This is a genomic window from Roseateles chitinivorans, from assembly GCF_002761755.1.
Classification (GTDB): domain Bacteria; phylum Pseudomonadota; class Gammaproteobacteria; order Burkholderiales; family Burkholderiaceae_C; genus Roseateles; species Roseateles chitinivorans.
The window spans coordinates 1-56,067 of sequence record NZ_PEOG01000036.1 but is presented as its reverse complement, the minus strand read 5'-3'; the positions used below and the strand labels follow the sequence as shown (position 1 = coordinate 56,067).

General features: G+C 69.0%; 51 protein-coding genes. 22 read left to right on the top strand and 29 right to left on the bottom strand.

Going from position 1 to position 56,067, the window contains the following annotated elements:
- Positions 1 to 528: 528 nt before the first annotated feature.
- The 10 genes from CS062_RS14465 to polA all read right to left on the bottom strand — a co-directional run bounded on the left by CS062_RS14465 (position 529) and on the right by polA (position 12,943).
- The gene (locus CS062_RS14465; protein ID WP_099862316.1) at positions 529 to 2,037 is read right to left on the bottom strand and encodes a tripartite tricarboxylate transporter permease; all 1,509 of its coding nucleotides are present in this window, start codon (positions 2,035 to 2,037) and stop codon (positions 529 to 531) included.
- Positions 2,038 to 2,047: 10 nt separating this feature from the next.
- Positions 2,048 to 2,515, bottom strand: a complete 468-nt coding sequence (locus tag CS062_RS14460; protein ID WP_099862315.1) for a tripartite tricarboxylate transporter TctB family protein — start codon at positions 2,513 to 2,515, stop codon at positions 2,048 to 2,050.
- Between the two features lie 206 nt (positions 2,516 to 2,721).
- Positions 2,722 to 4,611: a type IV pilus assembly ATPase TfpB gene (gene tfpB / locus CS062_RS14455; protein ID WP_099862314.1), complete on the bottom strand. Its 1,890-nt coding sequence runs from the start codon at positions 4,609 to 4,611 to the stop codon at positions 2,722 to 2,724.
- Between the two features lie 2 nt (positions 4,612 to 4,613).
- On the bottom strand, positions 4,614 to 5,450 hold the full coding sequence (locus tag CS062_RS14450) for a spermine/spermidine synthase domain-containing protein (protein ID WP_233218062.1): 837 nt from the start codon (positions 5,448 to 5,450) through the stop codon (positions 4,614 to 4,616).
- A gap of 54 nt (positions 5,451 to 5,504) precedes the next feature.
- Positions 5,505 to 6,032: a DNA-deoxyinosine glycosylase gene (locus CS062_RS14445; protein WP_099862313.1), complete on the bottom strand. Its 528-nt coding sequence runs from the start codon at positions 6,030 to 6,032 to the stop codon at positions 5,505 to 5,507.
- Positions 6,025 to 6,861: a TatD family hydrolase gene (locus CS062_RS14440; RefSeq protein WP_099862312.1), complete on the bottom strand. Its 837-nt coding sequence runs from the start codon at positions 6,859 to 6,861 to the stop codon at positions 6,025 to 6,027. The genes CS062_RS14445 and CS062_RS14440 overlap by 8 nt, the downstream gene beginning before the upstream one ends.
- A 41-nt stretch (positions 6,862 to 6,902) precedes the next feature.
- Positions 6,903 to 7,793, bottom strand: a complete 891-nt coding sequence (gene purU, locus CS062_RS14435; protein ID WP_099862320.1) for a formyltetrahydrofolate deformylase — start codon at positions 7,791 to 7,793, stop codon at positions 6,903 to 6,905.
- Positions 7,794 to 7,900: 107 nt separating this feature from the next.
- Entirely contained in the window at positions 7,901 to 8,644 is a 744-nt protein-coding gene (locus CS062_RS14430; RefSeq protein ID WP_099862311.1) for an ABC transporter ATP-binding protein, read from the bottom strand.
- The gene (locus CS062_RS14425) at positions 8,637 to 9,905 is read right to left on the bottom strand and encodes a lipoprotein-releasing ABC transporter permease subunit (protein ID WP_099862310.1); all 1,269 of its coding nucleotides are present in this window, start codon (positions 9,903 to 9,905) and stop codon (positions 8,637 to 8,639) included. The genes CS062_RS14430 and CS062_RS14425 overlap by 8 nt, the downstream gene beginning before the upstream one ends.
- Before the next feature lie 260 nt (positions 9,906 to 10,165).
- A complete protein-coding gene (gene polA, locus CS062_RS14420) occupies positions 10,166 to 12,943 on the bottom strand; it encodes a DNA polymerase I (RefSeq protein ID WP_099862309.1) in 2,778 nt (925 codons plus the stop codon).
- 114 nt (positions 12,944 to 13,057) lie between these two features.
- Between polA and CS062_RS14415 the strand changes: the two genes are divergently transcribed.
- The 4 genes from CS062_RS14415 (at position 13,058) to CS062_RS14400 (ending at position 17,607) form a co-directional block, all read left to right on the top strand.
- On the top strand, positions 13,058 to 13,402 hold the full coding sequence (locus CS062_RS14415; protein WP_099862308.1) for a hypothetical protein: 345 nt from the start codon (positions 13,058 to 13,060) through the stop codon (positions 13,400 to 13,402).
- A gap of 55 nt (positions 13,403 to 13,457) precedes the next feature.
- A complete protein-coding gene (locus CS062_RS14410; protein ID WP_099862307.1) occupies positions 13,458 to 14,441 on the top strand; it encodes a homoserine kinase in 984 nt (327 codons plus the stop codon).
- Positions 14,438 to 15,274 (top strand): BPSS1780 family membrane protein, encoded by an 837-nt coding sequence (locus CS062_RS14405; RefSeq protein WP_099862306.1) that lies wholly within the window; start codon positions 14,438 to 14,440, stop codon positions 15,272 to 15,274. The genes CS062_RS14410 and CS062_RS14405 overlap by 4 nt, the downstream gene beginning before the upstream one ends.
- Before the next feature lie 125 nt (positions 15,275 to 15,399).
- Entirely contained in the window at positions 15,400 to 17,607 is a 2,208-nt protein-coding gene (locus CS062_RS14400) for a PhoX family protein (protein ID WP_099862305.1), read from the top strand.
- Position 17,608: 1 nt separating this feature from the next.
- Here the strand turns inward: CS062_RS14400 and CS062_RS14395 are convergent, their stop codons facing one another.
- From CS062_RS14395 to CS062_RS14385, 3 genes are all read right to left on the bottom strand, one after another.
- On the bottom strand, positions 17,609 to 18,832 hold the full coding sequence (locus CS062_RS14395; RefSeq protein ID WP_099862304.1) for a HipA domain-containing protein: 1,224 nt from the start codon (positions 18,830 to 18,832) through the stop codon (positions 17,609 to 17,611).
- Positions 18,829 to 19,149, bottom strand: a complete 321-nt coding sequence (locus CS062_RS14390; RefSeq protein ID WP_099862303.1) for a helix-turn-helix domain-containing protein — start codon at positions 19,147 to 19,149, stop codon at positions 18,829 to 18,831. Before CS062_RS14390 ends, CS062_RS14395 begins: the two co-directional genes overlap by 4 nt.
- 149 nt (positions 19,150 to 19,298) lie before the next feature.
- Positions 19,299 to 21,731, bottom strand: coding sequence for a UvrD-helicase domain-containing protein (locus CS062_RS14385; RefSeq protein ID WP_099862302.1), 2,433 nt, complete (start codon positions 21,729 to 21,731; stop codon positions 19,299 to 19,301).
- A gap of 80 nt (positions 21,732 to 21,811) precedes the next feature.
- Between CS062_RS14385 and CS062_RS14380 the strand changes: the two genes are divergently transcribed.
- Positions 21,812 to 22,258 (top strand): YchJ family protein, encoded by a 447-nt coding sequence (locus CS062_RS14380; RefSeq protein ID WP_438270478.1) that lies wholly within the window; start codon positions 21,812 to 21,814, stop codon positions 22,256 to 22,258.
- A 291-nt stretch (positions 22,259 to 22,549) separates the two neighbouring features.
- Positions 22,550 to 23,278, top strand: a complete 729-nt coding sequence (locus CS062_RS14375; RefSeq protein WP_099862301.1) for a pseudouridine synthase — start codon at positions 22,550 to 22,552, stop codon at positions 23,276 to 23,278.
- An 89-nt stretch (positions 23,279 to 23,367) separates the two neighbouring features.
- On the opposite strand, the gene CS062_RS14370 is transcribed toward CS062_RS14375, so the two are convergent.
- Positions 23,368 to 24,450, bottom strand: a complete 1,083-nt coding sequence (locus CS062_RS14370) for a WD40/YVTN/BNR-like repeat-containing protein (RefSeq protein ID WP_099862300.1) — start codon at positions 24,448 to 24,450, stop codon at positions 23,368 to 23,370.
- Between the two features lie 86 nt (positions 24,451 to 24,536).
- Positions 24,537 to 24,806 carry a MoaD/ThiS family protein gene (locus tag CS062_RS14365; protein WP_099862299.1) on the bottom strand — a complete coding sequence of 90 codons (270 nt, stop codon included), beginning with the start codon at positions 24,804 to 24,806 and terminating at the stop codon, positions 24,537 to 24,539.
- 133 nt (positions 24,807 to 24,939) lie between these two features.
- Between CS062_RS14365 and rarD the strand changes: the two genes are divergently transcribed.
- Positions 24,940 to 25,845, top strand: a complete 906-nt coding sequence (gene rarD / locus CS062_RS14360) for an EamA family transporter RarD (protein WP_099862298.1) — start codon at positions 24,940 to 24,942, stop codon at positions 25,843 to 25,845.
- A gap of 156 nt (positions 25,846 to 26,001) precedes the next feature.
- Here rarD and ahpF read toward each other — a convergent pair whose 3' ends face one another.
- The 3 genes from ahpF to lysA all read right to left on the bottom strand — a co-directional run bounded on the left by ahpF (position 26,002) and on the right by lysA (position 29,774).
- Positions 26,002 to 27,555 (bottom strand): alkyl hydroperoxide reductase subunit F, encoded by a 1,554-nt coding sequence (ahpF, locus tag CS062_RS14355; RefSeq protein WP_099862297.1) that lies wholly within the window; start codon positions 27,553 to 27,555, stop codon positions 26,002 to 26,004.
- 206 nt (positions 27,556 to 27,761) lie between these two features.
- Positions 27,762 to 28,325, bottom strand: a complete 564-nt coding sequence (gene ahpC, locus CS062_RS14350; protein WP_099862296.1) for an alkyl hydroperoxide reductase subunit C — start codon at positions 28,323 to 28,325, stop codon at positions 27,762 to 27,764.
- A gap of 186 nt (positions 28,326 to 28,511) precedes the next feature.
- Positions 28,512 to 29,774, bottom strand: coding sequence for a diaminopimelate decarboxylase (gene lysA, locus CS062_RS14345; RefSeq protein WP_099862295.1), 1,263 nt, complete (start codon positions 29,772 to 29,774; stop codon positions 28,512 to 28,514).
- Between the two features lie 122 nt (positions 29,775 to 29,896).
- Between lysA and CS062_RS14340 the strand changes: the two genes are divergently transcribed.
- Positions 29,897 to 30,835 carry a LysR family transcriptional regulator gene (locus tag CS062_RS14340; RefSeq protein WP_099862294.1) on the top strand — a complete coding sequence of 313 codons (939 nt, stop codon included), beginning with the start codon at positions 29,897 to 29,899 and terminating at the stop codon, positions 30,833 to 30,835.
- Positions 30,836 to 30,904: 69 nt separating this feature from the next.
- Here the strand turns inward: CS062_RS14340 and dxs are convergent, their stop codons facing one another.
- The 3 genes from dxs to CS062_RS14325 are packed head-to-tail and all read right to left on the bottom strand — an operon-like array spanning position 30,905 to position 34,035.
- Positions 30,905 to 32,863, bottom strand: a complete 1,959-nt coding sequence (dxs, locus tag CS062_RS14335) for a 1-deoxy-D-xylulose-5-phosphate synthase (protein ID WP_099862293.1) — start codon at positions 32,861 to 32,863, stop codon at positions 30,905 to 30,907.
- 23 nt (positions 32,864 to 32,886) lie between these two features.
- The gene (locus tag CS062_RS14330; protein ID WP_438270477.1) at positions 32,887 to 33,747 is read right to left on the bottom strand and encodes a polyprenyl synthetase family protein; all 861 of its coding nucleotides are present in this window, start codon (positions 33,745 to 33,747) and stop codon (positions 32,887 to 32,889) included.
- A gap of 27 nt (positions 33,748 to 33,774) precedes the next feature.
- Positions 33,775 to 34,035: an exodeoxyribonuclease VII small subunit gene (locus CS062_RS14325; RefSeq protein ID WP_099862292.1), complete on the bottom strand. Its 261-nt coding sequence runs from the start codon at positions 34,033 to 34,035 to the stop codon at positions 33,775 to 33,777.
- Between the two features lie 390 nt (positions 34,036 to 34,425).
- On the opposite strand from CS062_RS14325, the gene CS062_RS14320 reads away from it, so the two are divergent.
- From CS062_RS14320 to CS062_RS14305, 4 genes are all read left to right on the top strand, one after another.
- Positions 34,426 to 35,544 (top strand): aromatic ring-hydroxylating oxygenase subunit alpha, encoded by a 1,119-nt coding sequence (locus tag CS062_RS14320; protein WP_099862291.1) that lies wholly within the window; start codon positions 34,426 to 34,428, stop codon positions 35,542 to 35,544.
- Positions 35,545 to 35,667: 123 nt separating this feature from the next.
- Complete coding sequence (locus CS062_RS14315) at positions 35,668 to 36,564, top strand: DMT family transporter (protein ID WP_199174245.1); 897 nt, start codon at positions 35,668 to 35,670, stop codon at positions 36,562 to 36,564.
- A gap of 6 nt (positions 36,565 to 36,570) precedes the next feature.
- The gene (locus CS062_RS14310; RefSeq protein WP_099862289.1) at positions 36,571 to 37,479 is read left to right on the top strand and encodes a sulfurtransferase; all 909 of its coding nucleotides are present in this window, start codon (positions 36,571 to 36,573) and stop codon (positions 37,477 to 37,479) included.
- A gap of 129 nt (positions 37,480 to 37,608) precedes the next feature.
- Entirely contained in the window at positions 37,609 to 38,067 is a 459-nt protein-coding gene (locus CS062_RS14305; protein ID WP_099862288.1) for a universal stress protein, read from the top strand.
- Between the two features lie 49 nt (positions 38,068 to 38,116).
- On the opposite strand, the gene CS062_RS14300 is transcribed toward CS062_RS14305, so the two are convergent.
- Together CS062_RS14300 and CS062_RS14295 are read right to left on the bottom strand one after the other, a co-directional pair.
- Positions 38,117 to 38,893, bottom strand: a complete 777-nt coding sequence (locus CS062_RS14300) for a ZIP family metal transporter (protein WP_099862287.1) — start codon at positions 38,891 to 38,893, stop codon at positions 38,117 to 38,119.
- An 89-nt stretch (positions 38,894 to 38,982) separates the two neighbouring features.
- Positions 38,983 to 39,909, bottom strand: coding sequence for a dienelactone hydrolase family protein (locus tag CS062_RS14295; RefSeq protein WP_099862286.1), 927 nt, complete (start codon positions 39,907 to 39,909; stop codon positions 38,983 to 38,985).
- A gap of 167 nt (positions 39,910 to 40,076) precedes the next feature.
- Here CS062_RS14295 and CS062_RS14290 point away from each other — a divergent pair, with 167 nt between their 5' ends.
- Positions 40,077 to 41,591, top strand: a complete 1,515-nt coding sequence (locus tag CS062_RS14290) for a Ppx/GppA phosphatase family protein (RefSeq protein ID WP_099862285.1) — start codon at positions 40,077 to 40,079, stop codon at positions 41,589 to 41,591.
- Between the two features lie 237 nt (positions 41,592 to 41,828).
- On the opposite strand, the gene ppk1 is transcribed toward CS062_RS14290, so the two are convergent.
- Both ppk1 and CS062_RS14280 read right to left on the bottom strand, forming a co-directional pair.
- Positions 41,829 to 43,889: a polyphosphate kinase 1 gene (ppk1, locus tag CS062_RS14285; protein ID WP_099862284.1), complete on the bottom strand. Its 2,061-nt coding sequence runs from the start codon at positions 43,887 to 43,889 to the stop codon at positions 41,829 to 41,831.
- A gap of 153 nt (positions 43,890 to 44,042) precedes the next feature.
- Positions 44,043 to 44,894, bottom strand: a complete 852-nt coding sequence (locus tag CS062_RS14280) for a UDP-2,3-diacylglucosamine diphosphatase (protein WP_233218063.1) — start codon at positions 44,892 to 44,894, stop codon at positions 44,043 to 44,045.
- A 105-nt stretch (positions 44,895 to 44,999) separates the two neighbouring features.
- Here CS062_RS14280 and CS062_RS14275 point away from each other — a divergent pair, with 105 nt between their 5' ends.
- Together CS062_RS14275 and recJ are read left to right on the top strand one after the other, a co-directional pair.
- Entirely contained in the window at positions 45,000 to 45,932 is a 933-nt protein-coding gene (locus CS062_RS14275; protein WP_099862282.1) for a hypothetical protein, read from the top strand.
- Entirely contained in the window at positions 45,929 to 47,680 is a 1,752-nt protein-coding gene (gene recJ / locus CS062_RS14270; RefSeq protein WP_099862281.1) for a single-stranded-DNA-specific exonuclease RecJ, read from the top strand. Before CS062_RS14275 ends, recJ begins: the two co-directional genes overlap by 4 nt.
- A gap of 29 nt (positions 47,681 to 47,709) precedes the next feature.
- On the opposite strand, the gene trxC is transcribed toward recJ, so the two are convergent.
- Complete coding sequence (trxC, locus tag CS062_RS14265; RefSeq protein ID WP_099862280.1) at positions 47,710 to 48,168, bottom strand: thioredoxin TrxC; 459 nt, start codon at positions 48,166 to 48,168, stop codon at positions 47,710 to 47,712.
- A gap of 171 nt (positions 48,169 to 48,339) precedes the next feature.
- Here trxC and CS062_RS14260 point away from each other — a divergent pair, with 171 nt between their 5' ends.
- The 4 genes from CS062_RS14260 (at position 48,340) to CS062_RS14245 (ending at position 52,444) form a co-directional block, all read left to right on the top strand.
- Positions 48,340 to 48,801 (top strand): host attachment protein, encoded by a 462-nt coding sequence (locus CS062_RS14260; RefSeq protein ID WP_091725475.1) that lies wholly within the window; start codon positions 48,340 to 48,342, stop codon positions 48,799 to 48,801.
- A 121-nt stretch (positions 48,802 to 48,922) separates the two neighbouring features.
- On the top strand, positions 48,923 to 50,761 hold the full coding sequence (locus CS062_RS14255; RefSeq protein ID WP_158238790.1) for a GGDEF domain-containing protein: 1,839 nt from the start codon (positions 48,923 to 48,925) through the stop codon (positions 50,759 to 50,761).
- An 89-nt stretch (positions 50,762 to 50,850) separates the two neighbouring features.
- On the top strand, positions 50,851 to 51,717 hold the full coding sequence (locus tag CS062_RS14250) for a 3',5'-nucleoside bisphosphate phosphatase (RefSeq protein ID WP_099862317.1): 867 nt from the start codon (positions 50,851 to 50,853) through the stop codon (positions 51,715 to 51,717).
- Positions 51,718 to 51,796: 79 nt separating this feature from the next.
- On the top strand, positions 51,797 to 52,444 hold the full coding sequence (locus CS062_RS14245; RefSeq protein ID WP_099862278.1) for an L-threonylcarbamoyladenylate synthase: 648 nt from the start codon (positions 51,797 to 51,799) through the stop codon (positions 52,442 to 52,444).
- Between the two features lie 60 nt (positions 52,445 to 52,504).
- On the opposite strand, the gene CS062_RS14240 is transcribed toward CS062_RS14245, so the two are convergent.
- The 3 genes from CS062_RS14240 to CS062_RS14230 are packed head-to-tail and all read right to left on the bottom strand — an operon-like array spanning position 52,505 to position 54,078.
- On the bottom strand, positions 52,505 to 52,855 hold the full coding sequence (locus CS062_RS14240) for a RidA family protein (RefSeq protein ID WP_099862277.1): 351 nt from the start codon (positions 52,853 to 52,855) through the stop codon (positions 52,505 to 52,507).
- Entirely contained in the window at positions 52,852 to 53,568 is a 717-nt protein-coding gene (gene plsY, locus CS062_RS14235; protein WP_099862276.1) for a glycerol-3-phosphate 1-O-acyltransferase PlsY, read from the bottom strand. Before plsY ends, CS062_RS14240 begins: the two co-directional genes overlap by 4 nt.
- Before the next feature lie 6 nt (positions 53,569 to 53,574).
- Positions 53,575 to 54,078 (bottom strand): aminoacyl-tRNA deacylase, encoded by a 504-nt coding sequence (locus CS062_RS14230; RefSeq protein WP_099862275.1) that lies wholly within the window; start codon positions 54,076 to 54,078, stop codon positions 53,575 to 53,577.
- Between the two features lie 224 nt (positions 54,079 to 54,302).
- Between CS062_RS14230 and CS062_RS14225 the strand changes: the two genes are divergently transcribed.
- From CS062_RS14225 to CS062_RS14215, 3 genes are read left to right on the top strand one after another with little or no spacing between them, the layout of a single operon-like run.
- The gene (locus tag CS062_RS14225; RefSeq protein WP_099862274.1) at positions 54,303 to 54,854 is read left to right on the top strand and encodes a DUF2975 domain-containing protein; all 552 of its coding nucleotides are present in this window, start codon (positions 54,303 to 54,305) and stop codon (positions 54,852 to 54,854) included.
- Between the two features lie 7 nt (positions 54,855 to 54,861).
- Positions 54,862 to 55,101 (top strand): helix-turn-helix domain-containing protein, encoded by a 240-nt coding sequence (locus CS062_RS14220; protein WP_099862273.1) that lies wholly within the window; start codon positions 54,862 to 54,864, stop codon positions 55,099 to 55,101.
- Positions 55,088 to 55,828, top strand: coding sequence for a hypothetical protein (locus CS062_RS14215; RefSeq protein ID WP_143742349.1), 741 nt, complete (start codon positions 55,088 to 55,090; stop codon positions 55,826 to 55,828). The genes CS062_RS14220 and CS062_RS14215 overlap by 14 nt, the downstream gene beginning before the upstream one ends.
- Positions 55,829 to 56,067 lie beyond the last annotated feature (239 nt).

Sequence of the window (56,067 nt, the reverse complement as noted above, 5' to 3'; positions counted from 1 at the left end):
AACAAAGACTACTTTCATAGCTTCATTCATTTCCGTGAGCGTCTAAAGATTTAACCTTCTCAGGTCGCTCGTTCAGACGCCCACGCTTATCGGCTGTAAATTCTTAAAGAACATCGAAGCGGCTTGCGCCAACTTCGTCGCGTCGCCGACTTGTCGTCAGCAGCGCAGAAGCGAGATTATGAACGATTCTTTTTGAATTCGTCAAGCAGTCTGCGAAATTATTTTCATCGTCGACTGCGAGAATCTCGCCGCCAAATGAAAACCGGGCGGGCCCGGTCATTCACCTGACATCCCCGACAGTTCCTCCGGGGACTCACTGCAAGACAGGTGCCTGTGCAGCGAAGACAGCGACTGTAGCACAGCCGATGAACGGCTCACAAGGACCACACGGGAAAGTCGTTGACGACTGGCCGCGCCTCGCACGAATCAGCGCCAAGTCCTTGTCGCGCCATACGCGCCCCTTCCTTGCCCAATAAGAAAAGGCCCGCCGAAGCGGGCCTTTCACCGATGGAGTCCTGGGCTCGGGACTCAGTCCGCGTCCTGGAACGCTTCCTCGCGCTTGTTCTTGATGGAGGGCAGCATCACGATGACCACCATCAGCGCCGCCGCGATCAGCAGGCCGGCGGACAGCGGCCGGGACAGGAAGGTGCTCCAGTCGCCGCGGGACAGCAGTAGCGCCCGGCGCAGGTTCTCTTCCATCATCGGGCCCAGGATGAAGCCCAGCAGCAGCGGTGCGGGTTCGCAGCTGAGCTTGTAGAAGAGGTAGCCAATCACCGCGAAGGCCGCCGTCATGAACACGTCGAAGTTGTTGTTGTTCAACGTGTAGGTGCCGATGCAGCAGAACACGACGATCGCCGGGAACAGGAAGCGGTAAGGCACCGTCAGCAGCTTGATCCAGATGCCGATCAGCGGCAGGTTCAGGATCACCAGCATCAGGTTGCCGACCCACATCGAGGCGATCAGGCCCCAGAACAGTTCCGGGTTGCTGGTCATGACCTGCGGACCGGGCTGGATGCCCTTGATGGTCATCGCGCCCACCATCAGCGCCATCACCGCGTTGGGCGGGATCCCCAGCGTCAGCATCGGGATGAAGGAGGTCTGCGCGCCGGCGTTGTTGGCCGACTCGGGACCCGCCACCCCCTGGATGGCGCCCTTGCCGAACTTCTCCGGGTTCTTGGAGAGCTTCTTCTCCAGCGTGTAGGCCGCGAACGAGGACAGCAGCGCACCGCCGCCAGGCAGCACGCCCAGCACCGAGCCCAGCGTCGTGCCGCGCAGCACCGCCGGCCAGGCATCGTGGAAGTCCTGCTTGGTCGGCCACAGGCCCTTCACGCTCTTGGTGAAGACCTCGCGATGCTCGGCCGGCTGGCCGAGGTTCGCGATGATCTCGCCGAAGCCGAAGATGCCCATCGCGATCACGACGAAGTTGATGCCGTCGGTCAGCTCGGGGATGTCGAACGAGAAACGCGGGGTGCCGGAGATGACGTCCGTGTTGATCTGTCCGAGCAGCAGGCCCAGCAGGATCATCGCGATCGCCTTGACCAGCGAGCCCGAGGCCAGCACGACCGCGCCGATCAGGCCCAGCACCATCAGCGAGAAGTACTCGGCGGGGCCGAACTTGAAGGCCAGCTCGGTCAGCGGCGGCGCGAAGGCGGCGATCACGACCGTGCCCACGCAGCCCGCGAAGAACGAACCGAGGCCAGCGGCCGCCAGCGCGGCGCCCGCGCGGCCCTGGCGGGCCATCTGGTAGCCGTCGATGGCGGTCACCACGGACGAGGACTCGCCCGGCACGTTGATCAGGATCGCGGTGGTGGAGCCGCCGTACTGCGCGCCGTAGTAGATGCCGGCGAGCATGATCAGCGCCGGCGTCGCATCCAGCGAATAGATCGACGGCAGCAGCATCGCGATCGTCGCGACCGGGCCGAGGCCGGGCAGCACGCCGATCAGCGTGCCCAGCACCGCGCCGCCGAAGGCATAGAGCAGGTTCTCCAGCGTGAACGCCGTACCGAACCCCAGCATCAGGTTGTTGATCAGATCCATGTGGTTCTCCTCAGCCGCCCAGGAAGGTCGGCCAGACGGGGATCACCAGGTTCAGACCCCAAACAAAGATGACCCAGCTGCCGGCAGTCAGGGCCACGCTGCTGAGCAGCGCGTCGCGCCAGCGGAATTCATCGCTGGCGAGGGAGACGCAGGTGATGAGCAGCGGCAGCGTGACGATCATGCCCAGCCGCGGCAGCGCGAAGCCGAACAGCACGATCGAACCCACCACGATCAGCAGCGGCTTCCAGGCGAAGGCGCCGACCGGCTGGCCGCCCTCCGACTCGATCGTCAGCGCCTTGAACAGCACGATCGCGCCGAGCAGCGCGAGCAGGATGCCCAGTCCGAATGGGAAGTAGGCAGGCCCGGGGCGGGCCGAGGAGCCAAAGCTGTAGTTCACTGCCGAGCCCCACGCGAACGCGACGCCAACGACCACGAACATCAGCCCTGACCAGAAGTCGCGTTGACTCTTGATCTTCATCGAGGGAACCTCTAGCGGCATGAATGGCGGCGATTCTAGGAATCGGCCCCCCTCCAGGCTCTGTGGTTATCACGTAATGGGCGACGCCGCCCCTCGCCCGGGGCGTATGGCGAGCTTCACAAGCTCGATGGGCAGGGCGCTCGCGGCCTGTCTGCGCGGGCTTACCCGCCCCCCGGGGGCGGGGGGCTCCCGCGCAACGGTCGCCCTCAGCTTTCCCAGGTGGGCGTGCTGCGCAGGACCTCTTCCATCGTGGTGAGGCCTTCCGCGACCTTCATCGCACCGGCCAGACGCAGCGGGCGCAGTCCTTCCTGGAGCGCCTGCCGGCGCAGCGCCGCCATGTCGGTGTTCGGGTGCAGGTGCTTGCGCACGCTGTCTGACATCAGCAGCAGCTCGTACAGGCCGGCACGGCCGCGGTAGCCGGTGTTGCGACAGTCCAGGCAGCCCACCGGTCTGTACGGCTTGACGCCGCCGTTCAGGCGCCAGGGCTTGAGCATCTCGTTGAGCGACTCGCGCGTGACCTCGGGGTCGGGCTGCTTGCAATTCGGGCACAGGGTCCGCACCAGACGCTGGGCCAGCACGCCGATCACCGTCGCATCGATCAGGTAGTTCGGCACGCCCAGGTCCACCATCCGGGTGATGGCCGATGCGGAATCGTTCGTGTGCAGCGTCGAGAACACCAGGTGGCCGGTCAGGGAAGCCTGGATCGCCATCTCGGCGGTCTCCAGGTCGCGGATCTCGCCGACCATGATGATGTCCGGGTCCTGCCGCATCAGCGCGCGCAGGCCCTCGGCGAAATTGAAATCGATGGCGGGCTGCACCTGCGACTGGTTGAACGCCGGCTCGATCATCTCGATCGGGTCCTCGACGGTGCAGACGTTGACTTCCTCGGTGGCCAGGCGCTTGAGCGTCGAGTACAGCGTCGACGTCTTGCCGCTGCCAGTCGGACCGGTGACCAGGATGATTCCGTGCGGACGCGCCGTCAGGCGGGTCCAGCGCTCCGCGTCGTGGCCCGAGAACCCGAGCTGGGCCAGGTCCTTGACCGCCGTGTCCGGATCGAAGATCCGCATCACCATCTTCTCGCCGAAGGCGGTGGGCAAGGTCGACAGCCGCATTTCCACCTCTTCGCCGGCGGGATTGCGCGTCTTGATGCGGCCGTCGAGCGGGCGGCGCTTCTCCACCACGTCCATGCGGCCGAGCAGCTTGATGCGCGCCGTCATCGCGCTCATCACCGACGGCGGCAACTGGTAGACCGTGTGCAGCACGCCGTCGATGCGGAAGCGGATCACGCCCATCTCGCGGCGCGGTTCCAGGTGGATGTCGCTGGCGCGCTGGTCGAAGGCGTACTGCCACAACCAGTCCACGACCTGCACCACGCCCTGGTCGTTGGCATCGAGCTGGCGGTTGCTGCGTCCCAGCTCGACGAGTTGCTCGAAGCTGGCCGGCTGATTGACCTCCCCGCTCTTCGTCGCCGCGCGCACCGACCTTGCCAGCGTGAAGAACTCGGTCGTGAACCGGGTGATCTCCTGCGGATTGGCCAGCACCAGCTTCACCCGCTTGCGGGTGTGGGACTCGATCTGCGGCACCCAGCCGGCCTCGAGCGGCTCGGCGGTGGCGATGGTCACGTCGGTCACGCCGACCAGGATGGGCAGGCAGCGACGGGCCTCGGCATAGCTGGCGGACATCACGTCGGCGACGCGGCCCACGTCGACCTTGAGCGGATCGATGCGGACGTAGGGCAGCTTCAGGCGGCCGGCGAGCCATTCGGTCAGCGCCTCGATGTCCAGCGGCCGGCCGTTGGCCGCGCGGGTCAGGCCGGCGTTGCCCAGCCGGATCAGCGGGTGCTGCGCGCTGTGGCTCGCCCCGAAGCGGGCTTCGGTGCGCTGGACCTGCTCGGCATCGATGACGCCGTCCTCGGCGAGCCAGTGCAGCAGCTGGCGCCACTCGAGGCGCTGGCCACCGCCCTCGGCGGGCTTGGGCTTGGCGGTCCCAGGGGCGCTCGCCGGCGGGCGCGGCGCGGTCGCCGGCGCGACGGCGGTTGCCGGACCGGCGACCAGGGCGCCCTTGTCCTTGGAGCTGGTCGACGGGGTGTGCTTCATGGTCACTCGCCGGAGGCCGCGGCCGCGGAAGCCGCGTGGAGTTGTTGGATCACGTTCATCGGCAGCGGCCGGACCAGCTTCAACCACTTGCGCGCCGGCAGGTCGTGGCGGGCCTCGATGTGGTCGGCGCGCTGCTCGAGCACCTCGCGCGTGGGCACCTCGACGCCGCGCGCGGCCACGACGATGGTATTGCCCTCACGGGTCGGCGTCAGGTGCCAGACCTGGTCGGTGCCGAACACCTTCGCGATCCGCGCCGCGCTGCGCGCGAAGCTGGCGCTGCGGCCGAACAGGTTCACCGTCATGAGCCCGCCATCGGCGAGCACATGGCGGCAGTCGGCGTAGAAGGCCTCGTCGTCGAGCACCGGGGCCGCCGCCTCGTGGTCGTAGAGGTCGACGTTCAGCACCTGCGCCGTGCCCCAGTTCGCCGCGTCGGCCACCCACTGCCCGGCGTCCTCGTTGAGCACCCGCAGCCGGTCGTCGTCGTCGGGCAGGTGGAACCAGTGCCGGTTGGCGCTGATCACGGTGGGATTGATCTCGACCGCGGTGGTCTTCATCTTCAGCTGCTTGCGGCAGAAGCGCGTCAACGCGCCAGCGCCCAGTCCCAGTTGCACCGCCTGGCCCTGCGTCATCTCGCGGGTGTCGCGCCAGAGCATCCAGGCCATCATGCGCTGGACGTATTCCAGCTCCAGCTTCTCCGGCTTCTTGACCCGCATCGCGCCCTGCACCCAGATCGAGTCCAGATGCAGGAAGCGCACGCCGTCGAATTCGCTCAGCGTCGCCTCGACCCAATCGGTCTTCCTGCCGCCCTTGTTGTTCTTCGGGTCCCGGTGCTTGCTCACGGCTGTCGTTCCCATGCCGGGTCCTCGGAGGCCCGCGCTGTGATCAGGTGTCGTTCAAGGCCCGGCGAGTTCCCGCCAGGCGCGAAGCTTGTCATCGTAGGGCATCGTGTAGGCGGGGCTGGAGCTGGGCAGCCCCAGGACGCGGTAACGGGCTGCAAGCGGGCCGAGCTGCTTCAGCCCGAGACGAAGCGCGGTACCGCCGTTGAAGCCGATCGTGCAAAGCGCCGGCAGCTGCTGGATCAATCGCCCCAGGTCGCTGGCGAAGGGATTGCGGATCGCGCTGTCGAGGCTGCCTTCGCGCTCGGTCTCGGCGATGACGTCCCACAGGGCGATGCGATGCGCGCGCAGCGCGGCCAGGCGTTCCGGATAACCCTGGCCGACGAGGTCGACGCCGAAGACCTCGCCGACCAGGCGCCAGAACTGGTTGCGCGGATGGCCGTAGTACTGCTGCGCGCGCAGCGAGGCCACGCCGGGAAAGCTGCCGAGCAGCAGCCATTCGGCATCGGGCGCGTGAACCGGCGCGAGGCCCTGCCAGCGAGTCGTGTCGCTGGTGGCGTCGAAGGCGGCGTCGCCGTCAGCCATGCGAGCCGGAGCCGGGCGCCAGCGCGGCCAGCCGAGGCAGCGCGGCGCGCGCGTTGCGCGTGGTGATCGCGGCCGCCTGCTCCGGCGTCCAGCCGCGCAACCCGGCAAGGCATGCGCCGATGCGCGGCAGCTCGCCAGGCTCGTTGCGCGAGGTCGCGCCGGCGGCGCGTTCCTCGGCGGTGCGATAGAGCCACTGCGGCGGGATATCGGGAGCGTCGGTCTCGACGACGAGCGCCTCTTCCGGCAGCTCGGCGGCCAGGCGCCGGATCTGCAGCGAGCGATCGAAGGTCACCGTGCCGCCGAAGCCCAGCTTGAAGCCCAGCGCCAGGAAGGCATCGGCCTGTTGCCGGCTGCCGTTGAAGGCATGGCCGATGCCGCCGGTGGTGAGACCGACGCGGCGCAGGCCGCCGAGCAGTTGGTCGGCGCTGCGGCGCACATGCAGGATCACCGGCAGGTCGTGGCGCCTGGCCAGCTTGAGCTGCGCCAGATAGAAGTGCTGCTGCGTCGCGGCGTCCAGGCCCGGTACGAAGAAGTCCAGGCCGATCTCGCCGATGCCGACCAGGCGCGGGTCGTCGCGGCAGGCCGTCAGCATCGCGTCGAGCCGGCCGAGGTCTTCCTCGCGCGCCTGCATCACATAGAGCGGATGGATCCCGAGCGCATAGCTGTAGCCGTGCGCATGCGCCAGCGCCCTCACCCGCTCGAAGTTGCCGGCGACCACCGCCGGGATCACGATCTGCGACACCCCGGCCGCTCGGGCGCGCGCCACCACGGCGTCACGATCGGCGTCGAACTCCGACGCGTCGAGGTGGCAGTGGGTGTCGGTCCACATGGGTCCGCGAGGGTCCACCGGCGGCGCGGTCCTCGGACCGCTCAGCGGAAGACCACCGTGCGGTGGCCGTTGAGCAGCACGCGGTGCTCGGCATGCCACTGGATCGCGCGGGCCAGCGTCACGCACTCGACGTCACGGCCGATCGCCACGAGCTGGTCGGGGGTCATCGCGTGGTCGATGCGAGCGACGTCCTGCTCGATGATCGGGCCCTCGTCGAGGTCGGAGGTCACGTAGTGCGCGGTCGCGCCGATCAGCTTGACGCCGCGTTCATGGGCCTGGTGGTACGGACGCGCGCCCTTGAAGCTGGGCAGGAAGCTGTGATGGATGTTGATCGCCCGGCCTTCCAGGAAGCGGCACATTTCCGGCGACAGGATCTGCATGTAGCGCGCCAGCACGACCAGGTCGATCCGCTGTTCCTCGATCAGCTCGCGGATCTTGCGCTCCTGGGCCTGCTTCTGCTCCTCGGTCGCGTGCAGCAGCGGCAGGTGGTGGAACGGGATGTCGTGGGAGGCGGCCAGTTGATAGAAGTCGCGATGGTTGGAGACGATCGCGGGGATCTCGATCGCCAGGTGGCCGGTCTGCACGCGGAACAGCAGGTCGTTCAGGCAGTGTCCGAGCTTGGACACCAGCAGCAGCACGCGCGTCTTGCGCTGCGCGTCGACCAGTTCCCAGTCCATCGCCAGCCGGGCGGCCAGCGGGGCGAAGGCCTCGCGCAGGGCGGTCGCGGGGCGGGGCGTGGCGCACTCGAATTCGATCCGCATGAAGAAGCGGCGGTGGTCGGCGTCACCGTGCTGGGCCGAGGTCAGGATGTTGGCGCCCTGCTCCAGCAGGACGCCGGTGACGGCGTGGACGATGCCGGCCTGGTCGGGGCAGCTGAGCTTCAGGATGAAGCGGGTGGACGGAGCGTCAGGGGAATGCGTCGAGGCGGTCATGATGCCGCGCATCGTAATCCAGCGGCCGCCACGGCCCCGGGGCGGGCGCGGGCCGCATGCCTCGCGATCGGGCAACCCAGCCTCGGGACCGCCGCGCCTCGCCCCGTTCAGGCCTTCAGCGGCTGCAGCGCGCCGCCGACCAGACGGCGCTGGTGCTCGCAGCGCATCGCCAGATCCTGGTCGTGCGTGACCATCACGAAGGCGGTGCCGAGTTCGCGAGCCATCTCCAGCATCAGGTCGAAGACCGTCGCGGCGGTACTGCGGTCCAGGTTGCCGGTGGGCTCGTCGGCCAGCACGCAGGCCGGGCCGGTGACCAGCGCCCGGGCGATCGCCACGCGCTGGCGCTCGCCGCCGGACAGCTCGCCGGGCCGGTGCTGCACCCGCTCGCCCAGGCCCACCCGCGCCAGCACGCGAGCGGCCTGCTCCCGCGCCTGCTCTTGCGGCACGCGGCGGATGCGCAGCGGCATCGCGACGTTGTCCAGCGCGCTGAATTCCGGCAGCAGGTGGTGGAACTGGTAGATGAATCCCAGGTGCTGGTTGCGCCATTCGCCGCGCGCCTGCTCACCGAGCGTGCCGAGGTCGCGGCCCATCAGCTCGACCCGACCGGCCGAGGGCTTGTCCAGCCCGCCGAGCAGGTGCAGCAGCGTGCTCTTGCCCGACCCCGAGGCGCCCAGCACCGCCAGCGTCTCGCCGGCCTTCACCGTGAGGTCCAGGCCCTGGAAGACCTGCACATCGAGCGGTCCCTCGACGAAGCGCTTGCCCAGGCCCAGCCCCTGCAGCACCACCTGCCCCGCGGGGAGGCGCGCGGTCGCGGCCGCCTTCGCCGGCGTCATGTCCTTCACTTCATTCATAGCGCAGCGCCTCCGCCGGTTGGACGCGGCTGGCGCGCCAGCTCGGATACAGCGTCGCGACGAACGCCAGGATCAGCGAGGTCACGGTGATCGGCACGATGTCCGACCATTGCGGATCGCTCGGCATGTGGCTGATCACGTAGATGCTGGCCGGCAGGAAGGTCGTGTGCAGCAGCCGCTCGATGAAGGGCACGATCACGTCCAGGTTGTGCGCGACCACCAGGCCCAGGCCCAGGCCGCCCAGCGTGCCGATCACGCCGGCCAGCGCGCCCTGGATCATGAACACGCTCATGATCGAGCGCGGGCTCGCCCCGAGCGTGCGCAGGATCGCGATGTCGGCCTGCTTGTCGGTCACCGTCATCACCAGCGTCGACACCAGGTTGAAGGCCGCCACTGCGACGATCAGGGTCAGGATGATGCCCATCATCCGCTTCTCGACCTGGACCGCGTCGTACCAGTTCGCGTTGGTGCGGGTCCAGTCGCGCACGTAGATGCCACGGCCCTCCCGCAGCATCTCCCGCTGCAACTGGGCGCCGACCTCGCGGGCCTGCTGGACATCGCGCAGCTTGAGCTGCACGCCGCTCGGCGTGCCAGTGCGGAAGACCTTGGCGGCATCGGCCACATGGATCAACGCCAGACCGCTGTCGTATTCGTAATGCCCCGCCTCGAAGACACCGACCAGCGTGAACTGGCGCAATGTCGGCTGCACGCCCAGCGGCGTCACCTGGCCCGATGGAATCGCCAGCGTGATCTTGTCGCCCCGCTGAACGCCCAATTGGCGTGCCAGTTCCACACCCAGGATCACGTTCCACTGGCCCGGTACAAGGCGCTCCAGCAGCCCCTGTTTCGCCAGCTCCGCCGCGATCGGCGTCACGCCCGGCTCGAACGCGGGGTCGATGCCCCGCACGATCGTGCCCCGCATGTCGGAACCCCGCGCGATCAAGGCCTGGCCAGCGACGAACGGCGCCGCCGCCACCACTTCGGGATTCTTCTTCGCCGCGTCGGCGACGGCGCGCCAGTCCGGCAAGCCCTCGCCGCTGTCGTTCAGCAACTCCACATGCGCGATCACCGACAACATCCGCGAGCGCACTTCCTTCTGGAAGCCGTTCATCACCGACAGCACGATGATCAAGGCAGCAACGCCGAGCGCGATGCCGAACATCGACACACCGGAGATGAAGGAGATGAAGCGGTTGCGGCGCCCCCCACGCCCGGCTCGCGTGTAGCGCCAGCCGATCTGCAACTCATAGGGCCAATTCATAGGGGGTGGATGCTAACCGCTCCCTTTGGGCGGAGCGCTTAGGGCACGCTGATGAGCGACGGGTTGCGGGATGGGGAGCGACGGGTTGCGGGACGGGCCCGAGGCCGTCGGCGCCGCTCGCAGGGCGCCAACTCGCTCCGCTCACCTGCGGTTCGCTGCGCTCGGACAGACGGCGCCCCAGTCAGTCCTGGAGGCTCGCAACACCGACGGCCTCGGGCCCGTCCCGCAACCCGCGATGCACCGAGCCGCCCACTGCGACGTCAGTGCGCCTCGTCCCAGTTGGCACCGACGCCCACCTCGGCCAGCAGCGGCACCTTCAGCGCGGCAACGCCAGCCATCAGCGTCGGCACCTCGGACTTCACCCAGTCCAGCTCCTCGTCCGGCACCTCGAAGACCAGTTCGTCATGCACCTGCATCACGATCCGCGTCCGCTTGCCCTGCTCGTCCAAGGCCTGCTGCACCGCGATCATCGCCAGCTTGATCAAGTCCGCCGCCGTGCCCTGCATCGGCGCGTTGATCGCCTGGCGCTCCGCGCCGCTGCGGCGCGGGCCATTGCCCGAGTTGATCTCCGGCAGCCACAGACGCCGCCCGAAGACCGTCTCGACGTAGCCCTTCTCCTTCGCGAACTGCTTCGTGTCGTCCATGTAGCGCCGCACGCCCGCGAACCGGGTGAAGTAGCGGTCGATGTAATCCTTCGCCGCCTTCTGCTCGATGCCCAGCGACTGCGCCAGCCCGAACGCGCCCATGCCGTAGATCAGACCGAAGTTGATCGTCTTGGCATAGCGGCGCTGCTCCGGCGTGACCCCGTCCAGCCCGCCGCCGAACACCTCCGCCGCCGTCGCCCGGTGGACGTCCTGCCCCTCCTGGAAGGCCTTGAGCAGGCCCGGGTCCTCGCTCATGTGCGCCATGATCCGCAGCTCGATCTGCGAGTAGTCCGCCGACACGATGTGGTGGCCCGGCGGCGCGATGAAGGCCTCGCGCACGCGGCGGCCATCGGCCGTGCGGATCGGGATGTTCTGCAGGTTGGGCTCGTTGCTGGACAGCCGCCCCGTCACCGCCACCGCCTGCGAATAGGTGGTATGCACCCGGCCCGTCCTGGCGTTCACCATCAGCGGCAGCTTGTCGGTGTAGGTGCTCTTGAGCTTGGACAGCGCGCGGTACTCCAGGATCTTGGCCGGCAGCGGGAAGTCCGCGGACAGCTTCTCCAGCACCTCCTCGTCCGTCGACGGCGCGCCGGTCGCGGTGCGCTTGACCACCGGCAGGCCCAGGCGGTTGAACAGGATCTCGCCGATCTGCTTGGGCGAGCCGATGTTGAACGGCTGGCCGGCGATCTCGTAGGCCGCCTGCTCGGCGGCGACCATGCGCTGGCCGAGGTCGGCGCTCTGCGCCTGCAGCTTCGCCGCGTCGATCAGCACGCCGGTGCGTTCGATGCGGGCCAGCAGCGCCGACACCGGCATCTCGACCTGCTCGTAGATGAACTTCAGGCCCTCGTCCGCCGCCAGCCGCGGCATCAGCGTCTGGTGCACGTGCAGGCACATCTCGGAGTCCTCGCACGAGTACTCGGAGGCCTTGGCCACCTCGACCTGCGCGAACGGGATCTGATGCGCGCCCTTGCCGCACAGGTCCTCGTAGCTCAGCCCCTTGCGGCCGAGCACGCGGTCCGCCAGCGCCTCCAGGCTGTGGCTGCGATGCGCCTCCAGCACATAGCTCTCGAGCATCGTGTCGTAGGCGGTGCCCTGCACGGCGATGCCGTGATTGGCCAGCACATGGGTGTCGTACTTGACGTTCTGGGCGACCTTCTTCTTCAGCGGATCCTCGAGCCACGGCTTCAGGCGGGCGAGCACCTCGTCCATCGGCAACTGCTCGGGCGCGTCGGGACCTTCATGGCGCAGCGGGATGTAGGCGGCTTCACCCGGCTTGACGCTGAAGCTGAGGCCGACGATGCGCGCCTGCATCGGATCGAGCGAATCGGTCTCGGTGTCGAAGGCGGCCAGTTCGGCCGCGTTCAACTGCTCGATCCAGGCGTCCAGGCGCGACAGGTCGACGATCGTCTCGTAGCGCTTGTCCAGCGGGATCGCGGGATGGGCATGTTCCGCGAACGCGTCGGCGGGGGGCGCGCCGCCGAGATCGGCCTGGGGCGCGGCGCGCTTGGGCGCCTCGCCGCCGAGGCGGGCCTCCAGGTCGCGCTTCCAGGTCTTGAAGCCGTTGCGCGCATAGAACTCCAGCAGCCCCGCTTCGTCGACCGGATTGAAGGCGAGCGCCTCCAGCGCCGGCCAGCCGGTCACATGCAGGCACAGGTCGCAGTCCAGCTTGACGGTCACCAGCTTGCGGCCCATCGGCAGCCAGTCCAGCGCCTTGCGCAGGTTGTCGCCGGCCACGCCCTTGATCTTGTCGGCATTGGCGATGACGCCATCCAGCGAGCCATGCTCTCCGATCCATTTCGCCGCGGTCTTCGGGCCGACCTTCTCGACACCGGGGACGTTGTCGACGGTGTCGCCCATGAGCGTCAGGTAGTCGACGATCCGGTCCGGCGGCACGCCGAACTTGGCCACCACCCCGGCCTCGTCCAGCTTCTCGTTGCTCATCGTGTTGATCAGCGTGACGTCAGGGGTGACCAGCTGCGCCAGGTCCTTGTCGCCGGTCGAGATCACCACTTGGTGCCCCGCCTGCGCAGCCACCCGCGACAGCGTGCCGATGCAGTCGTCCGCCTCGATGCCGGGCACGGTGAGCACCGGCCAGCCCAGCAGCTTCACCACCTCGTGGATCGGCTCGATCTGGGCCCGCAGGTCCTCGGGCATCGGGGCGCGCTGGGCCTTGTACTCCGGGTACCACTCATCGCGGAAGGTCGGGCCGGAGGCGTCGAAAACGCAGGCGGCGTGCTCGGCGCCGTAGTCGTCGCGCAGCTTCCTGAGCATCGCCACCATGCCGTGGATGGCGCCCGTGGGCTGGCCCTCGGGCCCGCGCAGGTCGGGCATGGCGTGATAGGCGCGATAGAGGTAGCTGGAACCGTCGACCAGCAGCATCAGGGGTTTGCTCATCCCGCCATTGTTGCAGGCGCGCGCCATCCGCCGTGTCAGCAGCCTGCGCCTGACGCGGCCCCTCGCCCAAGGGAACAGGGTTTTCGAGGAGGCGGGCATAGAATCGGCGCCACCATGAAAACCACCCGCCTCGCCGCCCTGTTCGCCCTCCTGGCCGCCACCGCGCTCCAGGTCCATGCGGCCGACGCGCCGCCCCCGGCCCCCGCGCCAGCCGAACCGGTGAAGTTCCGCGACGTGCCCGAGGTGAAGGTCGAGCAGCTCGTCAACGAGGACGACAAGGTCCGTATCGAGGAGACCCGGGTGCGGGGCCTGACCCAAAAGGTCGTGGTCAAGAACAAGGACAGCAAGGCGCCCGAGTACGAAATCCTGCTCGGCGACAGCGGTCGCGACATCCCCACCCGCCAGGGCGCCGACCGCGGCAACGCGGGCTCCCGGGTCTGGCGCCTCTTCAATTTCTGACCGCCCGGGCGCGACCCGCGCGGGTCGGCCTCCGGTCCGTTCCTTCTCCCCCTTCATGGCCGTATTCACCGACGTCTCGACCCAGCAGGCGCAAGCGCTGCTGGACACCCTGGCCCTGGGCGAGCTGCAGGCGCTCAAGGGCATCACCGCCGGCATCGAGAACACCAACTACTTCGTCACGACCGCCCGCGACGGCGAGCCGCACGAGTACGTGCTGACGATCTTCGAGCGCCTGAGCTTCGAGCAGCTGCCGTTCTACCTGGAGCTGATGCGGCATCTGGCGCGCAAGGGCGTGCCGGTGCCCGCGCCGCAGCCCGACGCGCAGGACCGCATCCTGCACACGATCGCCGGCAAGCCGGCCGCGGTCGTGGACAAGCTGCGCGGCGGCCACCAGCTGGCGCCGGACCAGTTCCACTGCGAGCAGGTCGGCGCCGGCCTGGCGCGCATGCACCTGGCCGGCCAGGACTTCCCCCTGCACCAGGACAACCTGCGAGGCCTGCCGTGGTGGCGCGAGACCGTCCCGGTGGTGCTCCCGCACCTCACGCCCGAGCAGGCCGCGCTGCTCCAAGCCGAACTGGCCTTCCAGGAACAGCTCGCGCCGAGCGCCGCGGCGCTGCCGCGCGGTCCCATCCATGCCGACCTGTTCCGGGACAACGTCATGTTCGACGGACTGCCCGGCCGTGAGCGCCTGAGCGGCTTCTTCGACTTCTACTTCGCCGGCGTCGACAGCTTCCTGTTCGACCTGTGCGTCTGCCTGAACGACTGGTGCATCGACCTGGACAGCGGGCGCCTGGACGAGCAGCGGGCCACCGCCTTCGTCAAGGCCTATGAATCGGTGCGTCCGCTGACCGGCGCCGAGCACCGCCTGCTGCCGGGCCTGCTGCGCGCCGCCGCCCTGCGCTTCTGGATCTCCCGGCTGTGGGACTTCCACTTGCCCCGCGAGGCCAGCCTGCTCAAGCCCCACGATCCCACCCATTTCGAGCGCGTCCTGCGCGAGCGCATCGCCAAGCCGTGGCATGCGCTGGAGTCCCTTCCATGATGCTGCACCTCCAATCGGTCCCGCCGCGCAACGGCCTGCTGTGGGTGCGCCATGGACTGAAGGTGCTGCAGCGCAAGCCGATCGCGCTGATCGGCCTGTTCGGCCTGTTCGCGCTGTTCAACATCGCCATCAACTTCGTGCCGCTGATCGGGCAACTGCTGTCGGCGGGCTCGCTGCCGCTGATGTCGCTGGGCTTCATGCTGGCCGCCCATCAGGTCCTGCAGGCGCAGACGCCCACCGCCTCGGTGTTCCTGCAGCCACTGCGGCTCACCCCCGAGCGGCGCCGCGCGCAGCTGCTGCTGGGCCTGGCCTGCGCGCTGTCCTTGATGGCCGCCGGCGCGCTGTCGCTGCTGGTGGACGGCGGCGCGCTGCTGACGCTGCTCGAGATGCGCCAGAGCGGCCAGAGCGACGCCGCGATCGAGGCCGCCATGGCCGCCAATCCGATGCTCTTCTTCGGCGGGCTGCTACGCATGGTCCTGCTGATGGCCGTGCTGGTGCCCTTCACGCTCGCGCCGGCGCTGATCCACTGGGGTGGCCAGGGCGTGATGCAGTCGCTGTTCTCGTCGGTGCTGGGCCTGTGGCGCAACAAGGGCGCCTACGCGCTGTTCGGGGTGGCCTGGATCGGCCTGAGCTTCGCCGGCCTGATCGTGCTGACCCTGTTCGCGGTGCTGCTGGGACAGCCAGGCCTGGCGCAGGTGCTGGCGGTGCCGCTGGTGATGGCGCTGGCCACCGCCCAGTTCTGTTCGATGTATTTCGTGTTCATCGACTGCTTCATGTTCGGCGCGCCGCGCGACCTGCCGGAGTCTTCCGGCACGCCGGGCACGCCCGGCTGACCCGCCCGCCGGGCGCCCTGCGCCCGCGCGTGTCCAGGGGGAACTCCTCACAACGATTTCACAGCATCGTCACTTGCTCTTCGCAGAATCCGCCCGCCTTTTCATTTGCAGCGGAGCCTTCAAGAATGAGCAAGCAGCACGACATCGTTGCCAGCCAGTCCGACGTCAACGAATACGACGAAGACGCGGTCGTCAACCCGTCCGCCAATCCCCATTTCGAGGACATCCTCGCCGCGCGCCTGTCGCGCCGCGTCGCCCTGAAGGGCGGCATCAGCACCACCGCGGCCGCGCTGCTCGGCGGCTCCCTCCTCAGCGCCTGCGGCAGCGATGACGACACGCCGGCCCCTGCGCCCGCCCCGGCCCCCGCGCCGGCGCTGAAGATCGGCTTCACCGCGGTCGCCAAGAACAAGAACGACCTGGTGACGGTGCCCGAGGGCTACAACGTCAGCATCCTGCATGCGCTGGGCGACCCGATGCACTTCGGCGACGAGTCCTGGAAGGACGACGGCTCCGAGGCCGCCGACTCCTACAACCGCCGCATCGGCGACGGTCACGACGGCATGTACTGGTTCGGCATGAGCGACGCCGGCGCCTTCGATGCCAAGCGCTCGGACCGCGGCCTGCTGGCGGTGAACCATGAATACGTCGTCGCGCCCTACGGCCTGCATCCGGCCGGCCGCGCCGCCGGTGCCACGCGCAACGCCGCCGAGGTCGAGAAGGAGATCTACGCGCATGGCGTCAGCGTCGTCGAGGTCAAGCGCGACGGCGCCAACACGACGATGGTCCGCGGCTCGCGCTACAACCGCCGCGTGACCTCGGCCACGACGATGGACATCACCGGCCCGGCCAAGGGCAACGCGCTGCTGCAGACGCTGTTCAGCCCGACCGCGGTGCAGACCCGCGGCACCAACAACAACTGCGCCAACGGCTACACCCCGTGGGGCACCTACCTGACCTGCGAGGAGAACTACCTCAACGTGATCAGCCGTGCCGCTGGCGACGATGCGCTGCGCAGCGCCAAGGAAGTGGTCAGCATGAACCGCTACGGCCTGCCGCAGAACCGCAAGAGCCCCTACCTGTGGGAGACCGCGGGCACGGCCGACCTGTATGCGCGCTGGAATTCGTCGGTGACCGGCGCCGCCGCCACGGCCGACTACCGCAACACGATCAACACCTTCGGCTGGGTGGTGGAGATCGACCCGTTCGCGCCGGACTCGACGCCGGCCAAGCGCACCGCCCTGGGCCGCTTCAACCATGAAGGCGCCTGGCCGGCGGAGGCCGTCGCCGGCAAGCCGATCGTGATCTACATGGGCGACGACTCGCGCAACGAGTACATCTACAAGTTCGTCTCCAAGGCCAACTGGGATGCGGCCGACGTGGGCAAGGGCATGACCGCCGGCGCCAAGTACCTGGACGAGGGCACGCTGTACGTGGCGAAGTTCAATGCCGACGGCACCGGCAACTGGCTGGAGCTCAGCTTCGGCAAGAACGGCCTCGATGCCGCCAACACGACCTATGCCTTCGCCAATCAGGGCGACGTGGTCATCAACGCCCGCATCGCGGCGGACATCCTCGGCGCCACCAAGATGGACCGTCCCGAGTGGGGCGCGGTGCATCCGACCAACGGCGAGGTCTACATGACCCTGACCAACAACAGCAACCGCGTGGCCACCACCGCGACGCCGACCGGCAGCCAGCTCAAGCCGGACGCCGCGAACCCGCGCTACTACGAGGACATGAAGGGCACCGCCACGCAGAAGGGCAACCCGAACGGCCACATCATCCGCTGGAAGGAAGACGCGGCCGACGTCACCAAGATGACCTGGGACGTCTACCTGTTCGGCGCGCAATCCGATGCGGCGGCGGACGTCAACCTGTCCTCGCTCACCGACGTCAACGACTTCTCCAGCCCCGACGGCCTGTACTTCGACAAGCGCGGCATGCTGTGGATCCAGACCGACGACGGCGCCTACACCGACGTCACCAACTGCATGATGCTGGCGGCGCTGCCGGGCAAGGTCGGCGACGGCGGCGTGGCGACGGCCGCGGGCGGCACCCAGACGCGCGCTGGCGCCAAGGCCTCGGCCGACACGCTGCGTCGCTTCCTGGTCGGCCCGAAGGAGTGCGAGATCACCGGCATCGCGATGACGCCGGATCACAAGACGCTGTTCTTCAATGTGCAGCATCCGGGCGAGGACACCGCGCCGGACTGGGCGGCCAAGACCTTCGGCAGCTACTGGCCGGCCAACCAGACCGACACGACGGCGAAGAAGCGTCCCCGCTCGGCCACCGTGGTCGTCACCCGCAAGGACGGCGGCGAGATCGGCATCTGAGCTAGCGCGTGATGTCCGGCGCGAGGGCGGCCTGACGGTCGCCCTCCGCGGCCACCACCGCCAGCACGCGGTCGATCGCCGATCGTGGCAGGTCGCCCCCCAGCTCCTGCGCCATCTCTTCCGCGAGGCCCTGTGCATGCATGCGCAGGGCCTCGCTCATTCGCTTGAGCTCCAGCGCAAGCGCGCGTGGCGCGATGTCTGCGTCGCGGGCGAGCGCGACCCAGTCCTCGGCGGTGAACGCCTGGGCGTCCGGCGAACCGCCGGCGAGCCCGTGCGCCGGCGCCAGGCGCAGCCCGCCGTGGTCGACGAGGAAGGACACGTTGTCCAGCGAGGACGGACCGCTGCCGATGAGCTGGCGGAACACGACCCAGCGCAGCAGCGAGCGGCTGTCGACCAGCGGCGTCGGGCTGTGCCGGAGCAGCGAGAACAGCGCCGGCAACGACACCGCCGGCTGGTCCAGCGCCTGGCTGGCGTCGATCGCATGCAGCCGCCGCACCCGCCCATCGTCCAGCCGCTGGCGGTCGAAGCGCTCGACCAGCAGGACCGGCTCCGGCACCCGATGCAGTTGCACCGGGGCGACGTCCAGGCCCGCCCGTGCGGCCAGGCGCATGCAGAAGTACTCGTTGAACGGCCGGCCAGGCTCGCCGTGGGGCGCCGGCTTGAGCACATGGGTCGACGCCATCTGCGGGCCATCGACAAGGTACCAGCCGCCGTCCGGTTCGACGTAGACACCGAGCTTGTCGCGACGCCCGGGCAGCGCGCCGCGGACCTGCCCGTCCCAGGCGGCCAGCGGCGACGCCTCCGGTTGGCGCAGGCGTTCGGACAGTTCCTCACGCGCGATGAGCCGTTGCGACAGGCCGACGGTGCGCTCCTGTTGCGGGTCGACCAGCCGGACGGCGCCAGCCAGGTCGTGACCGAGCCGTCGCAGCGCGCCGACCAGGTCGTCCGCCGACAGGCCGAGCGCCGAGCAGGTGGCGCGGCGGAGGTCGCCTCCCGGCAGCAACCGGTCGAAGCAGCGCAGGACGGCTTCGTCCCGCGACTCGCTGCCCGGTCCGCCGCGCGCCGGCAAGGGCAGCGACGGCGCCAGCGGATATGCCAGGACCTCGGCGGTCCAGCGTGCCAGGTAAGCGAAGGACAGACCCGGTGACATGCCCGGCTCGCCCGTTCCGATCGGGCGCAGCCACCCGACCTCATGCTCGTCGAGCCAGACCTCCAGACCGCTCATGCATCCTCGTCGAGGTCGGAGAACTTCGAGTCGCGCGCGGTGCGGATCGCGCGGCGCACGACCTCGCGCTGCTGCGAGGGCACGGCGAACAGGCTGACGCCCAGGGCTCTTGCCGCCTTGAGCACGGTCGACAGGCTCACGCCACCCTGCCCGGTCTCGATGTTGATCAGCGTCTGGCGCGACATGCCCAGCGCCTCGGCGGCCTCGACCAGCGGCAGGCGCGCCGTGGTTCGCGCGGCGCGCACGGCATTGCCGAGCGCGACCGCGTCTTCAATCATCGGATCGTCCGGGGGATCGATCGGTACGACAGTACGCATGGAGATTCCAGAATCAAAAACACAGTCATCGGATCTCCCTCCCGGCAATCGTGATTCCTGTTTGCTGGAATCTTTGATGCCTCGCGCATTCTGCGCTCATCCGGCCGGCGCGGCGTACCGCCGTGCATGCGCCGCCGAATGCCCTCGGATCAGTCGATCGGCGTCAGCTTGGCCACGCTGAGCGCCAGCCACTTGGTGCCGTGGCGACCGAAATTGACCTGCGCCCGCGCGTCGGGCCCGCTGCCCTCGAGCGTCAGCAGCACGCCCTCGCCGAACTTGTTGTGGAACACGCCCTTGCCGACGCGCAAGCCGCCGTGCTCGTCACCGGTCTTCTCGGCGGCGGATTGCTTCATCGCGCTGGGCACCGGCGCCTGCGGGAAGCCGGCCGGATCGACGCGGCCAGCGCCGACCATGGACTTCAGCCCCGAGCCGCGCTGCCAGGCCTGCTGGTAGTCCCGCGCGAAGCCCGAGCCGAAGCCCTGGTTGCGGGGCGTCAGCCACTTCAGCGTCTCCTCCGGGAGCTCCTCCATGAAGCGGCTCTTGATGTTGTAGCGGGTCTGGCCGTGCAGCATGCGGGTCTGGCAGAAGCTGATGTAGAGCCGCTGCCGCGCACGGGTGATGGCCACGTACATCAGCCGGCGCTCTTCCTCGAGTCCGTCCGCGTCGGACAGCGAGTTCTCATGCGGGAACAGGCCCTCCTCCAGGCCGGTGATGAACACCGCGTCGAACTCCAGGCCCTTGGCCGAGTGGACCGTCATCAGCTGGATCGCGTCCTGCCCGGCCTGGGCCTGGTTGTCGCCCGCCTCCAGCGAGGCATGCGTCAGGAAGGCCGCCAGCGGCGAAATGATCTCGCCGGTCTCGGCATCGGGGGTGGCCGGCGCCGCCGGCGCCACCGCCGCCGGCAACCCCTCGGCGATCGCGCCCGGGGAATGCTCGTCCACCGGCAGCGCCACCGCGTCCTTGCCGAAACCCTCCTGCGTCACGAAGGCTTCGGCGGCATTGACCAGTTCGCCCAGGTTCTCCAGCCGCTCCTCGCCCTCCTTCTCGGCGCGATAGAACTCGGCCAGGCCGGAATGCTCGATGACGTGCTCGATGATCTCCCGCAGCGTCAGGCCGGTGGTGGCCTCCCGTAGCGCGTCGATCAGCGCGACGAAGTTGCCCAGGCTCGCGCCGCCGCGGCCGCCGACGGCGCCGACGCTCTGCACCAGCGAGCGCCCGCTCGGTCGCGCGGCGTCCTGCAGCTGCTCGATGGTGCGCGCGCCGATGCCGCGGGCCGGGAAGTTGACGACGCGCAGGAAGCTGGTGTCGTCGTTGGGGTTCTCGAGCAGGCGCAGGTAGGCCAGCGCATGCTTGACCTCGGCGCGCTCGAAGAAGCGCAGGCCGCCGTAGACGCGATAGGGGATGCCGGCATTGAACAGCGCCGATTCGATCACCCGGGACTGCGCGTTGCTGCGGTAGAGCACCGCGATCTCGCTGCGCGGCAGGCCCTGGCGGTGCAATGCCTGCGCCTCCTCGAGCAGCCACTGGGCCTCGGCGAAGTCGCTGCTGGCCTCGTGGATGCGCACCGGCTCGCCGGGGCCGGCCTCGGTGCGCAGGTTCTTGCCCAGGCGCCGGCTGTTGTTGCTGATCAGCGCGTTGGCCGCGTCCAGGATGTTGCCGAAGCTGCGGTAGTTCTGTTCCAGCTTGACGACCTGGCGCACCCGGTACTCGCGCTCGAAATCGGCCATGTTGCCGACCCGCGCGCCACGGAAGGCGTAGATGCTCTGGTCGTCGTCACCGACGGCGAACACGCCCTGGCCGCGCCCCGGCGGCGCGAACATCTTCAGCCAGGCGTACTGCAGCTTGTTGGTGTCCTGGAACTCGTCGACCAGGACGTACTGGAAGCGGCGTTGGTAATGCTCGCGCACCGCCTGGTTGTCGCGCATCAGCTCGTAGGAGCGCAGCATCAGCTCGGCGAAGTCGACGACGCCTTCGCGGGTGCACTGGTCCTGGTAGGCCTGGTAGATGTCGACCAGCTTGCGGGTCTGCTCGTCGCGCAGGTCGATGTCCTTGGGCCGCAGGCCGTCTTCCTTGGCGCCGGCGATGAACCAGGAAACCTGCTTCGGAACGAAGCGCTCCTCGTCCAGGTTCATCGCCTTGATCACGCGCTTGATGGCGGAGACGGTGTCGCCCGCATCCAGGATCTGGAAGCCCTGCGGCAGGCCGGCGAGCTTCCAGTGCGCGCGCAGGAAGCGGTTGCACAGGCCATGGAAGGTGCCGATCCACATGCCGCGCACATTCACCGGCAGCATCGCGGACAGGCGGGTGACCATCTCCTTGGCGGCCTTGTTGGTGAAGGTCACCGCCATCACGCCGGCGGGCGTCGTGTAGCCCTGGCTCATCAGCCAGGCGATGCGCGTCGTCAGCACGCGCGTCTTGCCCGAGCCCGCGCCCGCCAGGATCAGCGCGGGCTCCTGCCCCAGCGTCACCGCGGCGTACTGTTCGGGGTTGAGGTTGTCCAGCAGGCCGCGCGGCACGCGCGGCGTGAACAGGTCGTCTTGCGGCGGGGTCGGCCGGCCGTCGCCGAAATCCTGGGAATTCATCCAGCCATTCTAAGTTCCGGACCGCGCCGGCCGGTGACAGGATGCCGGCCCGGCCCGGACGCTGGCATGATGCCGCCCCCATGAAGCCCCAAAAGACCAAGACCGCGGCCACCAGCGCGGCGCCCTCCGGCATGGCGGCGAGCGCTTGCCCTTGTGGCAGCGGCCGTGGCTACGACGCCTGCTGCGGCGCGCTGCACCGCGCCTTCGCCGAGACCGGCGCGCTCGCCGCGCCAGATGCGCAGGCGCTGATGCGCTCCCGCTACACGGCCTACACGCTGGACCTGATCGATTACCTGCTGGCCACCTGGCACCCGGACACGCGGCCCGAGTCGCTCGAGCGTGGCGAACGCGACCTGAAGTGGTTAGGCCTGGAAGTGCGTCGGCACAGCCGCCAGGACGCGGATCACGAGACGGTGGAGTTCGTCGCGCGCAGCAAGGTCGGCGGCCGCGCTCACCGGATGCATGAAATCAGCCGTTTCGTGCGGGCGAACGGCGCATGGCTCTACCTGGACGGGGAGATCGACTGACCAGCCGGACCGCCGGCGCGCGCCGCACCGCGCCGCCCAGCGCCAGCAGCAACCGGTCCAGGAGGGAGCGGTGACCGACGTGAAACTCCTGGGGCATGGTGGACTCCTGCTGGCTGCTGCTGACCGGATGGAACCGCGCTGCCGGGGCCGGCAACGCGGGATGCCTGCTGCGATGATGAGCAGGCGGCATGACAGGATTTTGGCCAACCCTCCTGTTGCCGTCCGCTCCCCCGAAACGGGGAAAAGCAGGCAAAAAGCGCTCCAGGCGTGCGCGTCTCGTCCCCTTCAGCCATGACACCCCCTGCTCCGCCCAGTTCCCCGGCGCCGGCACCGCCGCTGCGACTCCTCCATCTGGACGACCACCTCGCGGTGATCGACAAGCCCGCCGGGCTGCTGGTGCACCGCACCGCGATCGATGCGCATGAGGAGGACGCCGCGCTGCAGCGCCTGCGCGACCAGCTCGGCCGGCCGGTGTGGCCGGCGCACCGGCTCGATCGCGGCACCTCGGGCGTGCTCGTCTTCGCGCTCGGCGCCGAGGTCGCGAGCGCGCTGGGCCAGGCACTCGCGGAGCGCCTCACGAGCAAGCGTTACCTCGCGCTGGTGCGCGGCTGGCCGGCGTCGGAGGCCGGTGTCATCGACCACCCGCTCGCGCGCGATCCGGAACTGCCTTCCGCCGGCCAGCCTCACCTGGAGGCGCAGACGGCCTGGTCCTGCGCGCGCCGCATCGAATTGCCGATCGCCACCGACGCCCGCTTTCCAACGACGCGTCTGGCGCTGATGGCCTGCGAGCCGGTCCAGGGCCGGCGTCACCAGATCCGACGCCATCTGAAGCACATCGCGCATCCGATCGTCGGCGATGCCAACCACGGCAAAGGCCCGCTGAACCGCGCGCTGGCGGCCCACTTCGGCCTGCAACGGTTGTGGCTGCATGCGCAACGCCTGACGCTGACGCATCCGGTCACCGGCGAGACGCTTCAACTGGAAGCCGAGCCCGGCCCTGAATGGGCACCGTTCCTCTGAGGATCGGCGCCCGCCCGCCCTCGGGGGGGGGAGCGCTCCCGCGACCTCTCCCTCGCGCTGCGCCGGCATCCGGCGCGAACGCGGCCCGCTCAGCCGAAGCGCACTGCGTAGATCGGCGGCAGGTGCGCCGACACCAGTTGCCAGCGATCGCCCGCGTCCTCGGTGGCCCAGAGGTTGCCGGTCGTGCTTCCCATCAGCAAGCGCCGCCCGTCGTCATGGGCGGCCAACCCATGGCGGTAGATCAGGTCGTAGCAATGCGATTGCGGCAAGCCTTGCCGCAGCGTCTCGAAGGTCTTCCCGCCATCGCGCGTGCGATTGACGACGAGCGCGCCGTCCACCGGCAGCCGCTTCTCGTCCTTCACGCCGGGCACGAACCACGCGGTGTCGGCATCGCCCGCATGGGCGGCGACCGCGAAGCCGAAACCTGACAGCGGTGGCTTGATCTCGTCCCAATGCGCGCCCCCGTCGACCGAGCGCCACACCCCGTTGTGGTGCTGGCACCAGAGCACATCCGGGTCCGCCGCGCTGGCGACGATGCGATGCGGATCCTGCGTGTTCTCCTCGCCCTGCTGTTCGGGCGGCAGGAAGTCGGCACGCATGCCCTTGGCGCTGATGCGCCAGGTCGCGCCGCCGTCGTCGCTGCGCCAGGCGCCGCCGCAGGAGATGCCCAGCAGCAGCCGCCTGGGATCGCGCGGGTCGATGTTGATCGAGTGGATGCCCGGTGCGTCATAGCCGCCGCCGAACCAGCCCAGCCGCTCGGGCTTGTGCCAGAGCGGCTCCACGAGTTGCCAGGTTTCGCCTTGGTCGTCGCTGACGAACAGCGCGCCGGGAATCGTGCCGGCCCAGAGCCGGCCGTCGCCGCCGCGCTCCATCGCCCAGATCTGCTGCAGCTTCCAGGCCGGCCCCTCGGCGCCCTCGGGCTGTTCGGGAAAAGCCGGGGCGGCCAGTTCCCGCCAGGTGGCGCCGCCGTCGTCGGACGCCTGCAGCTTGCAGCCGAAATGACCGAGGTTCAGCGCCGCGAACATGCGTCCGCCTCCCGCTGGCGGCGGCAACACCATGCTGACGGGATCCCCCACGAAGCTGTGGCGACCGATCGACCAGCCGCCCAAGGCGGGGTCGTGCCGAAGTTCGAACAGGCCCTTGCGCGTGGCGGCCCAGGCGGTGGTGATCATCGGTGTCTCCTTGCGATGGCTGGCGTCATCCGTGACGACGTTCGAGCGGAGCAGTTCTCGACAGGTCCGCGCGGGCGTTGCTGGTCCTATCCCCCGGACAAGGCCTGCAGCACGTAGACCTTGGACTGCGCCGTCAGCGCGTCGGTCAGGCCGCTGCGGTCCCGGGCGCGGTGCCCGTCGATGAAAACGGCCACATGGGTGCGCAGGTGTCCCTGGTCGTCCAGGATGTAGCCGCGCAGGCGCGGATTCCGGTCGAAGGCCCGGGCGAGCGCTTCGCCCAACGTGCGGGCGTCGCAGTCGAGCTTCGGCGTATCGACGTAGCGGTGCAGTTGGGCGGTGAATTCGACGTGAGCCATGGTCAGCGATCCTGCGACGAAGCACGTCGCAAGAAAAGAGGGACGACCAGGGACGACGAACGGCGCCTCAGCCCTTCGACAACGCGGACCCGACGGCTTGAGCAGAATCGCGGGCCCTCCCGGCCAGCCCGCCATGACCAACGACACCTCCACCGCCGCGGACCGCGCCCATGCCCGCACCGGCATGCTCTACGCGGCGCTCGCCTACATCGCCTGGGGCCTGTTCCCGCTGTATTTCAAGCGCCTGAGCGAGGTGAATGCGCTCGAGGTCATCGCGCATCGAACCGTCTGGTCGCTGGCCTTCGTGGCGCTGGTGCTCGCCGTCCTGCGGCGCTGGGCCTGGCTGGGGCCGGTGCTGCGGTCGCCGCGGCTGCTGGCGACTTGCGCGCTGTCGGCGCTGCTGCTGTCGAGCAACTGGCTGGTGTATGTGTGGGCGGTGCAGCACGGCCATGTGGTGGAGGCCAGCCTGGGCTACTTCATCAACCCGCTGGTCAACGTGATGCTGGGATTCCTGGTCCTGCGCGAGCGGCTTCGGCCGGTGCAATGGCTGGCGATCGGCCTGGCGGCGGCCGGCGTGATCTGGCTGACGGTGACGGCAGGGCGGCTGCCGTGGATCGCCCTGGTGCTGGCGTTGAGCTTCGGCTTCTACGGCCTGATGCGGAAGACCGCCCATCTGGGGGCGCTCGAAGGGCTGACGCTGGAGACGCTGATCCTGTCGCCCTTCGCGGCGGGGGCGCTGATCTGGTGGACGGTCCAGGGCACCAGCGCCTTCGCCGGTGGCGACGCCGGCCCTCTCGGCTGGCTGTTGCTGGCCGGACCGCTGACCGCCATCCCGCTGCTGCTGTTCGCCGCCGGGGCCCGCCGGATCACGCTGACAACGCTCGGGCTCGTGCAATACCTGTCGCCGACGATCCAGTTCCTGCTGGGCGTGTGGCTGTACCGGGAGCCGCTCGAGGGAGCGCGGCTGGTCGGCTTCGTGATGATCTGGTCGGCGCTCGCGGTCTACAGCGCGGAAGGCATTTGGCGTAGCCGGCGGTGAGAACCCGCTGCCCTCCTCGTGCCCCTCTCCCGCTCCCTCTCCCTCGCCCGATGGCGGAGAGGGAGAGGGAGAGGGGCGAAGGTCTTCGCTGCCAGAGCGCCAACGACAACGCCCCTTTCGGGGCGTTGTCTTAAGCGAGCCGGCCTGAGCCGAGGATCAGTTCCGGATCAGATGATCGAACGCGCTGAGCGCGGCCTTCGCGCCGTCGCCGGCGGCGATGATGATCTGCTTGTACGGCACCGTCGTCGCGTCACCCGCGGCGAACACGCCCGGCACCGAGGTCTGGCCCTTGGCGTCGACGATGATCTCGCCGTGCTTGGACAGCTCCACCGTGCCGCGCAGCCATTCGGTGTTGGGCACCAGGCCGATCTGCACGAACACGCCTTCCAGCTCGATCCGCCGGGCCTCGCCGGTGGCGCGGTCGGTGTAGTTCAGGCCGTCGAGCTTGCCCGCCGTGCCGGTGAACTCGGTCGTCTGCGCCTGCGTCAGGATCACCACGTTGGGCAGGCTTTCCAGCTTCTTGACCAGCACCGCGTCGGCGCGCAGCGCATCGCCGAATTCCAGCAGCGTCACATGCGACACGATGCCGGCCAGGTCGATCGCCGCCTCGACGCCGGAGTTGCCGCCGCCGATCACCGCCACCCGCTTACCCTTGAACAGCGGACCGTCACAGTGCGGGCAGTAGGCCACGCCCTTGTTCTTGTATTCCTGCTCGCCAGGAACGTTGACATTGCGCCAGCGCGCGCCGGTGGAAATGATCACCGTCTTGCTCTTGAGCGAGCCGCCATTGGCCAGCTGCACCTCGATCAGGCCGCCCGGCGTCGTCGCCGGCACCAGCTTGTCGGCGCGCTGCAGGTTCATCACGTCGACGCCGTAATCCTTGACGTGCGACTCCAGCGCCATCGAGAACTTCGGACCGTCGGTGGACAGCACCGAGATGTAGTTCTCGATCGCCAGCGTGTCGTTGACCTGGCCGCCGAAGCGCTCGGCCGCGATGCCGGTGCGGATGCCCTTGCGCGCCGCGTACACCGCCGCCGCAGCCCCGGCGGGGCCGCCACCGACGATCAGCACGTCGTAAGCGTCCTTGGCCGACAGCTTGGCCGCGTCCTTGGCCGCCGCGCCGGTGTCCAGCTTCGCCGCGATCTCCTCGACCGTCATGCGGCCCGAGCCGAATTCCTGGCCGTTCAGATAGACCGTCGGGACGGCCATGATCTCGCGGGCATTGACCTCGTCCTGGAACAGCGCGCCGTCGACGATCACCGTCTTGATGCGCGGATTCAGCACCGACATCAGCGACAGCGCCTGCACGACGTCCGGGCAGTTGTGGCAGGTCAGGGACATGTAGACCTCGAAGGCGTAGTCGCCCTCCAGGCCCTGGATCTGGTCGATGACCGATGGCTCGACCTTGGGGGGGTGGCCGCCGGTCCACAGCAGCGCCAGCACCAGCGAGGTGAACTCGTGGCCCAGCGGGATGCCGGCGAAACGCAGGCTCTGCTCGGTGCCCGTGCGCTTGAGGCTGAACGAGGGCTTGCGCGCATCGTTGCCATCCAGGCGCAGCGTGATCTTGTCGGACATCGCGGCGATGTCCTGAAGCAGCTGCTTCAGCTCGGCGGAGCTCGCGGAGTCGCTCAAGGAGGCTTCGATCTCGAACGGCAGCGTCACCCGCTCCAGGTAGGCCTTGAGCTGCGCCTTCAGGTTGTCGTCCAACATCGTTGCTTCCTTTCAAATTTCTTCAAGCGACTTCGAGAACCGGCCCCCCTTGCAGGTTGAAGGGGCGGCCGAACGCCGTCCCGCGGCCCGAAGGGGTCCGCGAACGACGCTTGTGCAGTGAGGGGGAGAGGAACGTCCTCATCCGGATCACCGGTCGGGGGAAGGTCCTTCCTTGGAAGGACGCTTCACCCCTTCGGGCGGGATCCTCAGATCTTGCCGACCAGGTCCAGCGACGGGGCGATGGTCTTGTCGCCTTCGTTCCACTTGGCCGGGCAGACCTGACCCGGGTTCTTGGCGACGTACTGGGCGGCCTTCAGCTTGCGCAGCGTTTCCTTGACGTCACGGGCGATGGCGTTGTCATGCACTTCCAGGGTCTTGATCACGCCTTCCGGGTTGATCACGAAAGTGCCGCGCAGCGCCAGGCCTTCTTCCGGGATGTGCACGCCGAAGGCGTTCGTCAGCGCGTGGGTCGGGTCGCCGACCAGCGGGAACTTGGCCTTGCCGACGGCCGGCGAGGTCTCGTGCCACACCTTGTGCGAGAAGTGGGTGTCGGTGGTGACGATGTAGACCTCGGCGCCCAGCTTCTGGAACTCGGCGTAGTTGTCGGCGGCGTCTTCGACTTCGGTCGGGCAGTTGAAGGTGAAGGCGGCCGGCATGAAGATCAGCACGGACCACTTGCCCTTGAGCGACTCTTCCGTGACCTCGATGAACTTGCCGTTGTGGAACGCTTGGGCCTTGAAGGGTTGGACTTGGGTGTTGATCAGGGACATTGCTTGGTCTCTCGAGTCAGGGTTGATGGGATGGACGGAATGATAGGGGGCCGCTGCTATCGACGGGGTTGAATTCCCCAATGCGGCCTATTGCGAATCCCTATTGAGCCAAACTATCAAAACAACCGCGCACGATAGTGAAAGCGTCATGACGCCGTCACGAGGCCGCCTGTCCCGGTCGGGAGCTCAAAGCACCTCGAGCGCCAGCAACTCCTCGATCGTCTGGCGGCGGCGGATCAGTCGGTCCGAGCCCCCGTCCACAAGCACCTCGGCGATCAGCGGCCGGCTGTTGTAGTTGCTGGACATTGAGGCGCCATAGGCGCCGGTGTCATGGATGACCAGCAAGTCGCCGACCTCCGCTTGCGGCAATTCCCGCGCCAGCACCACACCGCCCTCGGCCTGGGTGAAGACGTCGCCCGACTCGCAGAGCGGCCCGGCGACGACGGTCGACCGCAGCGACCGCTCCCGACCATCGGCGGCGAGCAGGCTCATCGCGTGGTAGCTGCCGTACATCGCCGGGCGCATCAGTTCATTGAAGCCGGCGTCGACCAGCAGAAAGTGCTGGCGGCCCTGGGTCTTCACCGCACGCACCTCGGCGAGCAACACCCCCGATTCGGCGACCAGGTAGCGGCCCGGTTCCAATTCCAGCGCCAGGCGATGACCGATGACGCTTTCCGCCTCCTTGCGGGCGGCGTCCCACAGGGTGAAGTAGTGGGCGGTATCGATCGGCTCACCGCCCGCCTGATAGGGGATGGAGAGCCCGCCTCCGGCGGAGATCGCCTGCAGGTCCTGACCAGCGGCCCGAACGACGCGCACCAGTTCGACCATGGCGCCGCAGACGCGGCCCAGATGCGCATAGTCCACGCCGGAGCCGATGTGCATGTGCAGCCCGATCAGCGTCAGCCCGCGACGGGCAATGACCGCCAGCGCCTCGCCCAGTTGCTCATGCCAGATGCCGTGCTTGCTGTGTTCTCCGCCTGTGTTGGTCTTGTTGCTGTGGCCATGGCCGAAGCCCGGATTCAGGCGCAGCCACACCGGGTGACCGGGCGAGACCTCGCCAAGTTGCTCCAGCATGTCGATCGAACCGGCGTTCACCGGGACGCGGTGGGCCACGATGGTCGAAAGCGTCTCCCGGTCGAGCAGGTCGGCGGTGAACACGATGCCCGAGTGGACGGCGTCAGCGCCGGTACCGACGGTGTAGCCGGCGGCCAGGGCGCGCAGCACCTCGCCCCGTGACACCGAATCCACCTTCACGCCCTGCTCCCGCATCAGCCGGAGGATGTGGGTGTTGGAACAGGCCTTCTGCGCGAAGCGGACGGTGTCGAAGCCCTTCAGCGCCGCGATGCGCGCCCGGATGATGGCCGCGTCGTAGACCCAAAGCGGCGTGCCGTGGCGGGCGGCGAGCATGCGCAATTGCTGTTCGCGGGCGGGGGTAAGGGCTTGCGGCATCTCGGAACTCCTTTGGGGGACGCAGTTCAGACTGCCGCAAGCATCGCCGCCTCTCATCATTCAATCAAATGCTTTGTTTTGCGGACTGAATTCACAGTTGATATGGACTGCTATGCTGCGCCATGTCGCTACCGATCACGCATCGCCATATCGAAGTCTTTCGCGCGGTCATGACCGCCGGCAGCGTCACCGCGGCGGCGCAACTGCTCTTTACCTCCCAACCGACGGTCAGCCGCGATCTGGCGCGCATGGAGTCGCTGCTGGGCTATGTCCTCTTCGATCGTGCGCCGGGCCGCCTGCGCCCCACCGCGCGGGCGCTGGCGCTGTTCGACGAGGTCCAACGCGCCTATCAAGGCCTGGATCAGGTGGTCGCGCGTGCGCAGGCACTGCGGCGGGCTGAGGACGAGCGGTTGCAGGTGCTGACGCTTCCAGCGCTGGCCCATGCGCTGCTGCCCGCCGCGAGCGCCGACTGGGCGGGCCGGCATCCGCAGGCAGGGCTGACGCTGACGCCGCAGGAGTCCCCACTGCTCGAGGAATGGATGGCGGCGCAGCGCTTCGACGTCGGCCTGAGCGAGGTCTCCGCGACGGTGCCCGGCACGCGCAGCGAGACGCTGGCGGAACTCGACGAGGTCTGCGTGCTGCCGGCGGGCCACCGTCTGCTCGAACGCACCGTGCTGACACCGCAGGACTTCGACGGTGAACGCTTTGTGAGCCTGTCGTCGGAGGACCCTTATCGCCGTCAATTCGACGCGATCTTCGCGGCCGCCGGCGTCCAGCGCCGGCTGCAGCTGGAGACGCACAGCGCGATCGCCGTGTGCGCCCTGGTCCAGGAAAAACTGGGGATCGCGCTCGTGAATCCGCTGACGGCGCGGGCCTGCGCCGGAGCGGGGCTGCACATCCGACCACTCTCGGTGTCGGTCCCCTTCCGCATCCAGGCCCTGTGGCCGCAGCACCGCCCCACCCACGCGCTGGCGCAGGACTTCATCGATGCCGTGAAGCGCGCGCTCGCGCCGGCCGCCGCCGCGCAGGCCGCCAGCGGCACCAAACGACAACGGCGCTGACCGCGAGGCCAGCGCCGTTCAGGGCGTCAGGTCGGTCCGCTCGACGGACCGGTCCGGATCAGCGCCGGATCACTGATTGGCGACCGAGCGCAGCACCGGCGCGGCGGTCGGCACCGACTGGAAGCGCGCGCGGATCGATTGCTCGATGCCGGCTGCGTCGAGGCCGCACTGGGCCATCAGCTTGCCGGGCTCGCCGTGCTCGACATATTCGTCGGGCAGGCCCAGTTGCAGCACCGGCACTGCGAGGCCTTCCGCCTGCAGCGCTTCCAGCACCGCGCTGCCAGCGCCGCCCATGACGCAACCATCCTCGACGGTCACCAGGGCATCGTGCGTGCGGGCCAGTTCCTTGACGAGCTGCACGTCCAGCGGCTTCACGAAGCGCATGTTCGCGACGCTCGCGTCGAGCGCCTCGGCCGCCTTCAGCGCCGGATGCAACAGCGTGCCGAAAGCCAGGATCGCCACGCGCGGCGCGCCGCGCCCGCCGGTCTGCGGCAGCGACGATTGGCGCCGCATCTCGCCCTTGCCCCAGGGCAGCGCGACCATGTCCTTCTTGATCTCGGCACCAATGCCGGCACCCCGCGGATAGCGGACCGTCACCGGGCCGTCGTGGAGGTGGCCGGTGTACAGCGCCTGGCGGCACTCGTTCTCATCCGAGGGCGTGATCACGCTCATGTTCGGAATGCAACGCGTGAACGCGATGTCGTAGTTGCCGGCATGCGTCGCGCCGTCGGCGCCGACCAGGCCCGCACGGTCGAGCGCGAACAGCACCGGCAGGTTCTGCAGCGCCACGTCGTGGACCAGTTGGTCATAGCCGCGCTGCAGGAAGGTGGAGTAGATCGCCACCACCGGCCGCAGGCCCTCGCAGGCCAGGCCGCCGGCGAAGGTGATCGCATGCTGCTCGGCGATGCCGACGTCGTAGTAGCGGGTCGGGAAGCGCTTGTGGAACTCGACCATGCCCGAGCCTTCGCGCATCGCCGGCGTGATGCCCACCAGCGTCGGATCGGCCTCGGCCATGTCGCAGAGCCAGTCGCCGAAGACCTGGGTGAAGGTCTTCTTCGCCGGCGTGGCGGACGGCTTGATGCCTTCGGCCGGATTGAACGGGGTGGGACCGTGGTACTTGACCGGGTCGGCCTCGGCCAGCTTGTAGCCCTGGCCCTTGCGGGTGACCAGGTGCAGGAACTGCGGACCCTTCTTGTCACGCAGGTTCTCCAGCGTGGGAATCAGCGCGTCCAGGTCGTGGCCGTCGATCGGGCCGACGTAGTTGAAGCCGAATTCCTCGAAGATCGTGCCGGGCACGAACATGCCCTTGGTGTGCTCCTCGAAGCGACGCGCGAACTCGTACAGCGGCGTGTGCTTGAGCACCGACTTCGCGCCCTCGCGGGCGGCGGCGTAGAACTTGCCGCTCATCAGCCGGGTGAAGTACTTGTTGAGCGCACCCACCGGCGGGCTGATCGACATGTCGTTGTCGTTCAGGATCACCAGCACGTCGCCGAGCAGTCCGCCATGGGCGACGCCGGCGTTGTTGAGCGCCTCGAACGCCATGCCGGCGGTCATCGCGCCGTCACCGATGATCGCCACCACGCGGCGCGATTCGCCCTTGAGCTTGGCGGCCATCGCCATGCCGTGCGCGGCGGAGATCGAGGTGCTCGAGTGGGCCGTGCCGAAGGTGTCGTACTCGCTCTCGTCGCGGCGCGGGAAGCCCGAGATGCCCCCTTGCTGGCGCAGCGTGGCCATCGCGTCGCGGCGGCCGGTGAGGATCTTGTGCGGATAGGTCTGATGGCCCACGTCCCACACCAGCCGGTCGCGCGGCGTGTCATAGACGTAATGCAGCGCAATCGTCATCTCGACGGTGCCGAGGTTGGACGACAGGTGGCCGCCGGTCTTGGACACGCTGTTCAGGATGTGCGCGCGGACCTCGTCCGCCAGTTGCGGCAGCTGGCCGCGCGACAGGCGCCGCAGGTCCGCAGGGCTGTCGATCGCGCCGAGCAGCGTCTGCGAAGCCGTCGCGGTGGTGGTGTTCTCGCTCATGGCCTGGCCTCTCTCTCGTCGGTTCAGTTGTCGCGCTCGACCACCTTGTCAGCCAGCAGGCTGAGCCAGGCGGTGTCGGCCAGGCCGCTGGCGGCGAGGGCCTGATGGGCCTCGTCGCGCAGGCGCAGCGCATACGCACGCGCGGGCTCCAGGCCCAGCACGCTGACGTAGGTCGGCTTGTTGTTGTCCTGATCCTTGCCGGCGGTCTTGCCGAGCACGTCGCTGTCCTGGGTCACGTCCAGGATGTCGTCGACGACCTGGAAAGCCAGGCCGATCGCGGCGCCGTAGCGGCTCAGCGCCTCCCAGGCGGCGGCCGGGAGGTCGCCGCTGGCCGCACCCATCAGGACGCTGGCCTGCAGCAGCACGCCGGTCTTGCGGCGGTGCATGTCGCGCAGCGCGGCCTCGTCCAGCGGCTTGCCGATGCTGGCCAGGTCGATCGCCTGGCCGCCGGCCATGCCGTCATAGCCGCTGGCGCGCGCCAACAGGCGGCAGAGCTTGGCCTGCAGCGCGGGCGCAAGGCCTTCGTCCGGCGTCAGGACGTCGAAGGCCAGCGCCTGCATGGCGTCACCGGCCAGCATGGCCTGCGCCTCGCCGTACTGCACATGCAGCGTCGGCTTGCCGCGGCGCAGCACGTCGTTGTCCATGCAGGGCATGTCATCGTGCGCCAGCGAGTAGGCATGGATCAGTTCCACCGCGCAGGCCGCGCGCAGCGCGGCCTCGCGCTGCCCGCCGACGGCCTCCGCCGCGGCCAGCACCAGCAGCGGACGCAGGCGCTTGCCAGCGCCCAGCACCGCGTAACGCATGGCTTCGCCAAGGCCGGCCGGGGCGCCCTCGGGCACCCAGGCCTCCAGCGCCTGCTCGACTTCCTGAAGCGACTGCTTCACCCAACGTTCGAAGACACCGGCATCCACTTACTCTTCTCCCCAAGCCTGCGCGCCGCCACCTTCGATGACCTGTACTTGTTGTTCGACGGCCTGAAGCCGCGCGCGGCAGTATTTCAGCAATGCAGCCCCCCGCTGGTAGCTGGCCAGCAACTGGTCCAGCGGCAGTTGACCGGCCTCCATGGCCTGCACCAGACGTTCCAACTCCTCGACCGCCAGTTCATAACTGGCGGGCTCCTGCTCCTGGGACGTGGGCGGCGCCGACTTGGCGCTGGCGGAAGACTTGCTCATTTCAAAACGCGAAAAGGCCGATTGTAAGCACCGGCACTCCCCCACCCGGGTTCCGACTGTCGGGGGATGTGAATCGAGCGCCACAGGCGTCAGCGGGTGTTTCCGGCGCGCGAGCGCCCCCGCCCGCATCCAGTCTCCCCCTGATAGGGAGGTCCGGGTACAATCCCCGGTTCCTTTGCCTGCTCCGTTGCCCTAAAGGGGCCCGGCAGTCATCGGGGCGCTCCTCCCGGCCGGGGTCCCACCGCGTTCGCTCGCGGCACCCGCGCGGCCATCGCCCCCAGGCTCCGGCAGCGTCCGGCGTTGTTTCACTCAGTCCCACATGCCGGCCCGTCCAATCTGGGGGGCGGCCGGTCACGGTTGACATTGGTGTCTTGGAGACCCTCTTGGATCATGTCCGACCTGAGCATCCCTCTCAGCCCGCTTGAACGCAGCACGGCCCCCAGCCACCTCCAGCTGCCTGTCACCTCCTACTTCGACGAGGACCTGTTCCGCCGCGAACAGGAACTGATCTTCCAGCACGGTCCCCGCTACCTTGGCCATGCGCTGGCCGTGCCCGAGGTCGGCGACTACTACGCCCTGCCGCAGGAAGGCGAAGGTCGGGCGATCGTGCGCGGCCCGCAGGGCCTGGAGCTGATCTCCAACGTCTGCCGCCACCGCCAGGCGGTGATGCTGCGCGGCCGCGGCAACACGCGCAGCCACATCGTCTGCCCGCTGCACCGCTGGACCTACGACCTCAAGGGCGAGCTCGTCGGCGCGCCTCACTTCAAGCAGGACCCCTGCCTGCACCTGAACCGCTACAAGATCCGCGAGTGGAACGGCCTGCTGTTCGAGGACAACGGCCGGGACATCGCCGCCGACCTGGCCCGGCTCGGTCCGCGCGCCGCGCTGGACTTCAGCGGCTACCAGCTCGACAAGGTCCATGTCCACGAGTGCGACTACAACTGGAAGACTTTCATCGAGGTCTATCTGGAGGACTACCACGTCGGCCCGTTCCACCCGGGGCTGGGCCAGTTCGTCACCTGCGACGACCTGGCGTGGGAGTTCGGCCGCGACTACTCGGTGCAGACGGTCGGCGTCAACAAGGCGCTGGGAAAGCCGGGTTCCGAGGTCTATGCCAAGTGGCATGAGCAGGTGCTGGGCTTCTCGGGCGGGCAGTCGCCCGACCAGGGTGCGATCTGGCTGACCTACTACCCCAACATCATGGTGGAGTGGTACCCCAACGTGCTGGTGGTCTCGACGCTGTTCCCCAAGGGCCCGCAGAAGACCACCAACATCGTGGAGTTCTATTACCCCGAGGAAATCGTCGCCTTCGAGCGTGATTTCGTCGAGGCGCAGCAGGCCGCCTACATGGAAACCTGCGTCGAGGACGACGAGATCGCGCTGCGCATGGACGCTGGCCGCAAGGCGCTGATGGAGCGGGGCGACAACGAGGTCGGCCCGTACCAGACGCCGATGGAGGACGGCATGAAGCACTTCCACGAGTGGTACCGGGCGCTGATGAAGCGCTGAGCCTGGGCCGCCGACGCCCCCTGCACCCCCACTGGTGCGCACAACGCCCCGCTCCTGCGGGGCGTTCGCTTTTGCGGACCGCCACGACCGACGGGACCAGCCTTCGGCGCGAGAATCCGCCGCATGTCTGCACCCCTTCTGATGGTGTTGGCGACCTTGCTGTTCGCCACCATGGGCGTCTGCGTCAAGTTGGCTTCGGCCTACTACGGCGCCGGCGAGATCGTCATGTACCGCGGCCTGGTCGGCACGCTGATCCTGTTCGCGATGACGCGGGCCAAGGGCTTGTCGCTGAAGACCACCGTGCCGGCGATGCACTTCTGGCGCAGCCTGTCGGGCGTGATCGCGCTGTCGCTGTGGTTCTTCGCGATCAGCAAGCTGCCGCTGGCCACCGCGATGACGCTGAACTACATGTCCTCGGTGTGGATGGCGCTGTTCCTGATCGGCGGAGCGGTGCTGATGGGAGCGGCCAAGGTCGACCCGCGGCTGATCATCACTGTGCTGCTGGGCTTCCTCGGCGTCGGTCTGGTGCTGCAGCCGGCGATGGAGGACCAGCAGGTCTGGCACGGCCTGGCCGGCCTGGCGTCCGGCATGCTCTCGGCGATGGCCTACCTGCAGGTGACGTCGCTGGGCCGCGCCGGCGAGCCGGAGTACCGCATCGTCTTCTACTTCTCCATGGGCGGCGTGGTCGCGGGCGCGCTGACGGCGATCGCCTCGCATGGCGGCTGGCATGGCCACACCTGGACCGGCGCGGCGCTGCTGCTGGCCGTCGGCGTGCTGGCCACCGCGGCCCAGCTGCTGATGACGCGCGCCTACGGCACCGGCAAGCCGCTGGTGAACGCGTCGCTCCAATACCTGGGCATCGTGTTCTCGGCGTTGTATGGTGTGCTCCTTTTCGGCGACCGGCTGGGCCTGGCCTCCTGGATCGGCATCCTGCTGATCGTGGCCGCGGGCCTGGGGGCGACGCTGCTGCGCGCCCGGAATACCCCCAAGGACGCCCAGCACTCGGTCCAGGAATCCTGAAGCGCCATGACGACCTCCGCGACGACCCCGACGAGCTCCGCGATCTCCACCCCCGCCCCCAGCCGCCTCGACGGCCTGGTCTCCGTCGAGCAACTGCAGGCGCTGCTGGCGTCCGACGCGCCGCCGCTGGTCGTGGATGTCCGCTTCGACCTGGCCGACACCTCGGCCGGCGAGCGCGCCTACGCCGCCGGTCACATTCCCGGCGCTTTCTACCTGCACCTGGACCGCGACCTCAGCGGCCCGAAGCAGGACGCATTCGGCGGCTTCCGCGGACGGCACCCGCTGCCGGACCGGGATGCCTTCGCCGCCCGGCTGAATGACCTGGGCCTGAGGCCCGGCCGGACACTGGTCGCCTACGACGCGGCCGACGGCATGTACGGCGCGCGGGTCTGGTGGATGCTGCGCTGGCTGGGGCATGCCGACGTCGCGGTGCTGGACGGGGGCTTCGCGGCCTGGCAGCAGGCGGGCGGCGCGGTGAGCACGGACCTTCCCACCGCCGCGGCAGGGGCCTTCGAGCCGGGCGCTCCGCTCGAGGAACCGCTCAGCGCGCAGGACCTGCTCGGCCAGCTCGGCAGAGTCCGGCTGATCGACGCCCGCGCCGGTGAACGCTTTCGCGGCGAGGTCGAGCCGCTCGACGCCCAGGCCGGCCACATCCCGGGAGCGACGAACCGCTTCTTCAAGACCAACCTGGGCGCCGACGGCCGGTTCAAGCCGCCGGCACTGCTGCGCGAGGAATTCGCGGCGCTGCTCGGCCCCCAGACCGCCGAGGCGACCGTGCACCAATGCGGGTCCGGCGTGACGGCCTGCCACAACCTGCTGGCGATGCACCATGCCGGGCTGGCGGGCAGCCGCCTCTATCCGGGCTCCTGGAGCGAATGGAGCGCCAATTCGCGTTTCCCGCTGGCGAAAGGCTGACGGACGCCCCTTATTGACAACGCGCATGGCGCGAGCACCATGGGAAGCTCAGACTGCGACGGCAAGCCCTGACCCCACCTCTGGGGCCGGGTCCACCCAGCCCACCCGCTCGTTCGAAGGAGGCTCGCCATGTTCCAGCGCATCCTGATTCCCACCGACGGCTCCGACATCACCGCCAAGGCGATCGATACCGCCGTCAAGCTCGCGAAGTTCCACGGCGCCAAGCTGTTCGCCATCAGCGTCAAGGAACCCTTCCCCTACAGCGCCGTGTCCGAGATGCAACCGACGCCGCCCCAGGAGTTCTTCGACGCCCAGGAGCGCATCGCACAGGAACGCCTCGGACAGGTGCTGGCGCTGGCGCGCGGACAGGGCCTGGAAATCGAGGCCCACAGCGTCGAGGCCCTGCACCCCTGGGAAGCGATCATCGAGCACGCCAAGCGCGTCAATGCCGACTTGCTGGTGATGGCCACGCACGGCCGGCGGGGGCTGCAGGCGCTGCTGCTCGGCAGCGAGACGCAGAAGGTGCTGACCCACTGCGCCTTCCCGGTGCTGGTGGTGCACGGCGAAGGCTCGCCGCCTCCCCAGTAAGTTCGCTCGTCACAAGGCCGGAGCGCCCCCCGGGCGCTGCCGGCCTGACTCAGTGGGTGTGCTTGCCGCCCACGACGATCAGCACGAAGACGATACCCACCCCCAGCCACAGCAGTTGCAGCGCGGTGTCCTTCCAGGGCAGCCGGCGCTGGAGCTGCGGGATCAAATCGGCGACCGAGACATAGATGAAGCTGCTCGATGCCGCGACCAGCAGGTAAGGAAACAGCTGCTGCCAGGGTCCGACGATGTAGTAGCCGACCAGTCCGCCGACCACCGCCGCCATGCCGGACACGGCATTGAAGAACAGCGCCTTCTTGCGCGAGAACCCGGCGTTGAGCAGCACGATGTAGTCGCCGACCTCCTGGGGAATCTCATGCGCCACGATCGCCATGGCGGTGACCCAGCCCAGGTGGTGATCCGCGAGGAACGCGGCCGCGATGATGATCCCGTCGCAGAAGTTGTGGATCGAATCCCCCACCAGCACCGACAAACCGCCCCGCCCGGCCTGTTCGCGGTCGAAGTGGTGATGGTGATGGTGCCCGTCCCCCTCGTGGTGGTGGGTGTGGCGGTAGAGCTCGGCCTTCTCCAGCAGGAAGAAGAACATCAGCCCGCCCAGCAGCGCCAGGAACAGGTTGTGCGGGTCGGCGCCGCTCTCGAAGGCCTCCGGCAGCACATGCAGCAGCGCGGTCGACAGGAGCACGCCGGTGGACAGGCTCACCAGGTGCTTCACGATGCGGCTCAGCAGGCCGACCGTCAGCATCGCCGCGATCGTCACGGAGGCCAGACCGCCAGCGAAGGTCACCAGCAGGATATAGGTCAGGGTCATGGATAAAAAAGGCGCACCACGTAGGGTGCGCCGGATGGGGTTCCGAAAATTGTCTCAGAGTCGTCAAGCCCCCCGTCCGCCAGGGCCGTTCACACCCCGTGCTGCTTGAACCAGGCTTGGCAGCGCGCCCATCCGTCCTTGGCGGGATCGGGCCGGTAGCTCGGGCGGTAATCGGCATGGAAGGCATGGCCGGCGTCGGGATAGACCACAAATTCGCTGGCCTTGGCGGCGGGGCCGCCCTGTTTCAGCGCCTCCTGCATCGCGGCGACGGTCGCGACCGGGATGCCGTTGTCCTGCGCCCCGTAGAGTCCCAGCACCGGGGCGTGCAGTTGGGCCGCGACGTCGATCGGGTGCTTGGGCGTCATCGCATTGGTCTGACCCTGCAGGCGACCGTACCAGGCCACGCCCGCTTTCAGCTCCCGGCTGTGGGCGGCGTACAGCCAGACGATCCGCCCGCCCCAGCAGAAACCGGTGATCCCGAGCCTCGCTGTGTTGCCTCCCAGGCCCTTGGCCCAGGCCACCGCCGCGTCCAGGTCGTTGAGGACCTGCGCGTCCGGCGTGCGCTGGATGATCTCGGTCTGCAGCTTGGCGATGTCCGAATAGACCTTCGCATCGCCTTGACGCGCGAACAGGTCAGGCGCGACCGCCAGGTAGCCCAGCTTGGCGAAGCGGCGCGCGACATCGGCGATGTGCTCGTGGACACCGAAGATCTCGCTGACCACCAGCACCACCGGCGCCTGCTTCTTGCCCGCCGGCTGCGCGACGTAGGCCGGCATCTTGAAGTCGCCGACCGGAATGCTCACCGGGCCGGCATCCAGGCCCTGCACGTCGGTGGTGATCGTCTGCGCCGTCACCGGCAGCACCGCCGCGGCGAAACCACTGCCCACCGCGGTGCCGACGAAGGCGCGGCGACTGAAGCCCCGGCCCGGCGCCAGCGTGTCGATGTCGTCGCGGATCGCGTCGGCAAGCTCGGGGGACAGGCCGGCGGCATCGGCACGGGAATCGGAATTCGTCATCTGCAGCTCCTCGTTGGGAATGCGGGGTGGAATGGATCCGAAGGTTCCAGACGGAACGCCGGATGCTATCCCGGTCGCCGGCACGCAACGGACCACGGCGTCGCGACAGCACGATGAAAGCACCTCGTTCCCGGCAGGCGGGCCAAAGACCGCGACAATCGCGCCCCATGACGCAAGCGCACGTTCCTCCGATCCTGGCCGCCATCGACATGGGTTCCAACAGCTTCCGGCTCGAGCTGGCGCAGCTGCAGCACGGGCAATACCGCCGGCTGGACTACCTGAAGGAAACGGTGCGGCTGGGCGCGGGCCTGGACGCGATGAGCATGCTGACCGAAGAAGCGGCGCAGCGCGGCCTGGACTGCCTGCGGCGCTTCGCCGAGCGGCTCGCCGACCTGCCCAGCCGCCAGGTGCGCGCGGTCGCGACGCAGACGCTGCGTGAGGCGCGCAACCGCAATGCCTTCCTGGCCCGCGCGCAGGAGGTGCTGGGCCATCCGATCGAAGTCATCTCCGGCCGAGAGGAAGCGCGCCTGATCTACGCCGGCGTGGCGCGGCTGCAGACCGCTGAGGATCCGCGTCTGGTCATCGACATCGGCGGCCGATCCACCGAGATGATCCTGGGCCGCGGACCGCAACCACTGGCCGCCGAGTCCTTCCAGATCGGCAGCGTCAGCCTCTCGATGCGCTTCTTCACCGACGGCCGCTTCACTGCCGAGGCCTTCCGCGCCGCACAGGTCGCCGCCGGCGCCGAGCTCGAGGAAGCCATCACCCAGTTCTCCCGCCAGGCCGCGCAGCCACGCTGGAAACAGGCCCTGGGATCCTCCGGCACCGTCGGCGCCGTCGCCCAGATCCTGGCCGCCAACGGCGTGAGTCCGGACGGCTCCATCACGCTCGACGGCCTGCGATGGTGCATCGAGCAGTGCCTGCTCGCCGGCCGCATCGACGCGCTCAAGCTGCCCGGCCTCAAGGACGACCGGCGCGCCGTCGTCGGCGGCGGGCTCTGCATCCTCTACACGCTGCTCACCCACTTCGACATCGAACGCCTCTACCCGGCCAAGGGCGCGCTGCGTCAGGGCGTGATCTTCGACCTCGCGGAACGCCTCGACCCGCGCCTGCTCGCCGCCGGTCGCGACATGCGCGAGCAGTCCGTCTCCGAACTGCAGCGCCGCTTCGCCGTCGACCGCGATCAGGCCGGTCGCGTCCAGCGAATCGCCCAGCGCCTTCATGCGCAGCTCGCACCCAAGGCCGAGGAAGAACATCGCCGCGAACTCGGCTGGGCCGCCGCGCTGCACGAGATCGGCATGATGGTCTCCCACCACGATCACCATCGCCACAGCGCCTACCTGCTCTCCCATGTCGACGCACCAGGCTTCTCGCAGAACCAGCTGCGGCGGCTGGGAGATCTGGCACTCGGTCAGCGAGGAGGGCTGCGCAAGCTCGAGGAACAACTCCAAGAGGAACCCATGGTCTGGCAACTGCTGGCGTTGCGGCTCGCCGCCATCAAATGCCATGCGCGCGGCGAGGTGGACGCCACCGCCATCAAACTCCGGCGCGAAGGGATGAACGTCGTCATCGAGATGCGCAAAGGCTGGGCGGATGCTCACCCACGGGCGCATTACCTCCTGCGAGAAGAACTCGAAGCCTGGGGGAAGGTGGGGCGGGTGGAGTTGGCGTTGGAGGCTTGAGGACCTCTCTGGACGCTGGACTGCCACGGGAGCGCGCGACAGGCATGGCCTGGGCCGGCGACTCGTGTCGGGCGGACGCCAACTCGCTCTGCTCACCTTCGGTTCGCGTCGCTCGGACAGACGGCGTCCAAGTCAGTCAGAAGCCCGACACGAGTCGCCGGCCCAGGCCATGCCCGTCCAGGAACAGGGAGGACGGCAGAGAAGGGGAGTGAGGGGGACGGGCTGGAGCGGGGCGCGTCAGGGGTCTTCGTGGTACAGACGCATCAGGGCCTGCTGGGCGCTGACATGCTGCGGAACGTCCTCGGTGCCGATGCGCTGCGACGTGCCGTCCGGGCCGAGTTGCCAGGCATCGAGACTGTCGTGCAAGTAGGGCGTCAGGCCCTCGTCGACCACCCGCTGGCGCAGCTTCGGATCAGTGATCGGCCAGGCCACCTCGATGCGACGCAACATGTTCCGCGCCATCCAGTCGGCACTCGACAGGTACAAGGCCTCCTGCTCCTCCTTGCCCCAGCGGAAATAGAAGATCCGCGAGTGCTCGAGGAATCGCCCCACCACCGAGCGCACCAGGATGTTGTCCGTCTCGCCCGGCAGGCCCGGCGGCAACATGCAGGCGCCGCGCACGATCAGATCGACCTTCGCACCCGCGCGCCCCGCCCGGACGATCCCGTTGATCAGCTCGGCATCGGTCAGCGCATTGATCTTCAGCACGACTCGCGCCGGCTCGCCGCGCCGCGCGGCTTCCTCCACCTGCGAGAGCAGCTCGAGCATCGTCCGGTGCAGGTTGAAGGGCGCCAGCAGCAGCTTCTTCGGCGCCTTGAACTTCGACAGCGAAGCCAACTGGCGGAACACCAGGTCCATGTCCGCCGTCATCTCCGCATCGGCCGTCAGATAGCCCAGGTCGGTGTAGAACCGCGCCGTCTTCGGGTTGTAGTTGCCCGTCGACAGGTGGCCGTAGCGGCGCAGCTTGCCGCCCTCCCTGCGCGTGATCAGCATCAGCTTCGCATGCGTCTTCAGGCCGACGATGCCGTACACCACCTGCGCGCCCACGGCCTCCAGCCGCTCCGCCCAGTTGATGTTGGCCTCCTCGTCGAATCGCGCCTTCAGCTCGACGACCGCGAGGACCTCCTTGCCGCGACGCGCCGCCTCGATCAGGAGGTCCGCCAGCACCGACTGGCTGCCGGTGCGGTAGATCGTCTGCTTGATGGCCAGGACGTCCGGATCCTCGACCGCCTCGCGCAGCAGCTGCACCACCGGCTCGAAGCTCTCGAACGGGTGATGCAGCATCACGTCGCCCTTGGTCCGCAGCTTGTCTAGGATCGACTTGCCTCGCGGCAGCCGCCCCTTCGGCCAACTGGGTTCATAGGGCCGGAAACGCAGGTCCTCGGCATCCGTCTGGTCGATCAGCTCGTTCAGCCGCACCAGGTTGACCGGCCCGTTGACACGGTACAGCGCCGCCTCCGGCAGGTCGAATTGCTCGAGCAGGAAGCGCGACAGCTCCTCCGGGCAGGTGTTGACCACCTCCAGCCGCACGGCGCGCCCGAAGTGACGTGTCGTGAGGCCGGAACGCAGCGCATGCCGCAGGTTGGCGATCTCTTCCTCGTCGACCTCCAGGTCCGAATCCCGCGTGACCCGGAACTGCGAGAAAGCCTCGACATGCCGGCCGGGGAACAGCTCCTCCAGGTGGGCGCGGATGACGCTGGTGAGCAGCACGAAGCTCTGCTTGCCGCCGCTGATCGCCGCAGGCACCTTGATCACGCGTGGCAGCACGCGCGGCACCTTGACGATGGCGATGCGGTTGTCGCGCCCGAGCGCGTCCTTGCCCGACAGGCGCGCGATGAAGTGCAGCGACTTGTTGGCCACCTGCGGGAACGGATGCGCCGGGTCCAGGCCCACCGGCACCAGCAGCGGTCGCACCTCCCGCTCGAAGAACTTGCTGACCCACGCGCGGATCTCGTCGGTGCGGTCGGCGTGGTTCAGGATCTGGATGTTGTGCTCGCGCAGGGCGGGCATGACCTGGTCGTTGAAGATCGCGTACTGCTGGTCGATCAGGTCATGGGCCGCGCGCCCCACTCGCTCGACATCGCGCGGCGTCACCAGGCCGCTGCCATCGCGCTGCGCATCGAGCATGTCGGCAAAGCGCACCTCGAAGAATTCATCGAGGTTGCTGGACACGATGCAGATGTAGCGCAGCCGCTCCAGCAGCGGCACGTCGACGCGCTGGGCCTGCGCCAGGACACGCCGGTTGAACTCGAGGATCGCGTTTTCGCGGTTGAGCAGCGGGACATCAGGCAAAGTCATGAACCCATTCTATGAAGCTGGTATGACAAGCCAGTGACCCTCTTTTGAGCCGGTCCGCAGGGGAGGCACGGCTTGAATGGGCGGCCCGGATGGGCGATGGCGGGCGCCTTCGATAGGGGGACAGCTCGCCAGCCGAAAGGGGCGTCGGCCCGTTCAGGCGGGCTGTCGCATGGCGGCGGCGAGCGCCTCGGCCGCGCCCTGCTCGGCGCCGGAGCGCTGACGCTCGGCCCAGTCGAGGATCTCCAGGTGCCCGTCTGCATGCTCGACCAGCGCGGTGAGGCTCTCGACCCAGTCGCCGTCGTTGGCATAGGTGATGCCGTCGATGTCGCGCAGCTCGGCGTGGTGAATATGGCCGCAGATTACGCCGTTGACGCCGCGCTTTCGGGCCTCGCGGGCCAGCGCTTCCTCGAACTCGCTGATGAAGGAGACGGCGCGCTTGACCTTGAGCTTCAGGTACTTGCTCAGGCTCCAGTACGGCAGTCCCAGGCGCGCCCGCAGCGAGTTGAGGTGGCGGTTCAGCTTGAGCGTGAATTCATAGAGGCTGTCGCCGACGTAGGCCAGCCACTTGGCATGCTGGATGACGCCGTCGAAGAGATCGCCGTGGGTGATCCAGAACTTGCGGCCGTCGGCGGTCTCGTGGATCCATTCATGCGCGACCTCGATGCCGCCGAAGCTGTGCTGCAGGTACTTGCGCGCGAATTCGTCGTGGTTGCCCGGCACGTAGATCACCCGCGTGCCCTTGCGCGCCTTGCGCAGCAGCTTCTGCACCACGTCGTTGTGGGCCTGCGGCCAGTACCAGCTGCGGCGCAGCTGCCAGCCGTCGACGATGTCGCCGACAAGGAAGAGCTGCTCGCACTCGACCTCGCGCAGGAAGTCGAGCAGCGCCCTCGCCTGGCAACCCGGCGTGCCCAGGTGCAGGTCGGAGATCCACACCGTGCGCACCCGGATCGAGCCGCCCTCTTCCGCCTCGGCCCCAGGCGGTTCTTGCGAGACAGCGGCGGCCATGAGCGTGTCGGTCAGCATGGCCCCACAGGTTGCCGGGGCCGGATGAAAGCTTGATGACCGCCTGACGGGCGCCCCATTCCGGGGGAACGCCGATAATCCGCCGCCATGCACCTGATGATCCCTTTCGCCAGTGCGCTGGATCCTCATTTCGAGGGTGCCCTGCGCGAGCTGGAGCTGCCGAACCTGAGCCGCCTGCTCGGGTTGCTGGCACCGGCGGGCGAGGTCGGCGACGCCGACGAGACCACCCCGCTTCCCCCGCATGAACGATTCCTGGCGCAATGCCGCGGCATCACCGATGAAAACCCACCCCTGGCCGCCTGGCGTTTGCGCGCGACCGGTCACGAACCCGGCGGCGCCGCCTGGGCGCTGCTGACGCCCGCCCACTTCGCCGTCGGCACCGAGGGCGTGACCGCGCTGGGGCCCGCCACACTGGATCTTTCCGAGGACGAGTCGCGCGCCTTCCTCGAGGCGCTCGCCGTCGCGCTGTTCCCCGCCGACCAGGGCTGGCGCAGCGCCTGGCTGTCGCCGGGTGAATGGGCGATCGCGCATGACGACCTGGACGGCCTCGAGGCCGCCAGCATCGACCGCGTCCTGAATCGCGGCGTCGAAACCTGGTACCCACGGGCGCGCCGGCTGCGCACGCTGCTCAACGAGGTCCAGATGCTGCTGCATGACCATCCGCTCAACCAGACCCGCGAGGCCCGCCGGCAACGCCCGCTGAACGCGGTGTGGATCAGCGGCTGCGGTCGCGACCGCGGCTCGGCGCTGCCCTCGGACCTGATCGTCGACGACCGCCTGCGCGGCCCGATGACGAGCGGCGACCTCTACACCTGGAGCGAGGCCTGGAAGGCCCTCGACGCCGGCCCCCTTGCCCAGGCACTGGCCGCCGTGCAAGCGGGAAGCCCGGTCTCGCTGACGCTGGCCGGCGAGCGCCAGGCCCGCACCTGGACGCGACGCGACGCGAGCGGCTGGCAACGGCTCAAGGAGCGCTTCGCCCCGACCCGCGTCAGCGTCGCCACCGCGCTGGAGGACCTGTGAGCAGCAGCCCCCGCATCCTGATCCGCGACGTCCCGCCGGACTCCGCCCATGCGCTGCAGCGGGCCGGCTTCTCGCCGCTGCTGTCGCGGCTCTTCGCCGCGCGCGGCGTGCTGTCGCACGACGAGCTCGACCCGGACCTGAAACACCTGCTCCCGCCCGAGGGTCCTCAGGGTCTGCTGGGCATCGACAAGGCCGCGACGCTGCTGGCCGACGCGATCACGGCCGGCGAACGCATCTGCATCGTGGCCGATTACGACTGCGATGGCGCCACCGCCTGCGCGGTGATGCTGCGCGGGCTGGCGCTGCTGGGCGCGCGGCCGGGCACCGTCGGCTACGTGGTGCCGGACCGTGCGGTCCACGGCTACGGCCTGACGCCCACGATCGTGGAGCTCGCGCTCAAGCAGGAGCCGCGGCTGCTGGTGACCGTCGACAACGGCATCGCGAGCCATGCCGGCGTCGCCTTCGCCCGTGCCCTCGGCCTGAAGGTGCTGGTCACCGACCACCACCTGCCCGCCGTCGGCACCGACGGCGCACCGACCATCCCCGACGCGGACGCGCTGGTGAACCCCAACCAGCCGGGTTGTCCGTTCCCCAGCAAGAGCCTCGCAGGCGTGGGCGTCGCCTTCTATGTGCTGACCGTGTTGCGCGGTGAACTGCGCCGGCGCGGCGCCTTCGGCGACGGCCCGCCGCCGCGGCTGGACGGCTTGCTGGACCTCGTCGCGCTCGGCACCGTGGCCGACGTGGTGCGGCTCGACGCCAACAACCGGCGGCTGGTCGCGCAAGGCCTGCGCCGCATGCGCGCGGGCCGCATGCAGCCCGGCGTCCAGGCGCTGTTCACCGCGGCCGGCCGCGACGCCGCGCGCGCCAACAGCTTCGACCTGGGTTTCGCGCTCGGGCCCCGCATCAATGCGGCGGGGCGGCTCGAGGACATGACGCTGGGCATCACCTGCCTGACGACCGACGACACCGGCCAGGCCCTCGAGCTCGGCCGCGAGCTGGACCGCATCAACCGCGAGCGCCGCGAGATCGAGGCCGGCATGCAGGAGCAGGCGCTCGCGCTGCTCGAGCGCCTGATGACCGACCCGCGCCTGAACGGCGCGCCGCCGCCGGCGCTCGCGCTCTTCGACGCGGACTTCCACGAAGGCGTCGTCGGCATCGTCGCCTCGCGGATCAAGGACCGGCTGCACCGACCGGTGTTCGTCTTCGCCGAGGGTGCCGACGGGCAGCTCAAGGGCTCGGGACGATCGATCCCGGGCTTCCACCTGCGGGACGCGCTGGACCTGGTGTCCAAGCGCCATCCGGAGTTGCTGCGCAAGTTCGGCGGCCACGCGATGGCCGCCGGCTGCACGCTGGCACCCGGCGGCGTCGAGGCCTTCGCCGCCGCCTTCGAAGCCGTCGCGCGCGAATGGCTGGACGAGTCCGCACTGACGCGAACGCTGCGCACCGACGGGCCCTTGCCGCCGGAAGCGTTCTGCGCCGAGACCGTGCAGGAACTCGAGGCGCAGGTCTGGGGCCAGGCCTTCGAGGCGCCGCTGTTCTGCGACCGCGTGCAGGTGGTGCATCAACGCCTGGTCGGCGAGCGCCACCTGAAGCTGCGGCTGCGCCAGGGCGCGATGCTGCGCGACGCGATCTGGTTCGGCCGTACCGAGCAGCTGCCCGAGCAGGTGACCCTCGCCTATCGGCTCAGCCTCGACGAGTACCAGGGGCAGCAGCGCGTGCAGATGGTGGTGGAGGCGATGGCGGATTGAACGTCCGCGGCGCGATGCGCCCGCCCGCCTCAAGCCCCCAGCTCCCGCCGCACCCAGTCGACGATCGCCTGCGCCGGCATCGCGCCCGCCTGCCGCGCGACCTCCTGCCCATCGAGGAACAACAGCAGCGTCGGAATGCTGCGGATGCCGTACCTGGCGCTCTGCTGCGGCGCGGCCTCGGTGTCGAGCTTGACGAAGCGCAGCTCCGGCAGCATCGCCGCAGCCTGCTCGAACTGCGGCGCCATCATCTTGCAGGGACCGCACCAATCGGCCCAGCAGTCGACGACGACGGGCAGCTCGGTGCCCGCGATGAACCTGTCAAAGACCTCCGGCGTGAGATCCGCCGGCCTAGGCAGCATCAGCGGCGTGCCGCAGCGACCGCAATCGGGCGACTCGGCCAGCCGCTCGCGCGGCACGCGGTTCTTCGCCGCGCAGGCGGGGCAGACGATGTGCAGCGGGGCAGCGGCGGAAGGCGTGTCGGTGTCCATGGCGGTCTCGCGTGGAAGGCGCCGGCGGGCGCGGTGAAGCGGCCACAGGGCCTCTTGCGAAGGGCAAATCATGTGCCATTGCGCGCGGCCGCGCCTCCACCGGACGGGGCGGTTCCAAGGTACGGCGTTTGCCGCCTCCCGATCAACGAGAACTCTGCTGAAGGAATCGAGATGGCTGCATACAAGGACGACGGCAAGCTCTGGGTACTGGTGGCGGACGAAGGCGTGGCCCGCCTGCTGAAGCTCCCGGAAGAAGGCGGCGACCTGGAAGACGTCACCACGCTCACCGATGCCGCGGCGCACGCGGACAAGGCCGACTTGCGTCGCGACGCCGAGGGCCGGCGCGGCAACAACGTGACCTCCTCGGCGGGCGTCGACGAGCTGCACCAGGAAGCCATCGGCTTCGCCACCCGCGTGGCCCGGACGCTGGACGACGGCTTCAACAACGGCGAAGTGACGCAGCTGCGCATCGTGGCCGCGCCGCGCTTCCTCGGCCTGCTGCGCAAGGCGCTCAGCCCACAGGTCGCGAAGCTGGTGATCGACGAAACCAATGTCGACGTGGTCCACGAAAGCCTTGGCGAGCTGACCACCCGGCTCTTCCCGGAGCGCGACTTCAGCAAGCAACGCCCCTGAACGGGCCGATCGCGGCGGATTTCACGCACCGGTCATGCTGTAACTGTTTGTCAAAGCGATGACATAGAGGCCGCCCAGAATGGGGACACCACGCGACGCTCCAGTCGCCGTGGTCCTTCCCATGCCAACCACCCACCTGCAACCGCCCGATCCGTTGAGCATCGCCCTGTCCGCCCTGATCCGCGACGGGGCGCTGGACATCCATTTCCAACCGCTCGTGGAAGTGGAGCGGGCCCAGATCCTCGGCTACGAGGCCCTGACGCGCGGGCCGGCGGACACGCCGCTGCATTCGCCGCTGGTGCTGTTCGAGGCCGCCGCGCGGCTTGGTCGCCTGGTGGAACTGGAGCGGCTGGTGGTGCGCCGGGCACTGCGCCGCTTCAAGGAACTCAAGCTGCCCGGCCAGCTCTTCCTCAACCTGACGGCCGACACCTTGCTGGCCACCAGCGACCGCGGCGCGCTGATCGCCCGCGAGTTCGCGCAGCTCGACCTGCCGGCGTCGCGCGTGGTCATCGAACTGACCGAGACCCGTCCCATCCTCGAGCCGGAACGGCTGCAGGACAGCATGCGCAGCCTGCGCGAGCTGGGCTTCGTCGTCGCGCTGGACGACCTGGGCGAAGGCTTCGCCAGCCTGAAGCGCTGGATGGACATCCGGCCCGACTTCGTCAAGATCGACCGCCATTTCATCGACGGCATCGCGCAGGAGCCGCTCAAGCAGCAGTTCGTCCGCTCGATCCTCGAGATGGCGGCCAGCTCCGGCTGCACCGTCGTGGCGGAGGGGCTGGAGCAGCTCAGCGACCTGACCGTGCTGCGCCGCCTGGGCGTGCCGGTCTGCCAGGGCTACCTGCTCGCGCGCCCGAGCGCCGCGCCGCGTGCCGCGCTGCGGGCGGAGGTGGACGCGCTGCTGGCGCCCGAGCACCGGCGCCGCCATGCCGACTGGATGCGGCTGCCGCCCGACGCGATCACCACCGCCGCGCAGCTCGCGCGCCGCAGCCACACCGTCACGCCCAAGCTCAACTGCCAGACCGTCGCCGACATGTTCCAGCGCGACGAGCAGCTGTTCTCGATGCCGGTGCTGGACGAGGCCAACCGGCCGATCGGCATCCTGCGCTCGCTGCAGGTACTCAAGCGCAGCGCCGAGCGCTACTTCATGGACATCCACGAGAAGCGCTCCTGCACCGCGCTGATGGATCCGCAGCCGCTGATCTTCGATGCCGGCACCTCGCTGCGGGAGATGAGCGACGCAATCTCCAGCCTGGACGACCGGCTGATGGTCGACGGCTTCATCGTCACCCGCAACGGCGAATACTTCGGCACCGGCCGCAGCACCGACCTGCTCAAGGCGGTCTCCGACCTGCAGGTTCACAGCGCGCGTTATGCCAACCCGCTGACGCTGCTGCCCGGCAACGTGCCGACCGACCAGCATCTGGACGCGCTGCTGCACGAGGGCCGGGAGTTCGTCGTCGTCGCCTGGGACATCGACCACTTCAAGCCCTTCAACGATGTCTACGGCTACACGGCGGGGGACGACATCATCAAGCTCTGCGCCCAGATCCTGCAGAACGCCGGCGATCCGGTGCTGGACTTCGTCGGCCACATCGGCGGGGACGACTTCGTGATGGTGCTGGGCTCGCCGGACTGGACCGCGCGCGTCACCCGCGTCTGCCGCGAGTTCGACCGCCAGATCCGCCCGTTCTTCTCCGCCGAGCATCAGGCGCTGGGCGGCTACGTCACGCTGAACCGGCAGAACCAGGAGTCCTTCAACCCGCTGCCCACGCTCAGCGCCGGCGTGATCCAGGTGCAGCCCGGCGCCTTCGACAGCGTCCGCGCGCTGTCCGCCGCGCTGACCGAGCCCAAGCACGTCGCCAAGTGCGGCACCGGCCCGAGCCGCTACTTCGTCGACCGCCGCCGTTCCAGTGCTGCCATCCCGGACATGGCGCCCCTCCTAGAATCGGCCGGGTGAACACCCCGCCCCTCGCGCCCACCGCCCTTCCCGCCGATTCGACGCCCGCGCCGGGGTTCGCGCCCGCGCACGTGCCGGCGCGCATCGCGCTGCACCCGCAGACCAACGCGGACCTGCACTGCCACTCGACCGTCTCCGACGGCACGCTCTCGCCCGAGGCGCTGGCCGCGCGCGCCAAGGCCAATGGCGTCGAGCTCTGGGCGCTGACCGACCATGACGAAGTCGGCGGCCAGCAGCGCGCGCTGGAGGCCGCGCGCGCGCAGGGCCTCGCCTACCTGACCGGCGTGGAGATCTCGGTGACCTTCGCCGGCAAGGTGGTGCACATCGTCGGCCTGGGCTTCGACCATCACGATCCCCGCATCGTCGAGGGCCTGCGCGCCACGCGCGGCGGTCGCGGCGCGCGCGCCAGGGAAATGTCGGACGGGCTGGCCAAGGTCGGCATCCATGGCGCCTACGAAGGCGCGCTCAAGCATGCCGGCAATCCGGAGTTGATCTCTCGCACGCACTTCGCGCGCTTCCTGGTCGAGACCGGCCAGTGCGCCGACGTGCCGGAGGTCTTCCGCCGCTTCCTGACCGAGGGCAAGCCCGGCTACGTGCCGCACCGCTGGGCCGCGCTGCGCGACGCGGTGGGATGGATCGTCGACGCCGGCGGCATCGCGGTCATCGCGCATCCGGGGCGCTACGGCTTCACGCCGACCGAGGAGTACGCGCTGATCACCGAGTTCATCGCCCATGGCGGCCGCGGCATCGAGGTCGTCACCGGCAGCCACACGGCGGCGGACATGGTCCAGTACGCCGACACGGCGCTCGAATTCGACCTGCTCGCCTCGCGCGGCTCGGACTTCCACAGTCCGGAGGAGAGCCGCGTCGACCTGGGCCGGCTCGAGCAGCACCTCTCCGGCAAACTCAAGCCGGTGTGGAACGCGCTCGAATACCGCATCCACTGGCCGGCGTGACGCCGGCCCGATCGGCGCAGATACCCCGGCACGCCGGCACGCAGACCGGCCCGCACACCGATTGCCACAGGCGAGGACCATGGCCCAGATCTTTGAAGTCCACCCCGACAACCCGCAGGCCCGCTTCCTGCGCCAGGCGGCGCAGATCCTGAGCCAGGGCGGCATCGGCGCGATCCCGACGGACTCCAGCTACGCGCTGGTGTGCCAGCTCGACGACAAGGCCGCGGCCGAGGCGCTGCGCCGCATCCGCGGCGTCGACGACAAGCACCACATGACGCTGCTGTGCCGCGACCTCAGCGAGCTGGGCAGCTATGCGCGCGTCGACAACAAGCAGTACCGGATGATCAAGACGGCGACGCCGGGGCCCTTCACCTTCATCCTGGAGGCGACAAAGGAGGTGCCGCGGCGGCTGTCGCATCCGTCGCGACGCACCATCGGCCTGCGCGTGCCGGATCACCGCGTCACCCAGGAGCTGCTCGCGCTGGTGGGGGGCCCGCTGCTGGCCACCACGCTGATCCCGCCCGGGGAGCATGAGCCGCTCAATGATCCGGAGCAGATCACCGCGCGCTACGACAAGCAGATCCAGCTGATCATCGACGCCGGCGCCTGCCCGATGAAGCCGACCACCGTCGTCGACCTGACCGCGGATCCGCCGATGCTGGTGCGCCGCGGCTGCGGCGATCCGGCTTGCCTCGGGCTGGAACTGGAGGAAGCGGAAGAGGAATGAAGAACGCCGGCGATGCCGGCGTTCTTCATGGGGCGTCGATCGGAGACCGGCGTGGGTCGATCACACCGCGGCGGTGATGACGATCTCGATCTTCCACTCGGGCTTGGCCAGCTTGGCCTCGACCGTCGCCCGCGGCGGCGTGTGGCCCGCGGGCACCCAGGCGTCCCACGCGGCGTTCATGCCGGCCAGGTCCTTGAGGTCGGCGATGTACAGCTGCGCACGCAGGATCTTGGTCTTGTCGCTGCCGGCGCGGGCCAGCAACTGGTCGATCATCGCCAGGACCTGCTCGGTCTGGCCCTGGATGTCGGCGCTGGCGTCGGACGGCACCTGGCCGGCGAGGTAGACCACGCCGTTGTGGATGGCCATCTCGGAGAGACGGGGGCCGACGTCGAAACGTTCGATGCTGCTCATTTGCTGTGCTGCCTGGGTTTGTGGGAAGACTTGTGTTCGCGCTTCTCGCGCGAATGCTCGTGGCGATGGGACTTCGCGGCCGGCACGGTGGCTGCGGGCGCCGCCTTCTGGCCGAGCTTGCTCTCGGTGCCGGCCATCAGCTTCTTGATGTTGGCCGCATGGCGCCAGACCAGCAGCAGGCTCATCAGCGCGATGGCGGGCAGTTCGGGACCGACGTCCCAGATCAGCATCTGCAGCAGCGGCGCGGCCACGGCGGCACTGAGCGACGCCAGCGAGGAATAGCGGAACACCACCGCCATCGCGATCCACACGCCGAGCACCGCCAGGCCCAGCCAGGGATTGATCGCGAGCAGCACGCCCGCCGCAGTCGCGACACCCTTGCCGCCAATGAACTTGAAGAACACCGGCCACAGGTGGCCGATGAAGGCGGCCAGCCCGACGAGCGCGGCGGTCCCCTCCTCCAGGCCGTACGGCGCGCCGAACTTGAGCACCAGCAGCACCGGCACATAGCCCTTGAGCGCGTCGAAGACCAGCGTGAGGATGGCCGCCGCCTTGTTGCCCGAGCGCAGCACGTTGGTGGCGCCGGGATTGCCGCTGCCGTAGCTGCGCGGGTCGGACAGGCCCATCAGCCGGCTGACGATCACCGCGAAGGACAGCGAACCGATCAGGTACCCGGCCACGACGGCCAACAAGGGGAACAGGACACTTTGCATGGGGCGCTATTCTGCCCCGGACTTCAGCGCGCACTCGACCGGGCGGGCCGCCAGCAGCTCCGTCAAAACCCGCGGTTCGATGCTGACGAGATAGCCGCGCCGCCCGCCGTTGATCAGGATGCGCGGCAGTGCCAGCACGCTGGATTCGACGAACACCGGCATCGCCTTGCGGGTGCCGAACGGCGAGGTGCCGCCGACCAGGTAACCGCTGTGGCGCTGGGCGACATCGGGCTTGCAGGGCTCGACCTTCTTGCAGGGGATCTGCCGCGCGAGTTCCTTGAGGCTGACGGTGCAGTCGCCGTGCATCAGCACGATCAGCGGCTGGGCCTTCTCGTCCTGCATCACCAGCGTCTTGACGACCTCATGCTCCGGCACGCCGAGCTGCTTGGAGGACTCGCCGGTGCCGCCGTGGTCGACGTAGTCGTAGACATGCTCGCCGAACGCGACTTTGTGCTGGCGCAGCATCTGCGTCGCGAGCGTCTCGCTGACATGGGCGGATTTCTTGCTCATGGGCGCGGATTGTCGGCGCTGACGACGAGGGCCCGCTTGTACGAGCTTGCTGCGCCGATCGCCCACCCCGCCGTCGCGCGAGCCGCCTTCCGACTGCAACGATCCGCGCCGCCATGACGACCCGGGCCGCCCCCGCGGACGCCAAGCCGCCGTCGCGGTTGTCGTTTTGAAATTATTGTTTTACAGTAATTTCTTGCCACACCACGGTAATCCACCTCTCCGCCATGAGCCCTTCCCCGATCCCCGCCGGCCTGCAGCGCATTCGCTGGATCGCCCACTGCGTGCGCACGATGGCGCTGATCGCGATGGCGACGGTGGTCGGCTTCCATGCGGTGTTCTGGACCCACCCGGGAATGATCGAGCGCACCGCTCGCAAGGAGTGGGAGCTGTCGCACGCGCTGCAGTTCGACGCGGTCTCGCGCGGCGCGGCGCTGGCGGCCAACCTGCCGCTGGCCCTGCTGACGCTGTATGCCTTGTGGTGCCTGTGGCGCCTGTTCGGCGGCTACCTGCGTGGCGAGGTCTTCACCGATGCCGCGACGCGGCTGCTGCGGCGCATGGGTCAGTCGGTGGTCGCGATCGCGGTGGCGATGCCGCTCACCGACACGGCGACGGTACTGGCGCTGACGCTGGGCAACCCGCCGGGCCAGCGTTACCTGTCGTTCCAGCTGGGCAGTTCCCACTTCGTCGTGCTGCTGTGCGGCCTGGTCTTCGTCGCGATGGGCCAGGTGATGCGCGAGGCGCAGCGCATGGCCCAAGAGAACGCCGAGTTCATCTGAGCCGCCCATGCCCATCGTCGTCCGACTCGACGTCATGCTGGCCCAGCGCAAGATGCGCTCGAAGGAGCTGGCCGAGGCCATCGGCATCACCGAGGCCAACCTGTCGCTGCTGAAGTCCGGCAAGGTGCGCGGCGTGCGCTTCGACACCCTGTCGCGGATCTGCGCGGTGCTGCACTGCCAGCCGGGCGACCTGCTCGCCTGGGAACCCGGCGAGGAACCGGATGGAGGCGGCGATGGCAATGCATAGGCCCGAGACGACCCACGAGGCCGCCCAGGGCGCGACCGATGACGCGGCGCGCGGGGCGATGCGAGCCGCGGCGCGAAGCACCTCGCGCCGGTTCCGCGCGATCGCGCTGGGCGCCGTCCTGCTGCTTCACATCGCGCTGGTCGCCTGGCTGCAGCACGCCTGGCACCGTGGCGATGCGCATGGCGAGCAGCGACGCTCGTCGATCCGGATGGTGACGATCCAGTTGCCACCGCTGGCCCCGAGGCCGTCGCCTCAGGCGGCCAGGCCGCGCACCGACAGCACCACGGCGGTCCGCCGTTCCGCTTCAGCTCGCCCGCGGACCGACGACACGGCTCGGACGTCGCTGCCTTCTTCTGCGCCCCCACGGGCTGCGTCGCCCGCGCCGGAGATCGAGCGTGTCGATGAAGCGCCGCGGGCCACCGTGATCATTGCCGCGCCGACGCCCGTCCCGGGCGCCTCCGGCCCCAGCGGCCGCGAGCTCATGGATGGCACGGCGACGCGACGCGCGATCCGCCAGTCGGCGCAGGGCCAGCCGCTGCTGGCCGAGCGGGCCGACGACGCCAGCCGCGCGCCGGACCGGGTCGATGCCTCGACCAAGCTGGGCAACGAGATGATGAAGAGTGCCAGCGGCGATTGCCTCAAGGGCGAATACGCCGGCGGCGGCATGGGGCTGCTCAGCGCGCCGTTCTGGCTGCTCGCCGAGGCGCGCGGCAAGTGCCGGCGCTGAGCCTCGCCTCGCCGCGGCACCGCGAGCTTGCCACCCCGATGAGGGACAGCCGTCGTCAACGCAATCCGATCGCGCACCGTTCAGCGCGGATCGCTCACAGCGACCAGGGAGAGAGAACCGTGAAACCCCAGCAGTTCCAGCGCGCGCGACTCGCGGCCGCGCTTATCGTGACCGGCGTGCTCGCCGTGGGCTGCGGCCCGGCGGCGATGGCCGCGCCCACCGCGGCCACCGCATCCGCC

Coding starts and splice junctions, on each gene's coding strand:
- CS062_RS14465 (WP_099862316.1), bottom strand. CDS start 2,037: ATGGATCTGATCAACAACCTGATGCTGGGGTTCGGTACGGCGTTCACG.
- CS062_RS14460 (WP_099862315.1), bottom strand. CDS start 2,515: ATGAAGATCAAGAGTCAACGCGACTTCTGGTCAGGGCTGATGTTCGTG.
- tfpB (WP_099862314.1), bottom strand. CDS start 4,611: ATGAAGCACACCCCGTCGACCAGCTCCAAGGACAAGGGCGCCCTGGTC.
- CS062_RS14445 (WP_099862313.1), bottom strand. CDS start 6,032: ATGGCTGACGGCGACGCCGCCTTCGACGCCACCAGCGACACGACTCGC.
- CS062_RS14440 (WP_099862312.1), bottom strand. CDS start 6,861: ATGTGGACCGACACCCACTGCCACCTCGACGCGTCGGAGTTCGACGCC.
- purU (WP_099862320.1), bottom strand. CDS start 7,793: ATGACCGCCTCGACGCATTCCCCTGACGCTCCGTCCACCCGCTTCATC.
- CS062_RS14430 (WP_099862311.1), bottom strand. CDS start 8,644: ATGAATGAAGTGAAGGACATGACGCCGGCGAAGGCGGCCGCGACCGCG.
- CS062_RS14425 (WP_099862310.1), bottom strand. CDS start 9,905: ATGAATTGGCCCTATGAGTTGCAGATCGGCTGGCGCTACACGCGAGCC.
- polA (WP_099862309.1), bottom strand. CDS start 12,943: ATGAGCAAACCCCTGATGCTGCTGGTCGACGGTTCCAGCTACCTCTAT.
- CS062_RS14415 (WP_099862308.1), top strand. CDS start 13,058: ATGAAAACCACCCGCCTCGCCGCCCTGTTCGCCCTCCTGGCCGCCACC.
- CS062_RS14410 (WP_099862307.1), top strand. CDS start 13,458: ATGGCCGTATTCACCGACGTCTCGACCCAGCAGGCGCAAGCGCTGCTG.
- CS062_RS14405 (WP_099862306.1), top strand. CDS start 14,438: ATGATGCTGCACCTCCAATCGGTCCCGCCGCGCAACGGCCTGCTGTGG.
- CS062_RS14400 (WP_099862305.1), top strand. CDS start 15,400: ATGAGCAAGCAGCACGACATCGTTGCCAGCCAGTCCGACGTCAACGAA.
- CS062_RS14395 (WP_099862304.1), bottom strand. CDS start 18,832: ATGAGCGGTCTGGAGGTCTGGCTCGACGAGCATGAGGTCGGGTGGCTG.
- CS062_RS14390 (WP_099862303.1), bottom strand. CDS start 19,149: ATGCGTACTGTCGTACCGATCGATCCCCCGGACGATCCGATGATTGAA.
- CS062_RS14385 (WP_099862302.1), bottom strand. CDS start 21,731: ATGAATTCCCAGGATTTCGGCGACGGCCGGCCGACCCCGCCGCAAGAC.
- CS062_RS14380 (WP_438270478.1), top strand. CDS start 21,812: ATGAAGCCCCAAAAGACCAAGACCGCGGCCACCAGCGCGGCGCCCTCC.
- CS062_RS14375 (WP_099862301.1), top strand. CDS start 22,550: ATGACACCCCCTGCTCCGCCCAGTTCCCCGGCGCCGGCACCGCCGCTG.
- CS062_RS14370 (WP_099862300.1), bottom strand. CDS start 24,450: ATGATCACCACCGCCTGGGCCGCCACGCGCAAGGGCCTGTTCGAACTT.
- CS062_RS14365 (WP_099862299.1), bottom strand. CDS start 24,806: ATGGCTCACGTCGAATTCACCGCCCAACTGCACCGCTACGTCGATACG.
- rarD (WP_099862298.1), top strand. CDS start 24,940: ATGACCAACGACACCTCCACCGCCGCGGACCGCGCCCATGCCCGCACC.
- ahpF (WP_099862297.1), bottom strand. CDS start 27,555: ATGTTGGACGACAACCTGAAGGCGCAGCTCAAGGCCTACCTGGAGCGG.
- ahpC (WP_099862296.1), bottom strand. CDS start 28,325: ATGTCCCTGATCAACACCCAAGTCCAACCCTTCAAGGCCCAAGCGTTC.
- lysA (WP_099862295.1), bottom strand. CDS start 29,774: ATGCCGCAAGCCCTTACCCCCGCCCGCGAACAGCAATTGCGCATGCTC.
- CS062_RS14340 (WP_099862294.1), top strand. CDS start 29,897: ATGTCGCTACCGATCACGCATCGCCATATCGAAGTCTTTCGCGCGGTC.
- dxs (WP_099862293.1), bottom strand. CDS start 32,863: ATGAGCGAGAACACCACCACCGCGACGGCTTCGCAGACGCTGCTCGGC.
- CS062_RS14325 (WP_099862292.1), bottom strand. CDS start 34,035: ATGAGCAAGTCTTCCGCCAGCGCCAAGTCGGCGCCGCCCACGTCCCAG.
- CS062_RS14320 (WP_099862291.1), top strand. CDS start 34,426: ATGTCCGACCTGAGCATCCCTCTCAGCCCGCTTGAACGCAGCACGGCC.
- CS062_RS14315 (WP_199174245.1), top strand. CDS start 35,668: ATGTCTGCACCCCTTCTGATGGTGTTGGCGACCTTGCTGTTCGCCACC.
- CS062_RS14310 (WP_099862289.1), top strand. CDS start 36,571: ATGACGACCTCCGCGACGACCCCGACGAGCTCCGCGATCTCCACCCCC.
- CS062_RS14305 (WP_099862288.1), top strand. CDS start 37,609: ATGTTCCAGCGCATCCTGATTCCCACCGACGGCTCCGACATCACCGCC.
- CS062_RS14300 (WP_099862287.1), bottom strand. CDS start 38,893: ATGACCCTGACCTATATCCTGCTGGTGACCTTCGCTGGCGGTCTGGCC.
- CS062_RS14295 (WP_099862286.1), bottom strand. CDS start 39,909: ATGACGAATTCCGATTCCCGTGCCGATGCCGCCGGCCTGTCCCCCGAG.
- CS062_RS14290 (WP_099862285.1), top strand. CDS start 40,077: ATGACGCAAGCGCACGTTCCTCCGATCCTGGCCGCCATCGACATGGGT.
- ppk1 (WP_099862284.1), bottom strand. CDS start 43,889: ATGACTTTGCCTGATGTCCCGCTGCTCAACCGCGAAAACGCGATCCTC.
- CS062_RS14280 (WP_233218063.1), bottom strand. CDS start 44,894: ATGGCCGCCGCTGTCTCGCAAGAACCGCCTGGGGCCGAGGCGGAAGAG.
- CS062_RS14275 (WP_099862282.1), top strand. CDS start 45,000: ATGCACCTGATGATCCCTTTCGCCAGTGCGCTGGATCCTCATTTCGAG.
- trxC (WP_099862280.1), bottom strand. CDS start 48,168: ATGGACACCGACACGCCTTCCGCCGCTGCCCCGCTGCACATCGTCTGC.
- CS062_RS14260 (WP_091725475.1), top strand. CDS start 48,340: ATGGCTGCATACAAGGACGACGGCAAGCTCTGGGTACTGGTGGCGGAC.
- CS062_RS14255 (WP_158238790.1), top strand. CDS start 48,923: ATGCCAACCACCCACCTGCAACCGCCCGATCCGTTGAGCATCGCCCTG.
- CS062_RS14245 (WP_099862278.1), top strand. CDS start 51,797: ATGGCCCAGATCTTTGAAGTCCACCCCGACAACCCGCAGGCCCGCTTC.
- CS062_RS14240 (WP_099862277.1), bottom strand. CDS start 52,855: ATGAGCAGCATCGAACGTTTCGACGTCGGCCCCCGTCTCTCCGAGATG.
- plsY (WP_099862276.1), bottom strand. CDS start 53,568: ATGCAAAGTGTCCTGTTCCCCTTGTTGGCCGTCGTGGCCGGGTACCTG.
- CS062_RS14230 (WP_099862275.1), bottom strand. CDS start 54,078: ATGAGCAAGAAATCCGCCCATGTCAGCGAGACGCTCGCGACGCAGATG.
- CS062_RS14225 (WP_099862274.1), top strand. CDS start 54,303: ATGAGCCCTTCCCCGATCCCCGCCGGCCTGCAGCGCATTCGCTGGATC.
- CS062_RS14220 (WP_099862273.1), top strand. CDS start 54,862: ATGCCCATCGTCGTCCGACTCGACGTCATGCTGGCCCAGCGCAAGATG.
- CS062_RS14215 (WP_143742349.1), top strand. CDS start 55,088: ATGGCAATGCATAGGCCCGAGACGACCCACGAGGCCGCCCAGGGCGCG.